The organism is Virgibacillus ainsalahensis, assembly GCF_055380755.1.
On sequence record NZ_AP043943.1, the window covers coordinates 230,686 to 288,356 of the forward strand.

Sequence of the window (57,671 nt, forward strand, 5' to 3'; positions counted from 1 at the left end):
CTTTTGACACAATAACGATATAGTGCGACATAGATTTATCATGGTTTTGCTTTCTACCATTCCTTTTGAACCCGAGTGCTATCACAATCGCTTCGGCAGAATACTTCGCTTTCCGCGGGCACGGCTTCAGTCTCCTCGAGAAACCCACTCTGCGGGGTCTTCAGACTCGTGCTGTTCCCGCTGGAGTCTGCGTATTCTGCCTACGCTGGTAGTGGTGTTCTGATATTGCAAGAAAAAGTTCATGGAATCTATGTTTCATGAAAGTTTTCACTCTTAAATAGAAAGCTATTCTAAGCTGCTAAAAAAATGCGAGACTCCAACGGGAAAAGGAACAGTCTGAAGACCCCGCAGCGAGTGAATTAAAGAACATAGGCTAAGAACGCCCCGTCCTGGGACTGTGGTTACTCGTCCCACCGAAGACATTTGGGGCAACGCCTATGTGACCAACATCGTGTTGGCCCGAGGCTGAAGCGTTCCCCGTGGAAAGCGAGTGTTTTTTAAGCAGCGTTGGACTCTCACCCATTTTGAAAAGGATGAGAGGAAGTCACTCTTTGGTTATGTCGTATTCTATATCATATGTGAAGTTAAAGGGCAGCAAAATTTTAACAAAAGAGCCAGTCAGAAAAAGGTATAGTCTTGCTTCATGTTGGTGGTTCTATTGAATAGTTTTTTCCTGTTCAAATAACAGTTGTTTTCATAGAAAAGTATAAAACTTTTTTACTGCACAAGTACAGGCTTTTGAAATTCGCCTAACCTATAGCGAATGCTAAGTTTTCTAAAGACAGGACCAGTAAGGAAAGTAGGTTCTAGCTATTATTATAAGGAAATAGAACCTGTTTGCCATAGGAAAAAGATATTTTTAAAACTTTGTTCATTCAATAGACAAACTAACATTAAACTGCTATACTGTCAATGTAAGCAGTTACATAGTTAAAACGTTTAAAAAATAGGAGGTACGGTCAGGTGGCTTATTTTAATAATATTAATAAAATCAAATATGAAGGTGCAACATCAACAAATCCATACGCATTCAAATTCTATAATCCCGAAGAAAAAATAGGTGGGAAAACGATGGAAGAATACCTTCGTTTTGGTGTAGCCTATTGGCATACATTTACAGAAGATTTATCCGATCCTTTCGGTGTGGGTACGGCTATTCGCCCTTGGGATAACTATCAGGGAATGGATTTGGCAAAAGCCCGTGTGGAAGCCGCTTTTGAATTCTTTGAAAAACTGGATGTGCCATACTTCTGCTTCCATGATGTGGACATTGCACCAGAAGGAAGTAATTTAAGGGAAACATACCAGAACCTTGATACAATCGTAGCGATGATCAAAGATTATATGAAAGACAGCAAAACAAAATTACTTTGGAATACAGCAAATAACTTTACACATCCCCGCTTTGTGCATGGGGCAGCATCAGCCAATAATGCAGATGTCTTCGCATACGCAGCAGCAAAAGTGAAAAAAGGATTGGAAGTCGGTAAGGAATTGGGTGCTGAAAACTATGTATTCTGGGGTGGACGTGAAGGTTATGAAACACTGCTGAATACCGATATGAAACTGGAAATGGATAACCTGGGCCGTTTCTTCCATATGGCGGTTGATTATGCAAAAGAAATTGGTTTTGATGCACAATTCCTGATTGAACCAAAACCGAAAGAGCCAACAACCCATCAATATGATTTTGATGTAGCGACAGGGTTTGCTTTCCTGCAAAATTACGATCTCGAGGACCATCTCAAATTCAATATTGAAGCAAACCATGCAACACTGGCAGGACATACGTTTGAACATGAACTGCGCTATGCGCGTGTGAATAATATGTTAGGTTCCGTTGACGCTAACCAGGGACATCCACTGTTGGGATGGGATACCGATGAATTCCCGTCCGATCTGTATGCGACGACACTAGCAATGTATGAAATTATTAAAAACGGCGGCCTCGGACGTGGTGGTCTGAACTTCGATGCTAAAGTGAGAAGGGGTTCATTTGAAACAGAAGATTTATTCCATGCACATATCGCCGGGATGGACAGCTTTGCAGTAGGGCTGAAAGTTGCTCAGAAGTTAGTCGATGACAACGTCCTTGATGGTATAGTGGAAGATCGCTATAAGAGCTACACGGAAGGAATTGGATTGGATATCGTCGAAGGGAAAACCGATTTCCATAAGTTGGAGGAACATGCATTAGGACTTTCTGAAATTAAAAATCAATCTGGTAAATTGGAAAGAATTAAAGCAACGATTAACCAATACTTGTTGAAAGCCTATGCAGGAGAATAAGCATTTGTAATTATAGGAGAGGTTAAGTGATGAAATACGTAATAGGTGTTGATTTAGGTACAAGTGCCGTTAAAATTCTATTAGTGAATCAGAACGGAGAAGTTACACAGGAGGTCTCAAAGGCCTATCCATTAATCCAGGAAAAAACGGGATACAGTGAACAAGATCCTAACGATTGGGTGAATCAGACAGTTGCGGGACTTTCTGATTTGCTGAAAAAATTTGATGGAGATACTGCAGATATAGAAGGAATCAGTTTTTCCGGACAAATGCATGGGCTTGTATTACTGGATGACAATAATGATGTGCTCCGTAATGCCATTCTATGGAATGACACACGTACAACAGCAGAGTGCCAGGAAATTTCTGATGTCGTTGGGGAGAAACGCTTGCTTGATATTACGAAAAACCCTGCGCTGGAAGGATTTACACTGCCTAAGATTTTATGGGTGAAAAACCATGAGCCGCAAATCTATAAGAAAGCAAAATCATTTGTTCTTCCAAAAGATTATGTGCGTTATAAGCTGACAGGGGCGTTGCATATGGAATACTCTGATGCAGCTGGTACGCTTCTATTGAATGTAGGGGAGAAGGAATGGAGTAAAGAGATTTGTAATCTGTTTGATATCAATGAAGAATTTTGCCCGCCATTGGTAGCGTCAGATGAAGAAGTTGGAAAATTACTCCCTGAAATTGCTGATGCAACTGGATTGTCCGCGGGAACACGGATATTTGCCGGCGGGGCCGATAATGCCTGTGGGGCGATCGGGTCAGGAATTCTGGAAGAAGGCAAAACATTGGCAAGTACCGGGACTTCCGGGGTTGTTCTTTCTTATGAAGCCAGTGATGATAAAGATTTCGGGGGCAAAGTCCATTACTTTAATCATGGAGCTCCGGATGCCTTTTATACAATGGGTGTTACCTTGGCAGCGGGTTACAGCCTGAGCTGGTTCAAAGATGTTTTTGCAAAAGATGAAGATTTTGAAGAGCTATTAGCGGAAGTCGATGCTGTTCCTGCTGGATCAAATGGACTTCTGTTCACTCCATACATTGTGGGGGAGCGGACGCCACATAATGATGCGGCAATAAGAGGAAGCTTTATCGGCATGGACAGTTCGCATCAACGGAAGGATTTTGTACGGGCCGTTTTAGAGGGGATTACGTTTTCTCTGAATGAATCCATCGAAATTTTCCGTGAGAATGGGAAAACAATTGATACGGTTGTCTCCATCGGTGGAGGGGCCAAAAATGAAACCTGGCTACAGATGCAGGCTGATATTTTCAATGCGAAAATCGTTAAACTATCAAGTGAGCAGGGGCCTGGCATGGGTGCTGCGATGCTTGCCGCATATGGCTGTGGCTGGTTCCCTGCATTAAAAGATTGTGCGGATGAATTTTTACAAGTAGATAAAGAGTTTGTGCCCAATAAGGATAATGTGGATAAATACAAGAAGTTGTTTGGTATTTATCAGGATGTATATAGCCAGACAAAAGCAATGAATGAAACACTGGTGGACTATCGAAATTAAATAACAACATGTGAAAAAGCTATCTCAGAGTATTCAAATGAAATTGAAACACGAATGGAGATAGCTTTTTTATATTATAAAGGGCAAACAAATCTAATATTATTGGAAAATTCGTTAAACAAACGTTTGTCCAAATCACTGATAAAGGAGGTCTGGATTGATTTAGCAGGTTGTTTTTTTAGTTGATATAAACTGCGGCATATCGTGGTGTGAGTGTTGATCCATCGCTGCGGAAATACACTTCGCTTTCCGCGGGCGGCTGATGAGCCTCCTCGAGCATACGCTCTCCGGGGTCTCACCTAGGCCTCTGCTCCCGCAGGAGTCTGCGTGTATTTCCTCCGCTAGGATTGTGTTCTATAAATTCATAACATTTAATTACTGCTTAACTAAATCGTATAAAAGCTATCCACTTTTCTAAGCGTTGATTGGAGTGAAGGGCAGTCGACTCCTCGAAAAGGTGTATACTTTTTCTTCGTGCGATGTAACGCTGCCGAAGCTTTCCTTGTCCTGCTCAGAAAAGCACTTTACGTAAGACCCCACAGCGGTGGGCTAAAGAACATAGGCGTTGCCCCGTCCTGGGGCAACGCCTATGTGACCAACATCGTGTTGGCCCGAGGCTGAAGCCGTGCTCGCGGAAAGCGAATGTCCGCAGTGGAAATCAAGAAAGCAGTTACGTCGCAGTATTTACAAGTAAATTGAATATCTGAGGGAGTTTATATCTTTTGTTCCATGAGCAACATATTTTTACGATGGGGCGAGTAACCGCAGTCCCAGTTCTTTTCGGTGGGGCGAGTAATCGCAGTCCCAATCGTTTTAAAAACAGCCTTTTAGTAAAACCCTTTAACAATTATTAGAGAGGAGAAATGCGGATGTTGAAAGTGTTGCGTGTACCTGTCATTACAGGTTTAGCTTTATCGTTAGTATTACCAGGAGGAGGAAACCTTGCCCATGCCCAGGAGGAGGATGAGTCTGTTCGTGCACTGGAGGTAACACCAATTCAAACGAGATATGAAGATTCATTCGCAATCGGTGCTGCTGTTGAACCCTATCAACTGGAAGGAATTCATGGAGAAATTTTAAAACGTCACTATAACAGCATCGTTGCCGAGAATGTGATGAAGCCTGAAAGTATTCAACCGGAAGAGGGGGAATTCAATTTTGAGGAAGCAGATAAAATTGTTCAGTTTGCGAAAGACAATGATATGGATCTGCGCTTCCACACCCTTATTTGGCATAGCCAGGTACCAGAATGGTTTTTCTTAGATGAGGAAGGTCAGCCAATGGTTGATGAGACAGACCCTGAGCAACAGGAGAAGAACAAAGAAATGTTGCTTCAGCGATTGGAAACCCATATAAAAACCATTGTGACACGCTATAAGGATGACGTAGATGCGTGGGACGTTGTTAACGAAGTAATTGACCCTAATGCTTCCAATGACGAGGGACTGCGTGAATCCGAGTGGTACCAGATTACAGGTACAGACTATATTAAAAAAGCATTCGAGACAACGAGAAAATATGCCGGCGAAGATGCAAAATTATTTATAAATGATTTTAATACAGAAGAAGAACCAAAAAGGACACACCTGTATAATCTGGTAAAGGATTTAGTGGAGCAGGGAGTCCCAATTGATGGGGTAGGGCACCAGTCTCATATTCAGCTTGGATGGCCTTCCATTGAAGATACGAGAGATTCAATCAACCTGTTTGCCAGCCTTGGGTTAGATAATCAAATTACGGAACTGGATGTCAGTCTGTACGGCTGGCCACCAACACCAGCCTATGAATCATATGACGAAATCCGGGCAAGTGGTCTGCTTTTGGATCAGGCAACTCGTTATGACCAGTTGTTTGAGTTATATGAGGAATTAGATGATAAAATCAGTAATGTAACATTCTGGGGGATTGCTGACGATCATACATGGCTTGATGATCGTGCAGAAGAATACAATGATGGCGTTGGAAAAGATGCACCATTCGTCTTTGATCCGGATTTTAATGTGAAACCTGCCTACTGGGAAATGATGGACTACAATGTAGAAGGTATGATAACAATGATTGATGACTTTGAACAAGAAGGAGCGTTTATAAACTTCGGTGCTGCCAAATCATTACAGGCAAAGTTGGGTTCTGTAGCTCATTTTGAAGAACGTGGACAAATGGAAAAAGCTGCTAAACACATGGGGAAATTCATAGAGAAACTGGATAAACAGAGAGATAAAGCATTCATTTCGGAGGATGCTTATCGAGCGCTTAAGGAAAATGCAGAGTATTTGATTACGAAGTGGTGATGGGGATCGCTTGTTGTTGACATCCTAAGCAAACAGGCACCAGCTTTTTGGCTGGTGCTATTTTCGGTTAAGAAGGGGGTTGGTATGAGCATGGCAAAAGAGGCTGTAAAAGCTAAAATGGTAATTGACAAAGACGCTGTAATAGCTGAAATTGATTCCAGAATCTATGGTTCTTTTATTGAACAACTAGGAAGAGCAGTATATGGCGGTATTTATGAACCAGGTCACCCAACTGCTGATGATAATGATTTCAGACAAGATGTTATGGAACTTGTAAAAGAATTACAAGTTCCCATTATACGTTATCCTGGTGGAAATATGGTATCCGCGTACAATTGGGAAGATGGTATAGGACCGAAAGAAAACCGGCCACGTCGTCTGGAATTAGCATGGGGCGTCACGGAAACAAACCAGGTTGGTACAAATGAATTTAACGAATGGGCTAAGTCGGTAAATGCAAATGTGATGATGGCAGTTAACCTGGGAACAAGGGGAATTGATGCAGCCAGGAATTTGTTGGAATACACCAATCACCCTGGAGGTACTTATTGGAGTGACTTAAGAAAACAGCATGGCTATGAACAGCCGCACAACATTAAAACCTGGTGTTTGGGAAATGAAATGGATGGTTCCTGGCAAATCGGTCAAAAGACCGCAGATGAATATGGGCGTTTAGCTGCAGAGACTGGTAAGGCAATGCGTTTAGTCGATCCGAGTATCGAATTAGTAAGTTGTGGAAGTTCAGGCTCGGGGATGCCAACATTTCCGGAATGGGAAGCGACAACACTTGAACATACATACGATATAGCTGACTATATATCCTTACACCAATATTATGGTAATCCTGATAATGACACAGCTAACTATTTGGCTAACACATTGGATATGGACAACTTTATTAAAACAGTAATAGCCACATGTGATTATATGAAATCAAAAAAGCGAAGTAAGAAAACCATGAATCTAAGTTTTGATGAATGGAATGTATGGTTCCACTCGAATGAGCAAGATAAACAGATTGAACCTTGGTCGATTGCGCCGTCTCAATTGGAAGATGTGTATACATTTGAAGACGCTCTACTCGTAGGGAGTATGCTAAACACGCTTCTCAAGCATTCCGATAGGGTGAAAATTGCCTGTATGGCCCAACTGGTAAATGTAATTGCTCCTATAATGACGGAAACTGGTGGTGGGATTTGGAAACAAACAATCTTCTATCCTTATTACTATACTTCTGTTTATGGGAGAGGAAAGGCTTTACAACCTATCATTAGCTCACCGAAATATGATAGCAGGGATTTTACCGATGTACCTTATTTAGATACGTCTGTTGTGTATAATGAAGAAAAAGATGAATTGGTGATTTTCTCTGTAAACCGCCATTTGGAGAAAACTTTGCAAGTGGACATAGACATTCGATCAATGGAAGGATTTGACGTTGTAGAGCATGTAATCTTGGAAAATGAAGATGCAAAAGCAATAAATACACTGCATGATGAACAGGTGACACCACATGGAGAAGGCCAGTCTTATACAGATGATGGGAAATTGATAGGGATTCTGCCAAAGCTTTCGTGGAATATGATTCGGTTAAAAAAGCGAAACAGATAAAAGTTAGGAGCCATTTTCTACAAGGAATCACAATTGGAGTACAATTATTTCACTTGAAAATGGAGGTGGTTGTGAAGAGAAAAAGGGATAAAACAATGAAAGGAGAAAAACAAATGAAAATTTCAACACAGGAAATTCAGGTCACTAACAACACGTCTTGGAAATTATATACACTAACGAATGATAATGGCATGGAAGTATCCTTTCTAAACTATGGAGGAATTATTACAAAAATAAGAGTACCTGATAAAGAGGGAAACAAAGAAAATGTCGTGCTAGGTTTTAAAAATTATGAAGACTATTTAAAAAATCCCGGTTTTTTCGGGGCGATTATTGGTCGAGTCGCAGGCAGGATTAAAGGATCTGCATTTGAGTTGAATGGCAATACGTATCATTTAGACGCAAACGATGGTCTCCATCATTTACATGGTGGGTCGAATGGGTTTCATCAAGTCATATGGGATGCGCATCCTTTTGAAACAAATAACAGGATTGGTGTGAAACTCAACCACAAAAGCTTTGACGGTGAGAGTGGGTATCCGGGAAATGTAGATGTTGAAGTTACGTATTCCATCAATAATGATAATCAACTTATCCTTGATTATGCAGCAGACAGTGATCAAACGACAGCCCTTACCTTAACGAACCATTCCTATTTTAATTTAAGCGGGGATTTGAAAAGTACCGTTCACAATCATCATGTTACCATCGATAGCAGCAATTTTGTTGAACTGGATGAGGAATTGATTCCAACTGGCAGAATCGTCAATGCTTCTGGAACATCCTTTGATTTTCGTGAGGGACGAAAGCTTAAAGAGGGATTTAAAGATGATTCCCAGCAAAACAAAGTCGCCGGAAATGGATATGATCATTACTTTCTGTTTGAGAATCAAAAAGAGGAAAAAGTTCTAGTAAAAGAAGAAGACAGTGGACGAACCATGACGATAAAAACAAACCAGCCAGGTATGGTCATGTATACATCCAATAATCTGGATGAAGGTATGAATTTGGCGGAAGGGGTTTCTGAAAAACACCTTGGCGTATGTTTTGAAACGCAAAGCTCCCCGGCATCCTTACATGACAGCAGTTTCCCTGATGTGATTCTCGAAGGAGGAGAACACTATGAAAAACAGACAGTATTTTCATTTGGTGTGGAGTGAAATGAACGAACCACAGGAACGTAATTCGTTGTTTTAGGTGATGAGCATTTGCCCCAAAAAGCGAGGGGAATTTGCTCCCAAAGCTAAGTTGCGCTTATGCAATAAGATCGTATGATACCTTTTTCTGGTTGGCTTTTTTGGTAAATTTAGTTGCTCCTTAACGTTGCAGTTGATATAAAAGACGACGTAACTTTATCATGGTTTTGCTTTCTTCCATTCCTTTTGAATCCGAGTGCTATCACAATCGCTTCGGCAGAATACTTCGCTTTCCGCGGGCACGGCTTTAGCCTCCTCGCGGAAGATCACCGCTGCGGGGTCTTCAGACTCGTGCTGTTCCCGCAGGAGTCTACGTATTCTGCCTACGCTAAGAGTGGTGTTCTGATTATAGAAAGGATAAAGCTCATGGAATTTATGTTTTATAAATATATTCTCCCTTAAACAGAAAGCTATTCTAAGCTGCTTAAAAAATGCGAGACTCCAACGGGAAAAGGAACAGTCTGAAGACCCCGCAGCGAGCGAATTAAAGAACATAGGCTAAGAACGCCCCGTCCTGGGGCAACGCCTATGTGACCAACATCGTGTTGGCCCGAGGCTGAAGCGTTCCCCGTGGAAAGCGAGTGTTTTTTAAGCAGCGCTGTATTAGCACTCATTTTGTAAAGGATGAGAGGAAGCACTGTTAGGCTACGTCGCTCTTTATCTTTTTTTCGTCAAAAACAACAAGGTTTTCGGTGGAACGAGTAACCGCAGCCCCAATTTTTTAGAGAACAGCCTTCTGGTAAATTAGCTGTTTTCATCATAAGAGGCTGGCGGCATGGCCTTAGCCGTCATGCACGTTTCATAACTGCAAAAAAAACACATGGACTTCCAATTGAAGTCCATGTGTTTTTCTTTTCTGTAAAGGATAAGGATTATTTTTCCTTATAAACAAAGTAATCAAAATCGGCAGGAAGGTTTCGACCGGATGTATCCTGGCTCTGCATTCCTACAAATGCTCCTGTAAAGAATCCGCCGCCGCGAATATAATCATCGGATAGTTTATGAGAATATAATTCTACAGGTACTTCCGTCCAGTTTTCGCCATCAAACGAGTAGGAATACTGGTAACTATTTGTCTTCACGTCAACCCGCAAATGAACATATTCCACGTTTTCAGGAATGACGATTTCTTGTCCTTGAAGCGGTTGATCAAATGTAAAGTTATCACAGGTTGTCAGGTCCAAGATTCTGCCTTTTTCTTCATTCCAGGTAACCTGAAGTGCCGTCCAGTTTTCTGTATTGTAATAATTGACCAAACCGGCAGCCTGCTGGAAGGATTCCGGTTGGAAGGAAACCTTTGTTTCGGCAGTAAAATTAAAATGCTGCCAGCGCCTTGCGACATAGGCTTGCGTGAATTTTGATGTTAATGATTCTTTTCCATATAGACGTAAATGTCCAGGGTTATCGGAAAGTGACATTATATCTTCACCTAACGGGATACGCAGTGATTGAAAATGATGATTTAATGTAGGTTTATTAAAGTCATCTTTTTCATCAAAATCTTTCTCCCATGTCACTTCCTCAATGTCTGGCCCTTCTATTTCAAGTGATGGTTCATTGCCATCGACAATATATGGCCAATCATTTTTCCACTCCATTCGCTGGATGGCGGTTTCTCTTCCAAGCGGGCAGTAACCTCTATGATCCAGAAGAGGTTGACCTTCCTTAGGTAGTGGGCGTCCTGTTAGATGTACGAAAAACCATTCATTTGTCTGTGTCTGGACAAAGGATCCATGTCCTGCTTTTTGCAGTGGGTTCCTTGGATTTGGCCAGGATGTAATTAATGGATTATCAGGATGTACTTCATAAGGACCTCTTAGATTTTTGGACCGTGCAATCGTGGATGCATGTTCGTATTTAGTGCCACCTTCAGCTGTTAAAAGATAATAATATCCGTTAAGACGATAGATATGAGGAGCCTCTGTCAATTTTATATCCGTTCCCTTAAAGATAACTTCGGGTTTTCCAACGAGCTTTTGTTCTTCAGCACTATACTCCTGTAGTACGATACCATAAAAACTATGGTTCCCGACGCGATTATCCCATAACATATTAGCTAAATATTTCCGTCCATCTTCATCATGGAAGAGGGAAGGGTCAAATCCGGAACTGTTTAAGTAAACAGGATCCGACCATTCGCCATCGATCGTGTCACACGTTGCGAGATAATTATGGGAATCCTTCCACTCTCCATCGACCACTTTTACATCGGAATAAATCAGCCAAAACTTTCCATCACTATAAGAGAGCTGAGGTGCCCAAACACCACCTGAATCAGGGTTTCCCTTCATGTTTAATTGGCTTAATCGATTGAGTGGTCGTGAAACCAATCGCCAGTTTTTTAGATCCTTAGAATGATAGATGCCAACTCCAGGAAACCACTCAAACGTAGAAACTGCAATGTAGTAATCTTCACCAGCACGGCAAATACTAGGATCCGGATGAAATCCAGTCAAGATAGGGTTTTGAATTGTTGTCATAATAAATTCCCTCCATTAAATAGTTATCTTCATTATAATAAACTTTCCTAAAGCGTTTTCCTTTTTAGCAGCTATGGTAGTATAAAATATCCTTACTACATAAGTTCTTTCTATCAAATCTAATCCTTCATCACATGTTTGTTACGGAATTCTCCAACGTTCCCTTTTTGAATTTCTTCTCGAATTTTGGGAATGAATTTTTCATAATTTAATGCGGCTACTGTAATAAACATGAGAACAACCATTGCTAATGGGAAGTAGATAAGCATCGTTTTCATTGCTAGCGTTGCACCATCTGGCTGAATGGATGCCCCGGCAATATAACCACCAATTGAAAGAGACCATCCTACAATAGCAGATTGCACGCCTGAACCAATCTTCATACCAGCACTGGTTAAGCTGAATACAGAACCTTGCACCGGGACGCCTGATTTCCAATATACCAAATCCCCAACATCAGCAACAATGGCACTGAGAGCAGCTTGTAATGGCACTAAACCTACAGCATTTACAGCTAGTCCGATGACCAGCATGGTTAAGTTTTCAGGGAAGATGATCATGATGGCATAAGCAATGATGGAAATAATCAAGCCAGCATTTACACTTTTTTTAACCCCGTACTTACCAGCAATCTTAGGAGCGAAGAATAAACCAATAATCATTGGTAACAATGCTGCCATACTCAATAATCCCATAACATCCGGGTTGTCAAAAATGTATGTTGCATAGAAAACCCTTATCCCATTTTCTGTTTGCCTCAGGTACCATAATAGATACAAGACAAGCGCTAAAATAAAGTATTTATCCGTAAATAACACTTTTAAAATGGGTACAAAAGAAGTTTTTTGATTTTCATTTACCTTTTTCGCAACATTTCTTTCCTTCGTGAACCAGCCAGTTGCCATTAATGGGAGAGCACATAATAACCCATAGATCGCAGCAGTAATTGTCCAGCCCTGTTGTCCGCCACCAAAACCATCAACTAAAAACGTTGTAAATGTTGTGATGGATAAGACGGCTATGTTTGCAAAAATAAAGCGAATACTTCCTAAGGCTACACGGTCTTCTTTATCATTTGTCATAAAAGAAGTGAGTGATGAATACGCAACATTATTAGCTGTATAAAATACAGTTGAAATAAGGAAGTAAATCGAAAATACATAAACAACCTTCCCTGTTTGGCCGAACCAATCAGGTACATTAAATAACATAAACGTTAATATCCCTAAGATTGGTGCAGTCCAGAACACCCATGGTTTGGCTTTCCCCATTTTTGCCTTTGTATTGTCAATGATTGTCCCCATGAATAAATCTGAAAATCCATCTGTTACACGTGCAAGTAAAATAATAGTACCAATAACCCCTGCAGCAATACCAACTGTGTCAGTCATATAAATTGTGATAAATGAAGCAATAAAGGTCCAGCTATAATTCGCTCCAAAATCCCCTAAACCAAATGTGAGCTTCTCACGCATCTTTAATTTTGGTGTTTTTGAAGTGTCATTTTCGCTCGGTTGCGGGTTTTCAATTTCCATATATCTCACTCCCGTTCAAAGAAATGAATGGACCGGTAAAGCGCTTTCTTCTCAAATAAATAATGTGAATAATAATGTGTTAGATGAACAGGTAAGCAAGGAGCCTATACCTGTTCATCTACATTAATTCTTTAGAGGCGCAACGTCTTGGTCAGACAATTCTTTGATATATTTGAATAATCGTTGAAAAGATTTACCGTTTTTCCTTGTTACACTGCTTACATATCAGCATAAGCTCTTAAAATATACTGATTAATCGTTGCTTTCAATCGTTCCAATTTGCCGGATTGATTTTTAATTTCGGAAAGCCCTAATGCATGCTTCTCAAGATTTTGGAAATTGGTTTTTCCTTCAACAATATCTAGACCAATTCCATTTGTATAACTTTGATAGCGATCTTCTACAACGTTTTCTAATACTTTATCATCCAATAATTTCTGGGCGACTTTTAATCCTGCTGCAAAGCTGTCCATTCCAGCGATATGTGCATGGAATAGATCTTCCGTTTCAAATGATCCTCTACGCACTTTTGCATCAAAATTAAGTCCGCCACGACCAAGACCGCCGTTTTTTAATATTTCATACATGGCGAGTGTAGCTGTATATAAATCCGTTGGGAATTCATCCGTATCCCATCCCAAAAGCGGATGCCCCTGGTTGGCGTCAACGGAACCAAGCATATTATTTGCACGGGCATAGTGAAGTTCGTGCTCAAATGTATGCCCTGCAAGTGTGGCATGATTTGCTTCAATATTGAATTTGAAGTGATCCTGGAGATCATAATTTTGCAGGAAAGCAAATCCTGTCGCTACATCAAAATCATATTGATGGGTTGTTGGCTCTTTCGGTTTTGGTTCAATTAGGAATTGTGCATCAAAACCAATTTCTTTTGCATAATCAACCGCCATATGAAAGAAACGGCCCAGGTTATCCATTTCCAGTTTCATATCTGTATTCAGCAGTGTTTCGTAACCTTCACGTCCACCCCAGAATACATAGTTTTCAGCGCCTAATTCTTTACCGACTTCCAATCCTTTTTTCACTTTTGCCGCAGCATAAGCGAATACATCCGCATTATTGGAAGATGCTGCACCATGTATGAAACGTGGATGTGTAAAGTTATTCGCCGTATTCCAAAGTAATTTAGTCTTACTATCTTTCATGTATTCTTTGATCATGGAAACAATAGTGTCTAAGTTTTTATTCGTTTCTCTTAAATTACTTCCTTCAGGTGCAATGTCAATATCATGAAAACAGAAATATGGAACACCTAGTTTTTCAAAGAATTCAAATGCGGCTTCAACACGTGCTTTGGCTAAATCCATCCCGGAAAACTTGTCCCATGGGCGAATCGCAGTACCGGTTCCAAATGGATCGGATAAATCCTCTGTAAATGTATGCCAGTAAGCGACGCCATACCGCAAAATTTCCTCCATTGTTTTATCGCCAATTTTTTCTTCAGGATTGTAGAATTTGAAAGCGTATGGATTTGTTGACGTTGGTCCCTCATATTTAATCGTGGGTACGTTTGCAAAATAACTCATGATGTAAATCTCCTTTTATATAGAATTTGATTTATAGATAAACTTTGTTTAACTGTTAAATTAAGTTTAATACTGAATGCAATCGTTGTCAATGTTAATATTTTAAGTGATAAGCAAAATTGGGTATGGATTTATAATGAATTTATTCATATAATTAAATTAGGACTTTATTTAATGAATAAACAATTAAAGGGAAGTAAGTGAATACAAATACTTCTTTATGATAGAATCTTATTTAAAATAATTGTAAGGGGGGAAGAGAATGAGATCATTACGAACTGGTAGTCAAAACCTTGTCAAACAAATGAATAAATCGATTGTATTTAACACGATAAAAAATACAGGACCTGTGTCTCGCGCACAAATCTCCAAAGAAACCGGATTAAACAAAGCAACGGTTTCCACCATGGCCTCTGAACTAATAGCTGATTCATTCGTCCACGATATCGGTGAAGGAAAATCAAGTGGAGGAAGAAAGCCTGTGATGCTTTATTTTAATAATCATGCTGGTTATTCGATTGGAATAGATTTAGGTGTCAACTATATATTGGGGATTCTTACCGATTTGAGTGGGAATATGGTTGAAAAAACATTAAGTAAGCTTGAAACAACAGAATTTGATGTGGTCATTGAGCAGATGAAATCTATCATCGAATGGCTTATACATAAAGCCCCAAAAAGCCCTTATGGTATGGTTGGCATAGGTATTGGTGTCCCAGCACAAGTCGATCAATATGGTAGCATTTTGTTCGCACCGAACCTGAAGTGGTCCAATATAAATTTAAAAAATTACATAGAGGATGCATTTCATATCCCGACAAAAATCGAAAATGAGGCCAATGCTGGTGCACATGGCGAGCAATTATATGGAGCGGGGAGAAATGCCATCAATCAGGTGTATATCAGCATAGGTGTAGGGATTGGAACAGGAATTATTATCAATAATAAACTGTACAAAGGTTCATCGGGCATATCCGGGGAAATGGGGCATTTTACCATTGATTCGAATGGGAGAAAATGTTCCTGTGGCAGCCGTGGATGTTGGGAATTATACGCTTCTGAAAGTGCACTTTTAGAAGAAGCGATGGAATTGAAGATCGCAGAGCATAATCAATCGATGGATTTAGATACGCTTCTGGCAGAAGCACAAAGAGGCAATCCGGAAGTATTAAAACTATTACATACACTTGGTGAGAATATCGGGTTTGGAATTACCAATATCATTAATACATTTAATCCGGATGTTATTATCATCGGGAATCGTATTGCCCAATTTGAAAATTGGATTTACAACCCGATTGAGCGCATCCTTGATAAACGACTTTCTGCTAATCACAAAGCGAATACAGAAATCCGTTTTTCCGTTCTAGAAAACGAGTCTACTGCCTTTGGAGCAAACTCTTTCGCTATATCAGACTTCTTATTAAACAATCAAATAGATGAGGACAGATTTAGGTGAAGTGGGGGTTATATGATGAAGGGTCTGTAGGTAGGCTTGTTGCTAAAGATTAGCAACAAGCCAATTTTTTTGAATAAGTCAGTGTTTCGGGTTCACAAAACGGCCATAATCCGGAATTGCTATGGTGTCAAAGTGATTGACCAGCCTTTCCAAACCATCAGAAAGTTCTTTGCCGGACACTGGTTCCCCATGACCGGTTACCGCAACTGCAGGTTTTAAAGCTTCAAGTTTTTCAACGGACTCTCTTGCCGCGTCCCAGTCAGTAGTCAAATACCTTGGCGGACCATTAATTTCCATAACTTGAGTTATCACCTTATATAATGATTCCTGCTTTACCGTGACAAATGCATCCCCAGCAATGAGTGCGCGGTCTTCATCCCTGAACAACGATATATGGCCGGGTGCATGTCCAGGTGTGTGGATCCAGCGCCAGCCAGGCATATCGGGAATGCTTCCATCAGAAGGAAGTGTTTCAACATTGTTTCCTAAATCAACTGGTTCGTTTGGAAACAGCGGCGACATTTTAGCCACAAGTCCGCCTTCAACGGACCCATCCGGCTCCGGATAACTTTGTTGTCCTGTTAGAAAAGGCAGTTCAGCCTTGTGCGCATATACTGGAACTTGCCATTTATTAATTAAATCAACCACCGCTCCCACATGGTCAAAGTGACCGTGTGTCAGAACAATTGCTTTTGGTTTACTGTTTTCACCAAACCGGTTTTTAGCAGCATCAAGAATGACGTCGGCTGATTCCGGCATGCCTGTATCAACTAACACCCATTCATCCGTATTCTCAGGGTTACCGATAAAGATCACATTGGCAATCTGATTGGTATAACAGTAAATGTCAGGCATTACCTCTTGCCCCTTACCGCTTGAAAAAGATGTCATCGGCATGTATTTATTTTCCATACTATCTTTCATGCCATCATGCATGTCTTTTTCCATAAGCAACACACCTTTCGTTATTGCGTTTTAGTTGATGGAACAGACGTGTAGTTGAACATTTGATTGACAGCTGTTGCAGTTCCATTTTAAACAACATTGTTGGTTCGTCTTTATTATGGGGAGTGATTGCTCAATATATGTACCTTTATATTAATTTTGAAGCAAGCTAATCAGACCAGGCCAAACTTAAAAGGCATGCGCATCTTATGCATCACGCCCTTATGCTTAATGGTTGTGTATTTTCCCATGTATTACCGAGCTGCAGCAGGCTTTTCTCGGAAAGATGTTTGCCGATGAATTGCATACCGACAGGAAGTCCTTTGGAGCATAAACCCATTGGTACGGATAAGCCTGGTGTACCTGTTAAATTAACGGGAGAGGTAAATGGTAAACAGCGTCTTATCACCTCTAAGTTTTGATTGACCCAATCCTCAGCGTACGCCGGTGTTGTCATAGGTATCGTCGGACCAAGGAGTACATCGACATCCTCAAAGGCTTTATCAAATGCTTTCACCATCATTCTCCGGGCTTGCTGGGCTCTGACGTATTGGGGGGTATTCGTCAATGTACCGGATAGAAAGAAAGTCCGGATATCCGTAGAATAATCCTCTGAATGCGTCTTGAGCCATTCATAATGGAAATTAGACGCTTCTCCAGTGACAATAGCATAGCCTGAAAATGTTGATAGCGTTAATTCGGGAATCGCAATTTCTTTTATATCTGCCCCTAAATGCTGGAGTGTTTTGATAGCATGTTGGAAGAGTTTTGCGACATCGCGATCTAATCCATCGAGATAGTAAGCCGGAACACCGATTTTTATCCCATTGATTCCCTGATGGAGATGTTCCGTGTAATTTGGTACGGGTGCTTTAAGGCTTGCAGGATCGTTAGAATCAAAGCCTGCGATGTATTGAAGCATCACAGCCAAATCTGTAACGGAACGTGCCATGGGACCGGCTGTATCTAATGACATCGCTGTAGGGAAAACACCATGCGTACTCGTGAGCCCATAAGTCGTTTTTAACCCGTAAACACCACACATGGCAGCAGGTAAGCGAATCGAACCGAATGTATCTGTTCCAGTAGCAAGTGTTGCCATCCCGGCTGCCAACGAAGCGGTACCGCCGCCACTTGAACCGCCTGGCATGTATTGGGTGTTCCATGGGTTTCGGGTTGTGCCAAAGAACGGATTTGTTCCGGTTGATCCGGCGGCAAGTTCGTGCATGTTTTGTTTTCCTAACATAATTGCCCCTGCTCCCAACAGTTTTTGGACCGTTGTAGCCGTTTCTTCCGGAATAAAATCTGCAAAAAGTTTTGAACCGACTGTCGTTCGTATTCCTTTTGTTTTGTAATTATCTTTGATACCGATTGGAATCCCGTGGAGAGGTCCATAATACGTACCGCGCATGATGGTATCCTCTGCTTCTTTTGCTTGCTGGAGGGCTAATTCAGGAAGGGGAGTAATATACGTATAAAGCATTGGATCAATCGTATTTATGCGGTTTAATGTATGTTTTGTCAATTCTACAGGAGATAGCTGGCGCGATTTTATTAATGGTGCAAGCTCAGAGGCAGTTAAAAAAGATATGTCAGTCATAACATTAACTCCTTATCAACAATTGTAATCGGCACTTGCTGATGTAGATGAGGAAATGCATGGAGAGAGGTCTGTGCCTGATTTATCGTGTGACATATGGTTTGAATATAGGGGATGTCTTTTTCGTAGACAGGAAAACCTTGTAAATACAATCCATGTCTTATAAAGTTTGCATCATTCATCTGCCTTACCTCCTCTGTGGTGTGTTAACTACTATATGAAATGGGCGGGGGTTTGTGCAGGGAGGCATTAGAAATTATTGCTGTTCCATTTCTTGTTCTACGCCTGTTCCCTCTGCTAAAAAGAGCCTGCTGAGACAGATAAGTTATTTCGCCAAACAAATGAAACGTTCTAGCCTCAGAAAAAATGCATACCTATTTTAAGTGTGGAAAAAAATTAAATGTCAGGGTGGGTGATTACATGGATAATAAGTCATCTTCAGAAAACAATCGGCGGCCAAATGACAAGAATGCTAAAAATGAACAACTGGATCAATACCGTGTACAAAATACAGGAAAGCCAATGACAACACAGGAAGGGAAAAAAAGATCACAAGATCAAGACCAATTAAAAGCCGGTGTGCGCGGACCTTCGTTACGTCAAGATTACGAGTTCTTTGAAAAAATGTCGCATTTTGGCCATGAAGAAATACCGGAAAGAGTGGTTCATGCAAGAGGTTACAGTGCGCATGGGGAGTTTGAATGTTATCAGTCCATGAAACATGTGACAAAAGCGGGATTCTTACAGGAAGCGGGAAAAAAGACGCCATTAACTGTGCGTTTTTCTACTGTTCAGGGGGCTAAAGGTTCCTATGATACGGCAAGGGATTTACGTTGTCAGGGTGTAAAGTTGTATACGGAAGAAGGAAATGTTGATCTGACAACGATTGCAATGCCTGTATTAATTAATCAAGACGCGATGAAGTTTCCAGATGCGATGCATGCATACCAATCCAAACAGGATAATGATATACCAACAGCTTCTGGTGCACACGACCTTTTTTGGGATTATGTAGCCAATAACCACGAAGCACTTCATATGGTGCAGTGGATCATGTCCGATCGCGGCATTTTAAGAAGCTATCGAATGATGGAATCATGGTCAATCAATACGTACCTGTTTGTTAACGAACAAGGTGTAGCAACCTTTGTGAGGTATGTTTGGAAGCCTGTTCTTGGTGTCCATTCCCTGCTTCAGGATGAGGCACTGAAAATCGGCGGGCTTGATCCAGACTTCCACCGGCGGGATCTCAGGGAAGCGATTGACCTTGGTGTTTTTCCTGAATATGAGTTAGGTGTCCAGCTGATTGCGATGGAAGATGAATTTAAATACGACTTTGATGTGCTCGATCCTGCAAAATTTTGGCCAGAAGAGCTCATCCCTGTTCAAATGATTGGTAAGATGACATTAAATCGAAACATTGATAATTACTTTACGGAATCGGAACAAGTAGCGTTTAACCCTGCAAATGTCGTTCCGGGAATTGATTTTTCCAATGATCCTGTCTTGCAGGGGAGATTAATGGCATATAGAGATACACAACAACATCGGCTTGGCAGCGCCAATTATGTTGAATTACCAATTAACAAGCCAATCTGCCCGTTTCATAATAATCAGCGACGAGGTTATATGAGGCAGCGAATCGATGTTGATCAGGTAAACTATCATAGAAATTCACTGGCGAATAACACGCCATACACGGTGCCCCCGGAAGAAGGCGGCTATGAAAGTTATCCGGAGAAAGTAGAAGGCTACAAAATTAGAGCCCGAAGTGATTCGTTCAAGGATTACTTTTCACAGCCGAGAATCTTTTGGAATAGCATGGTACCTATTGAAAAGCAACACACGATTGAGGCGTTCAGCTATCAACTCGGAAAAGTAGAAAGCGAATCGGTGCGGCAGCAAAACGTCAATTTGCTGGTTAACGTGGATAAGGAAATGGCATGCATCATTGCTGATAATATTGGTGTCGATCGCCCAAGTGGATCAAATGTTCCTATTTCAACAAGTTACCCTTCACTTAGCCAGTACAATACACCCAAATATGCATCTACACAAAAAGTAGGTGTACTGATTGGCAATGGTTTTAACGGGGAAGAGGTAACCAGTGTGCTTAACATATTGCAGCAATACGGGGTTTTTATTAAAATTGTCAGTGATCAACTTGGCACGGTTACAGGAGCAGATGGTATGAAAATCAAAGTTGATGACACATTTCTTACAACAAGCCCTTATCTTTTTGACTCTCTTTATGTCGTTGGCGGCAGTTCAAGGAATCAGGCAAAATTCAATCAGGACCTGAAGAATTTCGTACATGTAGCATATACACATTATAAACCAATTGGGGTTGCTTCATCAGGAGAAGCTTATGTTCAAGCATCAACAAACAATAACTTAGCTGGTGTCGTTTTTGCAACAAATCACCCCAACTTCGGAAAAGAATTTGTGACCGCCATCGCCCAACAACGTTTTTGGGACAGAAAATAGGATATACATAAATCCCCCTATGATCAAGACAGATGGGGGATTTATATAATTTTGAAATGGTCTTTTTTTTCTTCTTTCATTCTTCGTCAATGTTTCTTTTCTACAATGATGTCTTCTGTACTTTTCGTGAAAAGCTCAACACGAACTCTTCAAACTGTCTTCCACTTGAAGTGTCCTACCAAGTTTGCCTGTCGGATTCTCATTCACAAATCTAAAAATGGAACAAGAAGGTATAGTTGGTAATTATAAACGAAATAATTCAGGTTTTTTTCTTCAAAGCGGGCCATAATATGTTGTGGCGGAATTTAAATAAATGAAGATCAATAAACCGTTAATTTTTCGCCTTATAAAAAAACGAGGAGGGTCTATTAATGGGCAATAACCGCGACAACCGTGATGAGCGCAACAACCGCAACAATGACAATCAGGAAATAAACAATGTAGAGTTTGGTAACGAGAATGAGTTTATCGGTGATTTAGACAATAATAACAATAGAAACAATAACAACGAAAACAACAACAGAAAAAGAAACAATAGGAACAACAATAATCGTTAAAGAATGTAAGAACGTATATCATGAATGATTATTCATGATATACGTTTTTTTGACACTTTTTTATAATAAAACGAAGGATTAAATGATCATGTTTTAATAGGGAACAGATCCTGTGTGGGTCTGTCTATTTTTGGCTGAACATTCAACATCTCTATTTCCTCAGTATACGTTTTCTTATCCAAATTTTGTGTCATATTAATACATGATACTCGACCACGAACTGACAATTAATTTATTGCCCGGGAAATATCGACATATTTTCCAGGAGAAAAGCTTGGCAAGAATCCTATTTTTAAATTAGTAGTTATGAAAATACTCGCGGGAGAGCAAGTGATTAAAGCAACCGGAGATGAATATACCTATTGCTCAGAATAACGGGGATAATGAATCACTGCTGATGGAGATCGCAATCAATAAAGCTGGAAATGGAAGCCCAAACACCAGCAATTATTTACTGGTGGCATTGTTATTAATACTCGTTGATCTGGTTGTGATTTATGTTAGAAAGAAACAAGCATGGGATTTGATATTCGTAGTTTATTGTAAAATGGACGGTTAAAGGAGGGGACAGTATCATTGTTGTCTCCTTTTCATATTCCACGGGTAGGAAAATAAAATCGCTATGTTAATGCGTCCACGCTTCCTGAGTATTTTCCCTGCAAATTTCTCCAGTCTATGCCATCATGAATCTATGAACAAACGTGGAAGGGAGATGGCATCATGAAGCTTAGTGTACTGGACCAGGCACCAATCTCAAGGGGGTCCAATGCCCAGGAGACCTTAAACAACACATTGAAATTGGCTAAAAGAACCGAGGAGTTGGGATATACAAGGTATTGGGTAGCGGAACACCATAATACAAACGGCCTTGCGAGCACCTCACCGGAAATACTTATCACACGTATTGCGTCACATACGAATACAATCCGTGTTGGATCCGGCGGGGTTTTGCTCCCTCAGTACAGCCCTTTTAAAGTCGCAGAGAATTTCAAGATGCTGGAGGCGCTCTTTCCCGGCAGGATAGATTTGGGAATTGGACGCTCCCCCGGGGGATCACAGGATACCCGATTAGCACTTACCGACAGCATTAAAAAAAGCATGACCGCTTTTCCGAGGCAATTGGAGGATCTGCAGGGATTTCTGCACAATACACTGCCAAGAGATCATGCCTATCGAATGGTGAAAGCAACACCGAGAACGAAAACAGCTCCACCGATATGGGTATTGGGTTTATCAGAAAGAGGAGCTGCCAATGCCGCTAAGAATGGAATTGGATTCACATTCGGTCACTTTATCAATCCGGTGAACGGCTTGGCAGCGATGGAGAAATACCGGGAAAAATTCCAGCCTTCCCCAAGCCTGGATGAGCCACAAAGCAATGTATGTATTTTTGTCGTCTGTGCGGACACACAGGAAGAAGCAGAGGAACTTGCGTTGAGCCAGGACAAGTGGCTGTTGAATGTTGGAAAAGGTGCAGATACGAAGGTGCCCTCCGTGGAAGAAGTGAAGAAAAAGGCATTTCGTCAGGAGGAACTGGAAGAGATTAAGAAAAATCGCAGGCGCTGTGTGATTGGTACCCCGGAAAAAGTGAAAGCTGAATTGGAGCGGCTCAGCGAATATTATCAGACGGATGAGTTTATGATTATCACAAATATTTATGATTTTGACGCGAAAGTTCATTCCTACCGGTTGCTGGCGGAGGCATTTGAGCTGGATGGTTTGCAGGAATAGGAGTTAAAGAATGGATTTGAAACCTATCTGACTCTAGTATTAAACGCTTCTATATAGAATGTAAAGAAGTTTGAGCGGGTGTGTTGAATCCTAAGTATCCGTTCAATTGTATTTGGTTGGCAATTAAGCCCCCAACATGGCGGCTAAGAGTATGCCGTCACTATCTATAATAAAAACAGCTATTTCAATTAGAAGACTGTTTTCTAAAAGATTGGGACTGCGGTTACGCTTCCCATCAAAAAGCTCTGGGGCTGCGATTACTGGCCCCATCAAAAGATCTGGGACTGCGATTACTCGTCCCATCGAAAAGACTTGTTGCTTTTGACGCAAAAGATGTAAAAGACGACGTAACTTTATCATGGTTTTGTTTTCTTCCATTCCTTTTGAACCCGAGTGCTATCACAATCGCTTCGGCAGAATACTTCGCTTTCCGCGGGCACGGCTTCAGCCTCCTCGAGAAACCCACTCTGCGGGGTCTTCAGACACGTGCTGTTCCCGCAGGAGTCTACGTATTCTGCCTACGCTAAGAGTGGTGTTCTGATTATAGAAAGGATAAAGCTCATGGAATCAATGTTTCATGGAGGCTTTCTCACTCAAATAGAAAGCTATTCTAAGCTGCTTTAAAAATGCGAGACTCCTACGGGAAAAGGAACAGTCTGAAGACCCCTAAGGCGAGGTCTTTGCGAGTGAGGAGGCTGAAGCGTTCCCCGTGGAAAGCGAGTGTTTTTTAAGCAGCGTTGGGCTAGCACTCATTTTGTAAAGGATGAGAGAAAGTCACTTTTAGGTTACTTCGTCTTTTATATCAGCTGCGAAGTTAAAAAGCACAAAATTTCACCAAAGTAGCCGACCAAAAAGGTATGATCTCGGTTCATGCCTTTGAACAAGATGGGAACCCTTGTTCTTTATTTGATGTTGTGGTATAATATAAATAGAATTACACCTCGGTCATCGCTTCATTTCTTGAAGGATGTGTTAAAATGACAGTAACGACATTCGTGAGAGAAGAACCCGCCACATATACCCAGCACGATCAACTATTCAAAGAGTTAATCCACACATTTTTTGCAGAATTTTTAGAAGTATTTTTCCCAGAAGTTCATGATTACATTGATTTTTCCTCTCTTCAGCCATTATCAGAAGAAGTATTTACAGATTTATTTGAGGGGGAGACCCGCAGAGCAGATATAGTGATTGAAACAAAACTGAAAGGCGAAAATGCTGTCATTATTATCCATGTAGAACCACAGAGCTACGGACAGAAAAACTTTCATGAGCGGATGTATCATTATTTCAGTCTTCTGTACAATAAGTATAGGAAACCAATTTTACCAATTGCTGTTTTCAGCTATGAGGAAAATCGGAATGAGAAAGATCAATTAACGATGGAATTTCCCTTTTTTCATGTACTAACATTTAACTTTCTGATGTTAGAACTGCGGAAAGAGGATTGGCGTAATTACATCAAATCAAATAATCCAGTTGCAGCAGCATTATTAAGCAAAATGGGGTATACAGATAAAGAGAGGATTCAAGTTCGAATAGAATTTTTACGAATGTTGACGAAAATGGAATTAACCCCCGCTAAAACACGATTGATTCTAGGTTTTTTCGAAAGATACCTCAAATTAGATGAACGGGAGGAGGAAGAACTTATGGAACAGATTAAAAATGTTGACGACTCAGAAGAAATATTAAATCTTCCAATTTCGTGGGAAGAAAAAGGAAAGGAAATACTGCCATTGAAATGTTAAAAGAAGGGCTGTCTGTTGATTTGATAGCGAGAATCACACAGCTTGATCCAGAAGAAATCATGAAGTTAAAGAAATCAATATAGATTTGGAGAATTTGTTTTCTTTAATTTGCTCAGAAAAACATCCTTCTTCTGATTAAGTACGGTTACCAACAGAAAGGATGTTTTTGCATTTTGGTTATAGTTGATTTCTACAACCCCCGTAATTTAGTTTCATGCTCAATCGATCTTAAGGCTAGTGTTTCCATTGATTTTTCCTGGCGTTCATTACTGTCAGCTAAATGATTAAGTTTTTCCGTATTTTTTACAATTTGTTTGAAGTTTCGGTTGATTTGTTTGTGGTTTTGATTAATTTGATGGAAGTTGCGGTCAATGTGCCCGGTGTTTTGTTCTATTAATTGAGTATTTTTCTCAATCAGTCCATAATTTTGTTCGATTTGGCTGGAATTTCGTTGAATTTGATCGGAGTTTCTATCTATTTTTTCCTCTAAGCGATTCATATCATGTTTCGTAGCCATATGAGCAATGTCGTCTTTTGAAGCCATGTTGTTTATATCGCTTTTCGTAGCCATATGAGCAATGTCGTCTTTTGAAGCCATGTTGTTTATATCGCTTTTCGTAGCCATATGAGCAATGTCGTCTTTTGAAGCCATGTTGTTTATATCGCTTTTCGTAGCCATATGAGCAATGTCGTCTTTTGAAGCCATGTTGTTTATATCGCTTTTCGTAGCCATATGAGCAATGTCATCTTTTGAAGCCATGTTGTCTATATCGTTTTTCGTAGCCATAAGGGCAATGTCATCTTTTGAAGCCATGTTGTTTATATCGTTTTTCGTAGCCATATGAGCAATGTCGTCTTTTGAAGCCATGTTGTCTATATCGTTTTTCGTAGCCATAAGGGCAATGTCATCTTTTGAAGCCATGTTGTTTATATCGTTTTTCGTAGCCATAAGGGCAATGTCATCTTTTGAAGCCATGTTGTTTATATCGTTTTTCGTAGCCATCGTACTTCTGATATCTTTTATTTCGGCCAAAAGCTGCTGGAATATCTTTTCATTATCCACGTTTCACACACACTCCTTTCCAGAATTTTAGATGGGGACTTTTAAAGGTTAATAAAAATATACCATGCTTTTGTGCAATGCGCAATTTATCAAAAAGCAAATTTAAATGCTGAAAAAGGCATGTTGACATGATATATCTTTATTTTGGTAGACATTTTTTAAAGGAAATTATGTTTTGCTGCTTTCAGGAATGGGTAAAATTTAAAAATCACCTATTTTAAGTTTAAACGATTTCTTCATGAATCTGCTCTTTTGCGATGAAATCGTCGAGGACAAGGGAGGCGGTTGGAATGTCGCCTTCCATTTATCCCTCGATTACTTTCACAATATATTTTCTGCTGCCTCTTGGCCCATCAAATTCACAAAAATAAACACCCTGCCATGTACCGAGGACTAACTCGCCGCCAGAGATGATTAGTGTTTGCGCATGGCCGACGGTGCTTGTTTTCAGATGGGAGGCGGTATTACCTTCACCGTGCCTGTCTTTCGGATGCTCCCATGGATAGACTTCATCCAGCCGCATCAGCATGTCAGTTTTCACATCTGGATCCGCATTTTCATTTACAGTAATGCCTGCAGTGGTGTGCATGGAGGATACAACGGCAATTCCATCTTTCACGCCCTCGTCTCGAATCCATTGTTCGATAGTAGAGGTAATATCGATCATGTCAGAATGGTTTCTTGTGCGTAATTGAAATACTTTTTCCACTTTTTCTCATCCTTTGTAATTGTGTTTCTTTTATTCTACTAGAAACTGCTTTGATATTAAAATGGCTGGTGTTGAATACGGTATAAAGTGTAGAGTTATTCGAAACGAGTTTCCTTTTTAAAAAAATAATGAATAGTATTCTTCTAATATAGCCCCATATAGTTGAAATGTAATACATATACTTTTATAATATTAAAAAAATGAGGTGTTAATATGTCGACAAAACGTATTTTATTCATCGGAGACAGCATCACAGCTGCACGAAAAGAATTTGATCTTGAACAAATTGGTCATGGATATGTCCGGATTTTGCATGATTATCTAATCACGGCAAATCCAGGGAAACACCTGGAATTTATAAATAAAGGAGTCAATGCGAATCGAATCAGTGATCTTGCGGAAAGATGGCAGGAGGATGTCCTTGACTGGAATCCAGATGTGCTCTCCATTTCGATTGGAATAAATGATGTGTGGAGGCAGCTGGATGCGCCGAAAATGGATCAGATTTACCCGGATGAATTTGAACGGGTATATGAAGATTTATTAAATCAAGTACAGGAAAAGACAAATGCAGCCATTGTACTGATGGAGCCGACGGTAATTGAAGACGATATAAGTATCGAGGGAAATGAAAAAATGAAAGAATATGTGACAGTCGTTCATCTGCTTGCTGAAAAATTTGATGCGACGATTGTACGTACACATGAAGCGTTTCTCGATTATATGGAGGCTGGAAATGAACATACGCTTACCACGGACGGGGTCCATATGAATGCGCTTGGAGATATGCTGATAGCTTCAACGTGGGCGGATGCTACGAAAGGGATCATCTAAAAACTCATGTGTGTCCTTCTAACCGATTTACTTAAGGGCGCAAATAATCAAATAGCATCGCAAAACACACACGTTATTTCCCATTTGAAATAGCGTGTGTATTTTAAATGCTGTATCAAGGTTTGAATAAAACATGGATCAATCCATGAGTCCACTTTTTATGGTAACTCTAAGCTCATATCCGATTCGAGCAGCCTGACTCAATCTGACCCCAATCTAATTCTTCTAATATACTTCCTTCACCGAAATGGCTGCGGAAAAGCTGTTTATCCGGCAGCCATCAAGTTCATGCTCCCGCAGTAATCCCAGCTTCAATGCCGAGTTAATTTTCTCGTCATCCGGCTTCCTCTCCACTTTAATCAGGTCATTCATGTTCAGCTCTTCCAGCCGATTTAATGTTGTTTCTTTATTAAATTTCTCGGAACGGCGGATTTGCCGCTGCAGCTTGTATTTTCCGTCTATGAATTCACCTTTATTGTTTTCCCCGACTTCTTCGTCAAAATAATGATGGAATTTCTTTTTCAATTGAATCATTTCCGATTCGATTTCCTTTTTTATTTTATTCAGTTCCCAGTAGCGTGCGAGCATGTCCGCATTGATCATGGATTCATTCATGGTATCCCTCCAAATTGGCTTGTTAGTTCATCCTATTTGCAGGCTGAGGGGATTATGCCTGGTAGATAGTCCTAGTGTAGAACTGGGCGTGTTCGGGTATAAGAAAAATAGAGCGTTCGTACCATGTATGATTTTCACTATCTTACTCATCCTTTATAGTAGTTAAGAAATAAACGAAGCTCGCCTTGAGCGATCCACCATCTATAATGAAAACAACTAATTTAAACCAGAAGACTGTTTTCTAATAAGATTGCTTGTTTTTGACACAAATACAATAAAGTGTGATGTAACTACTGGGCCGATTTCCGCTCCGGACCGTTGCTTTCCGCGGGCACGGCTTCAGCCTCCTCGCGGAAGAACACCGCTGTGGGGTCTTCAGACTCGTGCTGTTCCCGCAGGAGTCAACGGTCCTCCGCTCCAATCAACCATCATAAATTGCAAGCGTTCGTTTGATTGAATCAAGCAATCAATATTTTTTAAAGTTGCAAAGCACCATAGCAGCGAAGGAAATACACGGAGATTCGACTGGGAGAAAAGGCATCGGTGAGACCCCGCAGTGCGTCAGAACGAGGAGAATCACCAGCCGCCCTTAGGTGCGCGTAGTGTATTTCCGTAGCGGTTAGACACCAACCACCATTGATGTTATGTCGTATTCTATATCAACTGCGAAGTTAAGAGCAACAAAATTTTACTAAAGCTTGGGCGTTTAGCCAAGTTTTCTAATAGCGAATAAATTATACTTATTAAATAATGGCAACATTGTCTCCTGCCAAATTGCTGTTTAGATTAGATTGAGAATACGGATGCAAGTGCTTATTATAAAACTAGGGAATTGATTTTACTTAAATTCATGATATATAAAAGGAGTGTTAAAATGGCTGAAAAGAAAGGAATCCGTGCGAAGGTACAGCGGTTTGGAAGCTATTTGAGCGGTATGATTATGCCGAATATCGGCGCATTTATCGCCTGGGGTATTATTACTGCCCTGTTTATTCCGGATGGCTGGCTGCCAAATGAGAATTTGGCAACATTGGTTGATCCGCTTCTTTATTACCTGCTGCCACTGTTAATTGGTTTTACTGGTGGTAAGATGATCCATGATATCCGGGGCGGGGTTGTTGGTGCAACTGCGACGATGGGTGTCATTGTCGGTGCAGATATCCCAATGTTCCTTGGCGCCATGGTGATGGGGCCACTTGCCGGGTGGTTAATAAAGAAAATCGACGAGCGGTTCTCGGATAAAATCAAATCCGGATTTGAAATGCTTTATAACAACTTTTCATCCGGTATATTGGGTGCGATTTTAGCAATTATTGCAGTACTTGGAATTGGTCCGGTTGTCGAAGGACTAAACAATGCATTGGCAGCTGGTGTAGAGGTTATTATTGCTGCAGGACTTCTACCACTTGCTAATATTATCATTGAACCTGCGAAAATTTTATTCTTAAACAATGCAATTAACCATGGGATATTGAGTCCGATTGGAGCGGACCAGGCTGCAGAGGCCGGGAAGTCGATTCTCTTCCTGCTTGAAGCGAACCCTGGTCCTGGTTTGGGAATCTTATTGGCATTTACGATTTTTGGAAAAGGTGCCTCGAAAAGTTCTGCCCCTGGTGCGGCGATCATTCAATTTTTCGGTGGGATCCATGAAATCTATTTCCCATATGTATTAATGAAACCTGCATTAATCCTTGCAGTCATTGCCGGTGGGGTAAGTGGTGTATTCACGTTCTCCATTTTCGGTGCGGGATTAGTTGCGCCAGCGTCACCGGGAAGTATTTTTTCCGTATTGGCATTAACCGCACAGGATAGCTATATTGGCGTTATTCTTGGTGTTCTCGTAGCGGCGGCCGTTACCTTCGTTATTGCTTCAATCATTTTGAAAACCAGTAATCAGGAAGCTGGCGACCTGAGTGAGGCAACGGGTCAAATGGAAGAAATGAAAGGGAAGAAAAGCGGTGTATCCAGTGCATTAGCTCAAGGTACAGAAGAAGCTGAATTGGAAAAGGCAGAAGCAGAGGCGAAAGATGCCGGTGAGGAAATTCCTGCTGAAGACATAAATAAAGTGATCTTTGCCTGTGATGCCGGTATGGGATCCAGTGCAATGGGTTCTTCCTTACTCAAAAATAAATTCAAGAAGGCAGCGATTGATATCGATGTGAACAACACATCCATCAACAACATTCCGGATGATGCGGATATCGTCATCACGCATAAGGATTTAACGGATCGTGCCAAACAGAAATTGCCGAGTGCAGAGCATATTTCCGTGGAAAACTTCTTAAACAGTCCGAAATATGATGAGCTCATTGGCCGCTTGACAAAGGAAGATACGCAAGAAGCAGCACCAGAAGCTGAGGTGGAGGAAGAAAAGCCTGCAGCAGAAGTTGATAAAATCATCTTTGCCTGTGATGCGGGCATGGGCTCCAGTGCGATGGGTGCTTCCTTGCTCAAAAACAAATTTAAGAAAGCGAATATTGATAAAACGGTTACCAACACATCGATCAACAATATCCCGGATGATGCGGATATCGTCATCACGCATAAGGACCTGACGGATCGTGCGAAACAGAAATTGCCGAATGCAGAGCATATTTCGGTGGAAAATTTCCTGAACAGCCCGAAATATGATGAGCTTGCAGGCCGTCTGAAGGAAGAAGAATAGTCGCTTAAGGGGGCGGTGAGGCTTGTATATCTCCGGCCGTGAACGTGAAGTGATCGAGCTTTTATTAAAGCGTCAGGAGGCAATACCGGTAAAGGAAATCGCCAGGAATATTGGCGCTAGTGTCCGAACAATCCACCGCGATTTGAAAAGTATTGAAAAAATAGTTGCTGATTATAAGCTGGAGCTTGTGAAAAAAACAGGAGCCGGTGTGCGTATTCAAGGCTCGGAGGATGACATCCGTGAGCTGGAGCGGGCACTCACATGGAAGCCTGTCTCTGAGTTCACACCACAGGAGCGAAGCGCGGTTATTTTATCAACACTCCTGGAAACAAATGAACCAATTAAACTGTTCACCCTCGCAAGTGAGTTACATGTAACGATTGCGACAATCAGTCATGACCTGGACCTGTTGGAGGAAGATTTAGCAGCATACCACCTGATACTTATTCGGAGAAGGGGATATGGTGTGAAAGTGGAGGGCGAGGAAAAGCAGAAACGGTCTGTAATAAGCAACCTGATTACAAAGCATGTAGATCCGTTTGAATTTGTTTCCCTTGTTAAAGAAAATATTCAGAAGAAATCTGAACAAAACACGATTTCCAATCGGTTATTGGGCTTGGTCAATCCACAAAGACTCGAGCCAATTGAACGGCGGGTAGAAGAAGCAAGAAAAGAACTGACCTATAACTTGGCTGACAGTGCCTACATTGGACTTGTCGTACATCTTGCATTAGCACTCGAGCGCTTGCAAAAGGGTGACATCATCACATTTGACCAGGACTATTTGCAGCAGATGAAAGGAACGAAGGAATACAACATCGCAAAAAATATCATTCTTCATCTGGAAAATGATTTGAATATGGCTATCCCCGAGGATGAAACCGGCTATATTACGATGCATTTAATGGGGGCGAAACTCCGGATTGATCAGAACTATGATATAGAAGATTCCAGTATGGATACGGCTTATCAGGCAAAAGAACTGATTCAGTATATCAGCAAAGAACTGGGAATTGATTTAACCCAAAATAATGCCCTGTTGAAGGATCTGGTGGCACATCTAAAGCCGGCCGTTTACCGCTTGAAGCAGGGAATGAATATAAAAAACCCGATGATTCAAGAGATACGAAAGGATTATGATGAGCTCTTCCATCTCATCGAGGAAGGTGCGGGCGCAACGTTTGTGGGCATTGATTTTCCCGAGGATGAGATCGGTTATCTGGTGCTGCATTTTGCCTCAGCACTGCTGAATCGCGAAAACGAAGCAGACATGCAAGCATTGGTGATTTGTTCAAGTGGGATTGGCACAGCGAAAATACTTGCAACAAAGCTGAAGCAGCGTATTCCGGAAATTAGGCATGTTGACAATAAATCGCTGTTTGATCTGGACCAGATGGATACGAAAAAATATGATCTGATTGTATCAACCATCCCTTTAAAAAACTTTGACAGTGATTATATTGTCGCTTCACCAATGCTGACAAAGGCGGAGGTACATCTGATTCAAAAAGCAGTCAGACAGCGAAAGCTTGCGTATAAACCGACAAAAGAAAAACAAAAACAGACCGAATTTCTTCCCAATCTGGAAGCAATGAAAAATTATTCCACCGTGATACTCGATTTGCTGAATGCTTTTCACATTCAAGCGATCTCGGATGAGCTTCCCATGAAGGATATTTTACAAGCGGTTTGCAGTGAATTGGAAAAAGACAGGATGATCATCCATAAAGAAAATGTTTTTGAAAAGCTGGAAAAAAGGGAACAGCTAAGTGGATTGGGAATTCCAGATACAAAGTTGGCCCTCTATCATACACGTTCGGATGACGTCGTTGGGCCGAGCTTTTCCATCTATGATTTGAGTTATCCCGTGGAATTAGTGGGTATGGATGGTGAAGAGATGCAGGTAGAGCGGATCCTGTTCATGCTTGCACCAGCACATACGTATCAGGAAGTGCTGGAGGTACTGAGTATCCTGAGCAGTTTGATTATCCAGAATCAGGAAAGCATGAGATTGTTTGAAACAGGAGATGAAGCCCAAATCAAACATTTCCTGTCTGAGAAGTTTCATGCATTTATAAAGGAAAAAATCTAGTAGAAGGAGTGGATCAATGATGGGTAAAGAAGTATTAAGCAAGGACAACATTCATTTAAATGTAGCTTTGAACAGTAAGGAAGAGGCGGTTCGTTATGCCGGACAAATCCTTGTGGACAACGGCTATGTGGAGGCAGCCTATATTGACAAAATGCTGGCGCGGGAAGAGATGACTTCCACATTCATGGGCAATAATGTTGCAATCCCACATGGTACGGAAGAAGCAAAGGAATCTGTGATTGAAACAGGTCTTTCGGTTGTCACTGTCCCTGAGAGCGTCGAATTTGGTGATGGCAACATGGTAAAAGTGCTCATCGGCATCGCAGGCAAAGGAGACGAGCATTTGGAGGTGCTTTCCAAAATTGCCATTGTCCTTTCCGAGGAAGAAAATGTGGAAAAAATCGTAAATGCCGAGTCAAAAGAAGAAATCATTTCCCTATTTGATGAGGTGAATTAACATGCTAGCAGTCCACTTTGGCGCAGGAAATATCGGCCGGGGTTTCATCGGCGCCCTGCTATATGAAGCAGATTACCATACCACTTTTGTGGATGTAAACGAAGCAGTGATCAACGAAATAAACGAAAAACAGCAATATAATGTAGTGCTTGCTGCTGAAGCTAATGAAACATTAACGGTAAAAAATATATCCGGCATTAACAGCATCAACGACCCGGAAAAAGTAGTTGACGCATTGACGAAAGCAGATATTGTCACAACAGCGGTCGGCCCGAATGTGCTTGAACTCATCGCCGGGCTCATCGCAAAAGGCCTCAAAGCGCGCGTGAAAACAAATCAACAGACACTTAATTTGATTGCATGTGAAAACATGATCGGAGGCAGTGCATTGCTGAAGGAAAAAGTCTTTGAACATCTTTCAGCAGAGGAAGAGAAGGAGTTCGAAAAATATTTCGGTTTCCCAAACGCAGCGGTTGATCGAATCGTGCCAAACCAGGAGAATGAAGATCTTTTGGAAGTATCGGTAGAACCGTATTTTGAGTGGGTCGTTGACGAAACACAGGTGAAAGGCGAGATCCCGGCGATTGATGGCATCACCTACGTAAAGGACCTCACACCATATATCGAGCGGAAGCTATTCACCGTCAACACCGGACATGCGGCAGTCGCCTATATCGGCCGCTATATGGGCTATGAAACAATCACCGAAGCATTGAAGGATGAAAAAGTGGAAGATATTATCAAGGGCGCCCTGATCGAATCAGGAGAAGCATTGATCCAGACATACCAATTCGACCGGGACAACCATCAGGCATATATCAATAAAATTATCGAACGCTTCAAGAATCCATACATTTCCGATGATGTAACCCGCGTCGGCCGCGGCCCAATCCGCAAGCTCGGCCCACGTGACCGCCTCATCCGTCCGGCAAGCTTGTATATGGACGTTACCGGCGAGAAACCTGTTTATCTCGCCAAAACCATCGCAGCCTTGCTAAAATTTGAAAATGACCAGGACGCAGAAGCAGTAGAACTGCAGCAGATGATTCAGGAAAACGGCTATGAAAAAACATTACAAACAGTATCCGGCCTTGAAGAAGGCAATGCATTGATTGCTGCAGTGCTGGATGCATTGGAAAAAATGAAATAAGTTTGGTTGCACTCCTTCCGTCTGATGGCGGAGGGAGTTTTTTGTGCTTGTATGTGGCGCGGGGCGCTCATCTGGCTGGGGCTCGCTCGAAATTGGTGATGCTCACCTGCTCGGGGGCGATGATTCGCGGGATTCGGGTGAAGCGGGCAATCACGGGGGCGATGATTCAAGAGATTCGGGTGAAGCGGGCAATCACGGGGGTGATGATTAGCGGGATTCGGGTGAAGCGGGCAATCACGGGGGTGATGATTTAGGAGATTCGGGTGAAGCTCACATTCTGGGGGTGATGTTTCATGAGAATCGGTTGATGCTCACATTCACGAAGGCGATGTTCGATGAGATTCAGGTGAAGCTCACATTCACGAAGGCGATGTTCCACGAGATTCGGTCGATGCTCATATCCTCGCTCGATTACAGGTGATTCCTTCACCGAAGCGAATCCTCCGGCGTTCAGAAGAGGTTTTAACAAGTAAGGTTTTAATTAATGAAGACCTTGTTGGAAAAAGAAGTGACACTTCCGCTTGAAATGAGGAGCTGTCGCTCGAAATGTGTGCGGTATGCTCGAATCGGGTGGTGCGTCGGTCGAAATCGCATGCGCTCGCTTGAATCAGGTGGTACCCACTCGATATGGCATGTAGGGCGCCCGTTTTAACATGACGCTCGCTCGGGTTCGATGGTGCTGTTGCTCGTTTTAAAGCTGCATGTCGCTAAATTTACTAAGAGTGATCACTATCAAATCACACGCCCGAATGCTTCATGTATGTGCGTTCAAAGTGGGACAAGGTACCTGTCCCTCCGTCCCGATGTTTATAGTTGTTGTATTTAGGGTAAGAGGTGGTTATAGTATGTAAAATTTGCTGAATTCTAATGGAGGGGAGTTTTGTTTTTGCAGAAGCATAGTGAGGTTACACTAAATGGAAAGCGTTTACTATTGGGAGAGAATCAGACAGTGATGGATGTTATGTCGGAAAATGATGTGGATGTCCCGAGTTTGTGTTATCATCCGAGTCTTGGTGCCATTGAGACATGTGACACATGTATTGTCAATGTGAATGGGGAGCTGGTGCGTTCATGTTCGACGAAGCTTCAGCCTGGTGATCGTGTCAGCACGAATGATGAAGAATCGCATGAAGCGCAGGTTATCGGGCTTGACCGGGTGCTTGGCAATCATGAGTTGTATTGTACGATTTGTGATTTTAATAATGGTAATTGCGAGATACATAATACGGTCAAAGAGATGAAGATCAGTCATCAGGAGACACCATTTACAGGGAAGGATTATGAGGTTGACCGTAATTCGTTTTACCGTTATGACCCGGATCAGTGTATCCTTTGCGGACGCTGTGTAGAGGCATGTCAGGATCTTCAGGTGAATGAGACCTTAACGATTGACTGGGAGCTTGACCGACCGCGTGTCATTTGGGATAAGGATAGCCCGATTGAAGATTCGTCCTGTGTTAATTGCGGGCATTGTGCAACAGTTTGCCCATGTAATGCGATGATGGAGGTCGGCATGGAGGGTGAGGCTGGATTTTTGACCGGTATGCTGGAATCTTCCAAGCGCCCGATGATCAATATTACGAAAGAAGTAGAGACAGGCTATGAGCAGCTGATGACGATTTCTGATGTCGAAGCTTCCATGAGGGAAAATCGCATTGAAAAGACAAAAACCGTATGTACCTATTGTGGTGTTGGCTGTTCCTTTGATGTATGGACAAAGGATCGCCAAATACTGAAGGTAGAACCACAACAGGAAGCGCCGGCGAATGGAATTTCCACATGTGTGAAAGGGAAATTTGGCTGGGATTTTGTCAACAGTGAGGAACGCCTGACAAAGCCGCTGATTCGTGAAGGTGACGCATTTCGTGAGGCGGAGTGGGAAGAGGCATATGGGTTGATTGAGCGGAAATTTAACGAGCAAATCAAGAAAGATGGTCCGGATTCATTGGCCTTTGTTTCCTCATCCAAATGTACGAACGAAGAATCTTATCTGATGCAAAAACTGAGCCGCTCTGTAATCGGGACAAATAATATTGATAACTGCTCCCGCTATTGCCAGTCTCCTGCGACAATGGGGCTGTGGCGTACGGTTGGTTACGGGGGAGACTCCGGATCGATTGAGGATATTGGGAATGCGGAACTTGTCATTATCACCGGTTCCAACACGGCGGAATCCCATCCGGTGCTTGCGACAAGGGTCAAACGCGCCCAGAAACTTTTTGGTCAGAAAGTAATTGTCTCCGATATACGTAAACATGAGATGGCGGAACGTTCGGATTTGTTTATCCAGCCAAAGCCTGGAAGTGATCTGATCTGGCTTTCCGCTGTTACGAAATATATTTTGGACAAGGGCTGGGAGGATAAGCAATTTTTGAAAAATCATGTGAATGGCATGAAGGATTATATCAAAAGTCTTGAGCCATATACGCTTGACTATGCTGAAGAAGTAACCGGTATCTCCAAGGAAGATTTGGTTGAGGTTGCTACATCCATTCATGAAGCAAAAACTACAAGCTTCCTATGGGCGATGGGTATTACCCAGCATGGTGGTGGAAGTGATACAAGTACGGCAATTTCCAACCTGCTTTTAATTACAGGAAATTATATGAAACCTGGTGCAGGATCTTATCCACTTCGCGGGCATAATAATGTGCAGGGAGCCAGTGATTTTGGCAGCATGCCGGACCGCTTCCCGGGCTATGAATTTGTTTCCGATAATGAAGTCCGTGCGCGTTATGAAGAAGGATGGGGAACACCACTTTCTGTCAAGCCTGGATTGAATAACCATGAGATGGTGGAAGCAATTCATGACGGAAAATTGAAATCCCTGTATATCAAAGGGGAAGAAATGGCAGTCGTTGATTCAAATGCAAATTATGTGCAGGAAGCTTTTGAAAAACTGGATTTCTTCGTGGTCCAGGATATCTTTTTCTCAAAAACAGCTGAATTCGCGGATGTCATCCTGCCGGCAAGTCCGAGCTTTGAAAAAGATGGAACATTTACAAATACCGAGCGCCGTTTTCAACGTCTGAATAAAGTATTTGAACCACTCGGTGAATCCAAGCCGGATTGGCAGATTATTACAGAGATCGCTAATCGTCTTGGTGCAGACTGGCAGTACGGGCATCCAAGTGAAATTATGGCGGAAGCAGCGTCTCTTGCCCCGATGTTTGCAGGTGTCAGTTACGATCGTCTGGAAGGTTATGACAGCTTGCAATGGCCGGTGGCAGCTGATGGAACAGACACGCCGCTGTTATTTGAAGATGAATTTCCTTTTCCAGATGGTAGAGCAAGATTGTATCCGGTTGAATGGACAAAACCAATTGAATTTGGCGAGGAATACGACCTCCATATCAATAATGGCCGTTTGCTGGAGCATTTCCATGAAGGAAACCTGACCTATAAATCAAAAGGGATCTCGAAACATACACCGAGCGTATTTCTGGAGGTGTCACCGGAACTGGCCAAGGAGCGCGGTGTGGAAGATGGTACGGTTGTGCGACTGACCTCACCATATGGAAATGTGAAGGTGCCATGTATCGTGACAGACCGTGTGAAGGGAAATGAATTATACTTGCCGATGAACGACCAGGATGAAGGTGGCATCAACTACCTGACAAGTTTCCATGCCGACAAAGACACGGACACCCCGGCATATAAAGAGGCTTCGGTAAAAATGGAAATACTCGAGCCAAAAGGAGAAAGCCCACTGCCGAAGATCAATCACCGTTACGGGAATCCGCAGCCACAGATCGGTGTCAATGTCGAGAAGAAATGGCAGCGTAAGGATTACATCTTCCCTGGTGACATTGTGAAAGCAAGGAGGTCCACAACTAATGGCTAAAGCAACCAAAGTCATCCACCGCATCGAACCGAGTGAGGAAGAAATACGACAACGCGAACTGGAGCAGGTAGAGGCGACACTTATTGAAAACAAAGAGGGAGTTATGGAGGCACTCGAGCTGTTGAGACGTCTCCAGGAGAATGGTGTTTTTGAAATACTCAATGCCACTCTTGCGCAGCGTGAAGAGGTAATTGGCCATATCGTAACAGCGATGGATAATGCAGATACAACCAAATCATTGAAAAACGTCCTCCTCATGTTTGATACACTTGGAAAACTTAATATAGAGGAACTCGAGCCACTCGTTCAGAAGATGAATAAAGGCATTTCAAAAGTCGCTGAATACGAACTTGAAGAAAAGAAAGGGCGCGGCGGTTATTCCGCCCTTCTAAGCTCCATCACAGACAAGGAAGTGATGGAAGGAGCCAACACCTTAATGGCCTTTGTCAAAGGATTCGGTGTGGATCAGGAAGAGAAGGAACAAACGGAACAAAAGCCGCGCACGACTTCACCTTCACCAACGAAAAAATGGATTGCAACAGCAGCAGGCATCTCACTACTCGCACTGCCGATCTTGTTTAAGAAATAGGGGGGGACGCGGGGACAGGTACCTTGTCCCAGATGGCCATGCGAGGTCGAGCGAGGCGTAGGGTCGATTGAGCGACTCTTTAGCAAAACGAGCGGGACCTGGCTGAATCGAGCGAGGTAGTTGTCGAACCGAGCAACAGTACTACTGAATCAAGTGGGGCACACTCGCGTTACTGCTTTTTCCAGCAGCAAGGGCTTTATTAATTAAAAGCCTTTTATAAAAAAACATCCCAGTTTACGTGTGTGGACATGAAGCAGGTTCATTTGCCGGATTGCATAATCATACGGATCTGGCTCTGTATAAAATGATTGCTAATGTTATAATCATTGTTTTTGGAAAATAAGTAGTAAAAGAAGCTAATGGACTATCAATGATAGGGATTAGCTTCTTTTTAATGAAAGCTATTTTCTGTATGAAGGAAGACTTAGGAGAAAAATTGCTGGGGATTGAGCGGCATTTAGTTCATCCCCATCGTATTTTTGATGCGGTGGATATCCACTTTATTTGTCCATGTATCATCTCGCAAAAGCTCAAGTTTCGTAGATTGTTTGCTCATTTCTTCTTTGATGGATGCAAATTCCTTAGCATCTGAAATTTTCTTAGCGTCCATTTCTGCTTTCAATGTATCTTGACCGGCAAGAAGTGCTTGAAGCATTTGGTGCTGATCCTGGAATTTAACATCATGATTATCCAATTTATTATTTTGCTGTTCATGTTTTTCGGTATGCTCACCAAGAATGCGAGAGTGCTGGTCCAGTTTCTTGCTATGCTGTTCATGTTTTTCGGTATGCTCACTAAGAATGCGAGAGTGCTGGTCCAGTTTCTTGCTATGCTGATCATGCTTTTCGGTGTGCTCACTAAGAATACGAGAGTGCTGGTCCAGTTTCTTGCTATGCTGTTCATGCTTTTTAGTGTGTTCACCAAGAATGTGAGAATGCAGGTTCAGTTTCTTGCTATGCTGCTCATGTTTTTCGGTGTGCTCACTAAGAATGCGAGAGTGCTGGTCCAGTTTCTTGCTATGCTGATCATGTTTTTTAGTGTGTTCACCAAGAATGTGAGAATGCAGGTTCAGTTTCTTACTGTGCTGATCATGCTTTTTACTGTGCTCATTAAGAATGCGAGTGTGTTCATCATGCTTTTTACTATGCTCATTAAGAATGCGAGTGTGTTCATCGTGTTTTTTACTATGCTCATCCAGTGTGCCCATAATTTTTTCCAGCATGCCGATAATCTGATCTGCTTTTTCCATGAAAAATCACCTCCTGTTTGTGCTCTTATTATAGCACATAATCGAATCGGGAAAAGTTTGTAATTTTCATTTTTGACGCTGAAATTGGGACGGATTTTTAGAGTTATGGTGCATTTTTGGTGGATAAGATGTACGATTTCACATCCAAAATTGAAAATCTGGCTTTTTCTTTATTTTTGGAAGCAGTAAGAATAGGGAAAAGTAAGCTGGAAGGAGCAGGTAATGAAAATCAAAAAACGAACAAAGCCGCTTGACCTCCATAAATACGAAACGTTTCTTCGCCAGTTGCGCACTAATTTTCCCAAGCTTTCGGAGGAAAGCAATGGGCGGGACAAGGGACCTGTCCCCGCGTCCCCCCAATTATTTTGAAAAAACTTCTTTTACAAATTCCTGATGTTTTTCCGGAATCCATTTTTCAATGTCCTCATCAGATGGGGCAGCAATCACTTTATAGGTTACATCATGCATTACAGCTATTTCATCAATTTTTTTATACTATCAAAATTCCCGTCTAATGAATTTTCCCAGATTTCAACATGTTTACCATCCGAGAAATGAAACGTATACCTACCGCTGAAATTGTCAGATGTGTTGCCCATGTCAGCATAATTATAATCTAATGTAATGTTTTTCACACCTTTATCCCAACTATATTTACCATCGCCTATCGTCCAATATCTGGAGTATCCAACCTCTTCTTTTGTAACGTAAATATAATTGTCCATTGCAAAAAACATAAATGGGGATGAGACAATTACAAGAGCTATAAAACCAAATAACAATTCACCTGAGTATTTTTTTATTTCAGCAAATGTATACTTTTTTTGAAGTGAATTCTTAACTAAAATGAAAAAAATCAATGTAAGAATCCCTAACCCCATTGAAAAAAATATAACTGTAAATGCTCCACCCGCTGGAAGACTAAAATAGATAACACTCTTATCGGTATGGATACTTTTCATCATATACCTTATAATTCCGACCCATCCAAAAATAAAAATCAAAACGCAAGCTACGAAGAAAGCAGTTTTAAGTTTTGACTTCCAACCCCCAGTTTTGTTACTATCTTCCATTTCATTTTCCTCCATCATACCAAATTATTCATATAATATACCTCGAGTATAACATTTAATGGGACAAGGGACCTGTCCCCGCGTCCCATGTCCAGTTCTTCTACGACTTTCTTTCATAGAATATTACCGAGACTCAAATAGATCTCAGAAAGGAAGAGGAATAAATGAAACTTTATTTAGACCCCGGACATGGGGGATCAGACGCTGGGGCACGTGGCAATGGCATGTTGGAAAAAGACATCGTGTTGGATATTGCCAAGCGCATCCAGACAATTCTTACGACCGATTATGAAGATGCCGAAGTCAGGATGAGCCGTACTACGGATACTTCCAAAAGTCTGAACGAACGGACAACGGAGGCGAATGCTTGGGGTGCAGATTATTATCTCAGTATCCATTGCAATGCCTTTAATGGTTCAGCACGAGGATATGAGGACTATATATACAGCGGTTTATCAGATTCCTCTGCGACTGCACAGTACAGGGATATCATGCATGAAGAAATAATGGAGGAAAATCAGCTGCCAAACCGTGGAAAGAAAAAAGCTAATTTTCATGTACTCCGCGAAACGACGATGTCCGCGCTTCTGACGGAGAATGGCTTCATCGACAATGAACAGGATGCCCGGTTGATCAGTGATCCATCCTGGCGGCAGAGCGTTGCACAGGCTCATGTGAATGGCCTTGAAAGAGCATTTGATCTGCAAAGAAAGCAGAGTAATGGCACGCTCTATAAAGTAATTGCCGGTTCCTTCCAGTCCAGGGAAAATGCAGAAAAGCGGTCGGCTGATCTTCAATCACAGGGATTCGAGTCTTTCATTGTTCCATTCTCCGCCTCTGGTGTGCAATGGTACCGCGTGCAGGCTGGTGCTTTTTCCTCGAGAGCGAATGCAGAAAGGCAGCTGGAGCAAGTGAGAAATGCCGGTGTGGAAGATGCCTTTATTATCACAGAAGGCACCGATACAGAAAACGGAGAAACAGAAGGATATTCGATTTTCGGAAAAACCTACCTTTCGCCGGAGCTGATGGACCAATATGTCAATGAGATAAATCCCGATGCTTCAGCTCTCGGAAGCTACTATCTTGAAATTGGAGAACATTATGGAATCAGGGGGGATATCGCTTTTGCACAGGCCATGCATGAGACCGACTTTCTTCGGTTTACAGGTGTCGTCCAACCCGAACAGAACAACTTTGCAGGCATCGGTGCGACTGGACCGGATAACCCGGGGGCAAGTTTTGATACCGAACAACAAGGAGTTCTTGCCCAGATTCAGCACCTCTATGCCTATGCTTCCAGTGAGTCCCTTCCGGATGGATATCCATTGGTCGATCCGCGGTTTGATTTGGTAGATAGAGGTTCAGCAACGACATGGGTGGCGCTTAATGGGAAGTGGGCAGTACCGGGAGATCAATACGGGCAGTCCATTTTGGATATCTATGAAAGAATGGTGAACAATGCGATAAGCAACCTGGAGGAAATGTTGGAGGACATAGGAGGTTAATCTAATTTTTAGCCCTTTTCCACCTTTTCTGATACACCTTCATTAATCCTCCCTCTTAGAAGACGCGTACGATGTAGTAACTTCGAAAGAGAGGAGGTAAGATTCATGTTAGGTTTCTCCATGATTCAAATGGCCCGGAAAGATGGAAAAAGGCTGGATAAAGCAATGCGTCAGGAGATGGTAAACTTTTACCGACCCTTTCGTTCTGTTCCTTGTTTTCTGCATCGGTCATTTGAATATTTACGGAAAAAGACAAAGAAACTCCCTATCCTGATAGAGTTTGACCAAGATTCATTTGCCAATGGAATAAATGAAGTAAAAAATAAATGCAGCCACCTTCGTGAGCATCCCTCAATTTCCTGCTGCTCCACGAAAATCTCTGTAGAAAATATCGAATACCTGCTCAAAAATTGCAGTCATATCAAAAAAGTTCATTACGACCGAAAAGTGGCAGCACTGCTTGATACCGCTGTTCCATCCATTAATGCCGATCAGTTGCAGCAGTCCGGACTCACAGGGAAAGATATAACCATCGCAGTAGTAGATACAGGAATTCACCCACATGAAGATCTGCAAGGACGCATCATCGGTTTTTCCGATTTTGTTAACGACAAAGTAGATCCGTACGATGATAATGGACATGGCACCCATTGTGCAGGAGATGCAGCCGGGGATGGAAGTCAATCCAATGGAAAATACCAGGGACCCGCAACACAAGCAAACCTGGTCGGTGTAAAAGTACTGGACAAAATGGGCGCTGGCTCACTTTCCACAGTCATCGAAGGAATTGATTGGTGTATCCAAAATCAATCAGAGTACAATATCCGTATTCTCTCCCTTTCCTTGGGATCAGATGCAGTAGAATCAGCGGAAGATGATCCAGTCGTAAAGGCTGTTGATGCGGCCTGGGACAATGGCATTAGTGTTTTTGCTGCTGCCGGTAACTCAGGACCAGATCCACAAACCATTGGCAGCCCGGGCACAAGTCCAAAAATTATTACCGTCGGTGCGGCGGATGACAATGACACAGCGGAACGTTCGGATGTTACGGTCGCTGATTTCTCAAGTCGCGGTCCAACCATCGATGGCTATACGAAGCCAGATCTATTGACCCCAGGTGTAAACATTGTTTCCTTAAGGGCGCCAGGATCGTTCATTGCGAAAACAAACAAAAGTGCTCGTGTGGATTCCGACTATATCACCTTATCGGGAACATCAATGGCCACCCCGATCTGTGCAGGAGTAGCGGCTCAGCTACTGGAACAAAATCCGGAATTATCACCGGACCAAGTAAAGGATATGCTCATAGCAGCCAGCGAAGATATAGGACAACCCCCCAATGCACAAGGCCACGGCTACCTCGATGCTTCCAGTCTGGTGGGGGACGCGGGGACAGGTACCTCGTCCCAGTAGACTAAAGTGTTTAGTAAATACCAGAAATAAGCCTATTCTATAAAGCTGGGACGCAGGGACAGGTACCTTGTCCCAGCTGACTAAAGTGAATAACAAATACCAGGAATAAGCTATTCTATAAATAGGAAGCCGTATAATAAGAAAGTCTAAAGTGGTGCGAATATCATTCAGCCCTAGTGCAATAGCCCTTCAAAAGGGGGCAGCTGACAACAGAAAAAAGCAACCACCCTTTGTAGTAGCGATACTGCCAAACGCATAAAAGCAACCACCCATGCGCCTTGTAGGCAATTAGGTTCCGAATGTAATCATATGTTCAGTGATTCAAATACTGACATTGGCATTATTTCCTTCCTTCAAAAAGGATAAAAGGGAGTGAGCCACCATCCAGGGGGAGTATAAGCTTTAACAGGTGATGGAATATCGCCCTCGCGCATGTGAGCATCAGCCGAATCACCCGGAACATCGCCCTCGCGAATGTGAGCATCAGCCGAATCACCCGGAACATCGCCCCCGCGAATGTGAACATCAGCCGAATCTTCTGGAACATCGCCCCCGCGTAAGTGAGCATCGCCCGAATCCTCCGGAATATCGCCCTCGCGCATGTGAGCATCAGCCGAATCACCCGGAACATCGCCCTCGCGAATGTGAGCATCAGCCGAATCACCCGGAACATCGCCCCCGCGAATGTGAACATCAGCCGAATCTCCCGGAACATCACCCCCGCGAATGTGAACATCAGCCGAATCCTCCGGAACATCGCCCTCGCGAATGTGAACATCGCCTGAATCAAGTGGAACATCGCCCTCGCAAATGTGAGCATCGCCTGAATCAAGTGAAACATCGCCCTCGAGCCAGTGCGCATCCCCCGAATCACGTAAAACATCACCCTCGCGTAAGTGAGCATCGCCCGAATCACCCGGAACATCGCCCTCGCGTAAGTGAGCATCGCCCGAATCCTCCGGAACATCGCCTCCGCAAATGTGAGCATCAGCCGAATCTTCTGGAACATCGCCCCCGCGAATGTGAACATCAGCCGAATCTTCTGGAACATCGCCCTCGCGAATGTGAACATCAGCCGAATCTCCCGGAACATCGCCCTCGCGAATGTGAACATCAGCCGAATCACCCGGAACATCGCCCTCGCGAATGTGAGCATCGCCCGAATCACCCGGAACATCGGCCTCACGAATGTGAACATCGCCCCAAATCAAGCAACAACTCCAGCCAAATCGCCTGCTCTACGTCTAATTGCTAACTGTAATCAAGCTTAATTGACTTTTATTCATGAAACGAATCGGTGCGATGCTTGTGCCGAGTCCGCTGTCGATATAAAGTTGCTTATTCTGATCGAGTTCGTAAATTCCTTTTTCCAAGCGTGGGAAGAGCCCCTGACCCGGAGCGATTACTGCGCCAATAATGGGAATGCGCACTTGCCCGCCATGGGTGTGGCCGCTTAGGATCAGGTCTGCTGGGATGTCTCCATATTTATCGATGATGCCCGGGGAATGTGATAACAGAATGGTGTAGTGTTCACCGCCCATGCCATGAAAAGCCTTATCAACATTTTCGTGACCGGTGGAGGAATCATCTACACCAACCAGGTTGAGGGTTACGCCGTCAACTGCAACCTGCTTATTTTTATTATCCAGAATTTCAACATTTCGCTCGATGAGACCATGTAACAGTTCAGCGTAATTGCCATTGTCCCACTCATGGTTGCCGGAGACAAAATAGACATGTTCATGGCTTGCGGTAATTTTTTCGATCAGGGCAAAAACAGCCCCGAAGTCACTGGTACTTCTGTCAATGAGATCACCTGTTATCACGATGATATCAGCATTCGAATCGCTTATTGTATTCATCAGTTTTTCATTTTTATCAGTAAAAATTTTGTTATGTAAGTCACTGATCTGCAGCATCGTGAATTTGGAGTTCTCCGGTATTTTACTGCTGGAAAACGCCACGCGATTCACTTTGAAATGATTGGTATCATAATAGATTTTAATGGAAAATGTAATCACGACTACGAGAAAAATGAGTATCGTCAGCCATTTTTTCATTTTGCTGCACCACCTGTCGTTAAAATGTCAGCGAATAAACAAAAATAACCACCCTATGAGCCTGGCAAGCAATTAGGGAGGTTATTTTCCTATCGTGAGCCGCCCCCTTGAAGGGCTGTTATACGATGACCGTTCGTGTATCTACCACTAGCGGTCTCTTTTAATTTATGTAACGTACCTATTTTTATTATACCCGATTTTCTACAAAATGAAAACAGGCTTTTCGTTGAAGCATGGGCTTTGATGAAGTCGTTCTTTTCACGTGAGAGGGCGGTGAACGGGCAGGGCCTTATATCGAGCGAGTACCCGTCAAATCGAGCCGCTCACACATGAAAAAGAGGGACAGCCCACATGATTTCTCAGATGGTACTGCTCGGCATAAACGCAGACCCTCGTCCAGCGAGCGATTCAATAAGACAGTGAACGCATGCTACGGGAATTTTTGTTTTAATTTGGACAGAAAAGAAAACGGCTCAATGATAACTACGCTGCATTTCTTCTGTGCTTAGCTATCGTAAAGGGTATGGATTCTAATTGCTGCAATCCACCCTGTTATGCTTAATCCATTCCTTTTTTTTGATTCCCGCTTATAAAGTTTTGAATAGACTCCAGCTGTTCTTCGCTTGGCATTGTCTTTCGTACCTCGCTAAATCTCGTAACTGCTTTATCAAGCGAAACTTCTTCCCCCACAATTTCCCCGATGCTTGTTAAATCATTCAAAAAGTTCCACATTTCTTCATGTGTTTTCGGATCCTGATGACCTGTCACATAGTAATTTGCGTCATATTTTTTTATTTTATCTAACAGGATGGTGAGTTCGTCCTTGTCATAACTCCATTCGCCACTATAAAAATCCTGATAGATGCAATCTCCCAGAAATAATACCTTTTCTTCAGGAATATAAATGATGGCTGAATCCTGTGCATGGACCCCTCCAACATGTTCAACCACACAAGTTACGCCACCCAAATCAATTTCGATCTGATCATGAAATGTTAAATCGGGTGCCTTCAATTCCAAATCATCTCTTGTTGGCATTTCACGTTTTATCATATCTCTGCAAAATTCAATCTCTTCTCCAGTCTCAACACGCTCATCTAACGAAGCATCATCCCATTTCAGGGTTTTCATATCATCTATTTTCTTCTTCGTTTCTTCATGACTTATCGTTAAGTAACCCATCGTTTTCATACCAAAAACATGGTCCCAATGCCAATGTGTGATGACAACTAACTTTATCGGCGATATATCCATCTTCTCGACCAGATTAAGAAAATCGTTCGCATGTGCAGGTGAATTCCCGGAATCAATCACCAGACTGAAGTTATCTCCACAAATTAAACCTAATGCCGGACGATCCGTTTCTGAATAATGAGGCATATAATACACACTTTTTGCCAGTTTTTTCAGCATTTAACTACCTTCTTTCCTCATTTTTGAAAGCCTGTACCATCATTCATGATGATTACAGGATTCGTATACGCAACCCACCAAAGATAAACATACTGGAAATCTACGTTCGTTTCATTCCTTTAAATGTAGAGTATAAAACTTCCACACCTAAAAAACAATAATGCGTTGTAATACGTGCAGCGGTTGTACGATGATTTTGAAAAGAATTCCCTAGGAGCGGTTGCGGGGAGGATCAACGGAGAGAAGGGGGGACGGTTGATTTGACCGAAAAGGCAGGAGGGACTATATCAAGTGACACCCCCCGTCAAATCGACCGATCCTCTTGCCGGGAGGAGCGAGAAAACTGCCAAATCGAGCCAGTTGCATACAAACACAAATGACAGTCTATATAATTTCTCAGATGCAATGAAGGTATTTGATAGGAACGGTAAGATTTATTGCATAAATATCGTATAACTATATATTAGCGTATAGTTGGAAAGGGGAATTGAAAATTAAGCCCCCATTTTAAATAACCGCAGAACAGCAGGGTGTGAGCGCAGGACCCCGTGCCACGACCGCAGCACCATGCCGCGCGAGCGCAGGACCTCAGGCCATAACCGCAGCACCACGACGCGTGAGCGCAGGACCCTTGGCCCCGACCGCAGCACCATACCGTGCGAGCGCAGGACCCCGGGCCCCGACCGCAGCACCATGCCGCGCGAGCGCAGGACCTCAGGCCATAACCGCAGCACCACGCCGCGTGAGCGCAGGACCTCAGGCCACGGCCGCAGCACCACGCCGCGTGAGCGCAGTACCCGGGGCCACGACTGCAGTACCGCGCCGCGTGAGCGCAGTACTGCTGAACATGAACACAGAAATAATATCCGTACATAAATCGATTCATGTAGAATGGATCACAAAGTGGAAGGTGAGGGGGTACATCATGAATAAAGATAAAAAAGAAATTTCGTTGCTGCAGGCAATTATCCCGCTTGCTGTGATGATTACGGTGATGGCGATTACGATTATTGTTTTGGAAGGGGATCCACATGTTCCGCTGATTCTAGGGACGGTTGTGGCGGCACTTGTCGCCTGGCGTGCCGGGTTTAAATGGCAAGATATCGAGGAGAGTATGTATAAGGGAATCCGGCTGGCGCTTCCAGCTATTGTAATCATCATGCTTGTCGGGCTAATCATCGGCGCATGGATTGGTGGTGGTATTGTGGCTACAATGATCTATTATGGGCTGCAGCTGATTACGCCTTCCCTTTTTCTACTTACAATCTGTATTATTTGTGCCATTGTCGCACTGGCCATCGGGAGCTCGTGGTCAACGATGGGGACAATCGGTGTTGCTGGAATGGGGATTGGGGCGGCTATGGGCATACCTGCTGCGATGGTTGCAGGTGCTGTTATTTCGGGTGCGTATTTTGGTGATAAAATGTCACCACTCTCCGAAACTACCAATCTCGCATCGGGGCTGACGGAGACGGATTTATTTGAGCATATTAAACATATGATGTATTCAACGGTGCCTGGCCTTGGGATTGCCTTAATTGTTTACTGGTTTATGGGCAGAAATTACGGAAATGCTCCATCGACGGGGCTGAGATTAGCCAGACAGCAGCGGTCATGCAGGAGAACTTCCTGATTTCGCCATGGCTTTTGCTTGTGCCATTGGCTGTTATCGTACTTGTTGCCAGAAAAGTTCCAGCAATCCCGGCATTGCTCGTTGGAATTGTGCTTGGCTTTGTTTGCCAGGTATTTGTTCAAGGTGACACCTTTGCAGATGCAGTCAGTGCCTTGCAGGGCGGATATGTCATGGAAACCGGCAATGCAATGGTTGATAACCTGTTTACCCGCGGCGGTCTTGATTCAATGATGTATACCGTCTCCCTGACTATTGTCGCTTTAACATTTGGTGGCGTGCTGGAGCATACAGGCATGTTAAATGCGATTGTCAGCCAGATTCTGAAACTGGCAAAATCAGCAAAAAGCCTCATTCCGACAACGATTCTATCAAGCTTTGTCACAAACATTACATGCTCTGAGCAATATATCTCGATCGTAATCCCATCACGGATGTTCAGTCATGCATACAAACAGAAAAACCTGCATTCAAAAAATCTATCACGCGCACTTGAGGATGGTGGAACATTGACATCAGTCTTCGTGCCCTGGAATACATGTGGCGTATTTATTTATGGAACCCTCGGCGTCCATGCTTTTCAATACGCACCATACGCCATCCTGAATTTTGCCGTACCAATTATTTCAATTATTCTCGCTTTCGCAGGGTACAGCATTACTTATTTGAAAAAAGAAGAAGTTTAGGTGGGGTCTGTCCCCCGCTGCATTAAAGCGTTAAAGCATTAACGCGGTGGGGGACAGGCCCCCAATCATGGATAAAAACACATGGCGGGAGAATCACCATGTGTTTTGCTTATAACGGAACTAAAGTGACTTCCTTAATGCTTCCACCTTATCCACGCTCAATTTTGTGAGTTTCGCAATATAATCATCAGAAAAGTTTTCCTGGATTAACTTCAGCGCAAATTGTTTCGTCGCTTCTGCTTTACCTAATTCCTTACCCAGTTCTTTTCCCTCTTCTTTCCCAAGTAATTTCCCTTTTTCCATGCCTTCCTTTTCCAGGTCGGCGAAGATTTCAGCAAGTGTTGGTGATGGATTTGATCGTTCAGCCTGCATGTGCCTGAGCCGCCTCCTTTCTTAGAAGTGCCGGTAATGGAAAAGATATTCTGGAACTTTCAAAACTAAAGTGACTTCCTTAATGCTTCCACCTTATCCACGCTCAATTTCGTCAGTTTTGCAATATAATCATCAGAAAAGTTTTCCTGGATTAATTCCAGGGCAAGTTGTTTCATCGCTGCTTCTTTCCCTTTTTCCATGCCTTCCTTTTCCAAATCGGCGAAGATTTCAGCGAGTGTTGGTGATGGATTTGATCGTTCAGCCTGCATGTGTTGGGCCGCCTCCTTTCTTAAAAGTGGGGTAACATCGTCTCTTAATTTCGTTAAAAATGCTGGGATTTGTAATAAATAATCAATGAAATAAATTAATGGAGATATTTGTGTGTGGTTGTAGCCTTGGTGTGTGTCCATGTTTCGTAGCAGCTGGGTCATAAGTTCCCGCTTAAAAAAGTAGCGCTTATCTGCATCTTTCCTGGTCTTACTGGCATAAATTCCTGCGATCACAGCTGCAGCAAAAGGATTGGATGAGCGCTTGAGTTTTTCCAGGTCGTTTTCACGAAATTGATAGGCATTGTACGTGTAATCGACTTCGGTTCCATGGAAAGAATAGTGAAATTGATTGGTATGCTTCGTATTTCCGATATCTGTTAACAGGGCAATTGCATAAATTTCCTTGTCAAATTTATCGTAAAGCCGATAAAAATAGCGAAACATCCGCTTGGAAAATGCCTCGTTAACTTTTCCCTGTACTTCGATGTGGATTAGGATCCATCTTTCTTCGCCATTCTTCAAAAATACTTTCACAATTTGGTCGGCATTATTCCTGCCTTTCTTTTCCTGGATAACCTCCTTATAGAGCTCTTGTTGAAGGAAATCCGGTGATCTGGAATGATCGATTTCCTCATATAATTCAGGAGCAAAAAACAACATAAACTCCTCAAAAAAATCCGCAATCAACTTCTTCCAGAGGCCATCTTCGTCTGGTGAAGTCGTTCCATAATCCGTTGGTTTTTCATGTACCGTGGTTGTTATCATTTTACCACATCCTTCAGAAAATATTAAGTTTATATCTTATTATACACAAACAAACGTTCCTTGTCATTCATTTTAGGGGGCCTGTTTAGGGGGCCTGTCCCCCGCCACATTAAAGCGTTAAAGCATTAAAGCATTAACGCGGTGGGGGACAGGCCCCGCCAATATAAAATTCCTCTTAAGATTTTACATATTTACAGTAATTTTGCGAATTATAAAGTCTAAGTAAACAATCGTAACTTGTATTAGCTTACATTCTGTAAAACAGCATTTCATCCAAATTGATTGGGAAATATATCTATTGTACTATATTTATTATGCTTTCAAAAAGTTATTAATTAATGAGGACATACCATAATGTACATAATGTATCGTCCTTTTGAAGTTAGAAGGAGGAAGGAAAATTGGGAAAATCAAAGTTAATTGGCATCACGCTTGCCTTATTTTTTGTTTTACTGTTGGCTGCATGCGGTAATGGAGAAGAGGAACAGGATAGTGATAATGCAGGTGAAGAGACTACTAGCGTAAGTGAAGCGGTAGAGCATACAATTATAGGTATTGAGCCTGGAGCAGGAGCAATGGGTCTTACACAAACCGCTTTAGAGGAATATGACAGCTTAGCGGGCTGGGAAGTTGTAGAAGGTTCCACTGCAGGTATGTTAACCGAGCTAGATGAGGCAATTAGAAACGAAGAACCAATTGTTGTAGTAGGTTGGAATCCACACTTTATGTTTGCTTCTCATGACTTGAAATATTTAGAGGATCCAAATGGTTCTTTTGGTGAAGAGGAGAACATAAATACCATAACAAGAACGGGTTTAGAAGAGGACATGCCAAATGCTTATGAAATTCTTGACCGTTTCTACTGGGAAGTAGAAGATATGGAAGGAGTTATGCTGGAGGCACAAGATATTCCCATTGAGGAAGCGGCAAGTAATTGGGTAGAAGCGAATCAGGATAAAGTAGATGAATGGACAGAAGGCGTAGAGCGGGTAGATGGAAAAGAAATCGAACTGGTATTAACCCCATGGGATTCTGAACGTGCTTCTGGTCAAGTAATGAAGCTAGTATTAGAAGAACAAGGATTTCAGGTAACATTAACACCTGTCGACCCGGCAATTGTGTTCCAAGCAATAGCAAACGGTGAAGCTGACGCATCGCTTGCTCCATGGCTGCCTGTAACACACGGTGCTTTCTATGAAGAATATAAGGAAGATATAGTTGATTTAGGTCCAAACTTAGAAGGTACAATAATTGGTTTGACTGTACCTGAATATATGGACATTGATTCAATTGAAGATTTACAACCGAAAGAATAATAATATTTCTAATAAGGGGCCTGTCCCCCGTCGCATTAAAGTGTTAAAGCGTTAATGCGGTGGGGGGATCTGGCCCTTTTCTTATGCGCACTTTTGCGGGCAACCCGATTTCTGGCAGGAGGAGACCCTCCGAAACAAGCGAGCTGCCCATCAAATGGAGAGAGCATTACCCGAATCTAATAAAACATCACGCACGGGCCAGTGAACCGCCCGAATCTAATCGTTCATCCCCCTGAAGAGTGCCCGAATAACGGCTCCCCCTCTGCATTTGGTCGTTCATCCCCCTGAAGAGTGCCCGAATGCCGGCTTCCCCTCTGCAATCAGTCGTTCATCCCCCCGAAGAGTGCCCGAATGCCGGCTCCACCTCTGCATTCAGTCGTTCATCCCCCCGATGAGTGACCGAATAACGGCTCCACCTCTGCATTTGGTCGTTCATCCCCCTGAAGAGTGCCCGAATGCCGGCTCCATCTCTGCATTCAGTCGTTCATCCCCATGATGAGTGCCCGAATGCTGGCTCCATCTCTGCATTCAGTCGTTCATCCCCCCGAAGAGTGACGCCTCCAGGCAAGTGATCATCGCCCGAATCTTGCAAAACATCACCACCAGCCGAGCCTGATCGGAACTCTAAGCTCGCTCCAACATCCGACTCAGCGCCATCACTGCCCACTTCGTTACATCAGCCTCAACTTTAATCTGGTTCGCAATTTCCCCCTTATCGATCGTTTCCAGTGACCATAGGAGGTGGGCGAGGTCGATGCGGTTCATGGTCAGGCATGGGCACATCATCGGATTCAATGAAAATACTTCTTTATCCGGATGCTGCTGGGTGAGGCGGTTGACGAGGTTCATCTCGGTGCCGACTGCCCATGCGCTCCCAGGTGCCGCGGCTGTGATCGTTTCGATGATTTTTTTGGTCGAGCCTGCGTAATCGGATGCGGCAACGACTTCCCTGGAGCATTCCGGGTGGACGATGATATTCGTTTCCGACTTTGTTTTGCGAATATGTTCGATATTATTCACGGTGAAATTTTCATGCACGGAGCAGTGGCCCTTCCATAGAATGACCTGTACGTCCTGCAGGTTGTCACCATCGTATTCAAATGTCTCGTTAATTGGGTCCCACACGGCCATATTTTCTAGTGGAATGCCGAGATCATAGGCAGTATTTCTTCCCAAATGCTGGTCTGGTAAAAATAGAATGCGCTCCTTCTGTGTGAACGCCCATTCCAGCATTTTCCCCGCATTCGAGGATGTCACAGTCGCACCGCCATTTTTTCCGACAAATGCTTTAATCGCCGCTGTCGAATTGACATAGGTGAGGGGAAGGATCGTGTCACCGAATGCATCCTGCATCTTCTCCCAGCCTCGCTCGGTTTGCGTGATATTGGCCATATCCGCCATGGAACAGCCTGCGCGCATGTCCGGTAAAATCACTTGTTGATGCTTTTGAGATAACATATCCGCGGTTTCCGCCATGAAATGGACCCCGCAAAAGACAATGTATTCCGCTTCGGTATTAGCTGCAGATACTTGCGCGAGCTGCAGCGAGTCCCCGGTCGTGTCTGCAAATTGAATCACTTCATCTTTTTGATAATGATGTCCCGGGATAAAAAGCTTGCTGCCGAATTTCGCTTTCAACTTGCGGATGCGACTCTCCATTTCTTCCGTGGAAAGTGATTTGTAGTGCTCTGGCATCATCTGATTCTCGCCGTTTTGAAGCATTTCTAATAAACTCATGTTATTTTCCTCCTCCTAGTGAACATGTAAACTAATATCAAGTGCTCTTACAGAATGGGTGAGAAATCCGAGCGAAATATAATCCACCCCAGTGCCCTGGTAGGTTGCGAGATTATCCAGCGTAATTCCACCGGACACCTCTGTGATGATGTGGCCCGGGACATGTTTTGCAAAATCCCGTACTTCCTCCGGGCTGCGGTTGTCAAACATGATAATATCCGCCTTCGCTTCAACCGCCTCCAGCACCTGCTCCTTCGTCTCCGTTTCCACTTCGACTTTCACCATATGCCCCGCATGCTTAGAAGCAGCGCTTAACGCCGCTGTAATCGAACCGGAAAAAGCAATATGATTATCCTTAATCATAACGCCATCGTATAAGCCGTTGCGGTGGTTCTTCCCGCCACCGGTTACGACAGCATATTTATCGAACATCCGCAGTCCCGGCGCCGTTTTCCGTGTATCACAAATCTGAATGGAATCATCATGTAACGTCTCCACCGCTTTTTTCGTTGTCGTCGCAATCCCGCTCATGCGCTGAATGAGGTTCAGAATCACCCGTTCTCCTGTTAAAATATGTACAATCGGCCCGCGTACTTCAGCAATCACATCCCCCTTATTCACCCAATCGCCATCCTTCTGCCGTAGTTCGACGTTAATCGCCGGATTGAGCAGATGATAACCAGTTTGAATGACCTGCAAACCGGAAATCACCCCGCTTTCCTTTGCTGTAAAAATTCCTTCCCCCTGTCTTGTGGGAGGGAAAATTGCTGTACTTGTTATGTCACAATCGCCAATATCCTCGATAAAAAAGGAAAAAAGCTGTTCACGTAATTTAATCATATTCATTCCATAACCTCCTTTTGTTTTGTTTATGGAGGGGTCTTATGGAGGGGGTCTGTCCCCCGCTGCTTTAAAGCGTTAAAGCATTAGAGAGGTGGGGGACAGGCCCCCTTAGTATCCGCTTCTTCAGCCAGTGTGCCTGCCGCTTTGGATAATCTGCCCGGAAATGGCTGCCACGGCTTTCGGTACGCTCGAGCGCGGAGGTGGTCATCAGCCAGGCAACGGTGAGCATATTTATGATTTCTGCATCTTCAACAAGCATCATGTTCAAATCTTCACCTAGAAAATCATAGCCTTCCACCCATTCCTTCATCGCCAGTAAATCCGCTTCGACCCGGACCACCCCAACGAGGCGGGTCATTTTTTCCTGGATCTCCTGATTGGATGGCAGGGGAGACGCGCCCACACCAGCCCGCACACGATCATCCACACGAGCCGGCACAGGCTGCACCCGCCCCAGCTCAGCCGGCGAACAACCATCCACATCCTCCGCCAAATCCAATATCCGCTCCGCTGTCATTTTTCCAAATACAATGCCTTCGAGCAGGGAGTTGCTCGCAATCCGATTCGCACCATGCACGCCGGTACAAGCAACTTCGCCAACCGCAAATAACCCTGCCAATGAAGTCCGGCCATCCGCCGCTGCCTTGATGCCACCCATCATGAAATGTGCACCAGGCCTTACGGGGAGAAGGCCAGCGTCAACATCAATCCCCGCATGCACGCAAGCACGATAAATGGTGGGGAAGCGGTCAGCGAAATTCGCCACATCCTCTATATTCAAAAATACCTGTCGCCCACACTGGATCTCCTTGAAAATCTCGCGTGCGACCACATCGCGTGGCGCAAGATCGCCAAGCGGATGAACGCCTTCCATGATGCGAAAACCATAATTATTCACCAAATACGCGCCCTCACCGCGAACCGCTTCTGATACAAGGCTGAGCGCCACGCCATTTTTATATAAAAGTGTTGGATGAAATTGCATGAACTCCATATCTTCAAGCACTGCACCTGCGCGATAAACCATCGCTATCCCGTCTCCGGTCACCACCTGAGCGTTGGAAGTAGATTGATACAGCTGCCCACATCCGCCGGTCGCCAAAATCGTCGCTTCCGCCATATGTTCCCGGACCACGCCAACAACATCTTTTGTAATCACACCAACACACTGACCATCCGTAACAAGCAGATCCAGCGCCATTTCATTTTCGATAATCCTGACATTTTGCTCATCCTTTAGCCGGTCGAGCATGAACGTGGTCAAACATTCCCCCGTAGCGTCACCGCCAGCATGCAAAATCCGCCGCCGTAAATGCGCACCTTCCTTGCCTAAACGTAGTGACCCATCCGTATCGCAATCAAATGCCATTCCCTTATGTATCAAGTCGAGCACAGCATCCGCACCGCTTGCAACCAACGTTTTCACATTTGCTTCGTCCGCATGAGCGACCCCTGCCGTGATGGTGTCTTCGTAATGCTCCTGCCAGTGATCATCACGATGCACTGCCGCGGCAATACCGCCCTGCGCCAGGTAGGAGTTACTATTCTGTTTATGTGATTTTGTGAAAACAATCACATTTTTATCTACACGTAAACGTTCAGCCGCGCTCAATGCGGCGATACCACTTCCAATAATTATGACATCATTCACAAACATGTTCTCAGAGCTCCTTTACACATATGGACAGGAAAAAATTCTTCCTGCATACGTTCAGACAAAGGCTTTATCGCCATAAACGGACTGACAATAAGCCAAGTTGGTCAACAATATATTTACATGTGTCTTGACACCTATATTTACATAATATTAAACTAAAAACAAGACTTTTTTAAAAAAATCTTAAAAATATAGATGCAGGAGTGCTGTTATGATTTATTTAGATTATGCTGCCACAACACCGATGTCAGAGGAGGCTTTGGAAATATATACAAAAGTCTCCACAACATATTACGGAAACCCGAGCAGTCTGCATGACACAGGATCAAATGCCTTTTTGTTATTGGAAAATTGCCGACAGGAGCTGGCAAACCTTCTTCAAGCTGAAAAAGAGGGGATGTATTTCACAAGCGGGGGATCAGAAGCGAATCTATTAGCATTGCAATCGCTCATTGATGCCCATAAAGATAAAGGGAATCACCTGATTACAACAGCCACCGAGCATGCCTCGGTCCATAACTTTTTCAGAAAAATGGAAGCAGAAGGATTTGACGTCACTTATTTACCAGTCGATGAGCAAGGTGCAGTAGACAGCGAAGACGTGAAAAATGCCATTAGGGAAAACACTATCCTCGCATCGATTCACCATGCGAATGGGGA

At 43.0% G+C, this 57,671-nt stretch carries 44 protein-coding genes and 1 pseudogene (1 of these 45 running past the window's edge); 25 read left to right on the plus strand and 20 right to left on the minus strand.

Annotated features, from left to right (window positions below):
* Nucleotides 1-963 precede the first annotated feature (963 nt).
* From xylA (ACZ427_RS01055) to ACZ427_RS01075, 5 genes are all read left to right on the plus strand, one after another.
* Nucleotides 964-2,289: a xylose isomerase gene (gene xylA / locus ACZ427_RS01055; RefSeq protein ID WP_461178627.1), complete on the plus strand. Its 1,326-nt coding sequence runs from the start codon at nucleotides 964-966 to the stop codon at nucleotides 2,287-2,289.
* A 29-nt stretch (nucleotides 2,290-2,318) separates the two neighbouring features.
* Nucleotides 2,319-3,818 (plus strand): xylulokinase, encoded by a 1,500-nt coding sequence (gene xylB / locus ACZ427_RS01060; protein ID WP_461178628.1) that lies wholly within the window; start codon nucleotides 2,319-2,321, stop codon nucleotides 3,816-3,818.
* Nucleotides 3,819-4,687: 869 nt separating this feature from the next.
* On the plus strand, nucleotides 4,688-6,109 hold the full coding sequence (locus ACZ427_RS01065) for an endo-1,4-beta-xylanase (protein ID WP_461178629.1): 1,422 nt from the start codon (nucleotides 4,688-4,690) through the stop codon (nucleotides 6,107-6,109).
* Nucleotides 6,110-6,199: 90 nt separating this feature from the next.
* A complete protein-coding gene (gene arfA / locus ACZ427_RS01070) occupies nucleotides 6,200-7,720 on the plus strand; it encodes an arabinosylfuranosidase ArfA (protein ID WP_461178683.1) in 1,521 nt (506 codons plus the stop codon).
* Between the two features lie 113 nt (nucleotides 7,721-7,833).
* Nucleotides 7,834-8,880 (plus strand): aldose epimerase family protein, encoded by a 1,047-nt coding sequence (locus ACZ427_RS01075; RefSeq protein WP_461178630.1) that lies wholly within the window; start codon nucleotides 7,834-7,836, stop codon nucleotides 8,878-8,880.
* A 908-nt stretch (nucleotides 8,881-9,788) separates the two neighbouring features.
* Here ACZ427_RS01075 and ACZ427_RS01080 read toward each other — a convergent pair.
* From ACZ427_RS01080 to xylA (ACZ427_RS01090), 3 genes are all read right to left on the minus strand, one after another.
* Nucleotides 9,789-11,396 (minus strand): glycoside hydrolase family 43 protein, encoded by a 1,608-nt coding sequence (locus ACZ427_RS01080; protein WP_461178631.1) that lies wholly within the window; start codon nucleotides 11,394-11,396, stop codon nucleotides 9,789-9,791.
* A gap of 119 nt (nucleotides 11,397-11,515) precedes the next feature.
* A complete protein-coding gene (locus tag ACZ427_RS01085; protein ID WP_461178632.1) occupies nucleotides 11,516-12,931 on the minus strand; it encodes an MFS transporter in 1,416 nt (471 codons plus the stop codon).
* A 218-nt stretch (nucleotides 12,932-13,149) separates the two neighbouring features.
* Nucleotides 13,150-14,475 (minus strand): xylose isomerase, encoded by a 1,326-nt coding sequence (gene xylA / locus ACZ427_RS01090; protein WP_461178633.1) that lies wholly within the window; start codon nucleotides 14,473-14,475, stop codon nucleotides 13,150-13,152.
* Between the two features lie 262 nt (nucleotides 14,476-14,737).
* Between xylA (ACZ427_RS01090) and ACZ427_RS01095 the strand changes: the two genes are divergently transcribed.
* A complete protein-coding gene (locus ACZ427_RS01095) occupies nucleotides 14,738-15,934 on the plus strand; it encodes an ROK family transcriptional regulator (protein WP_461178634.1) in 1,197 nt (398 codons plus the stop codon).
* A 78-nt stretch (nucleotides 15,935-16,012) separates the two neighbouring features.
* Here the strand turns inward: ACZ427_RS01095 and ACZ427_RS01100 are convergent, their stop codons facing one another.
* From ACZ427_RS01100 to ACZ427_RS01110, 3 genes are all read right to left on the minus strand, one after another.
* A complete protein-coding gene (locus ACZ427_RS01100) occupies nucleotides 16,013-16,882 on the minus strand; it encodes an MBL fold metallo-hydrolase (protein ID WP_461178635.1) in 870 nt (289 codons plus the stop codon).
* A 211-nt stretch (nucleotides 16,883-17,093) separates the two neighbouring features.
* The gene (locus tag ACZ427_RS01105; RefSeq protein WP_461178636.1) at nucleotides 17,094-18,479 is read right to left on the minus strand and encodes an amidase; all 1,386 of its coding nucleotides are present in this window, start codon (nucleotides 18,477-18,479) and stop codon (nucleotides 17,094-17,096) included.
* Nucleotides 18,476-18,661, minus strand: coding sequence for a hypothetical protein (locus tag ACZ427_RS01110; protein WP_461178637.1), 186 nt, complete (start codon nucleotides 18,659-18,661; stop codon nucleotides 18,476-18,478). Before ACZ427_RS01110 ends, ACZ427_RS01105 begins: the two co-directional genes overlap by 4 nt.
* A 238-nt stretch (nucleotides 18,662-18,899) precedes the next feature.
* On the opposite strand from ACZ427_RS01110, the gene ACZ427_RS01115 reads away from it, so the two are divergent.
* From ACZ427_RS01115 to ACZ427_RS01130, 4 genes are all read left to right on the plus strand, one after another.
* Nucleotides 18,900-20,966: a catalase gene (locus ACZ427_RS01115; RefSeq protein ID WP_461178638.1), complete on the plus strand. Its 2,067-nt coding sequence runs from the start codon at nucleotides 18,900-18,902 to the stop codon at nucleotides 20,964-20,966.
* Nucleotides 20,967-21,337: 371 nt separating this feature from the next.
* A complete protein-coding gene (locus ACZ427_RS01120; RefSeq protein ID WP_461178639.1) occupies nucleotides 21,338-21,523 on the plus strand; it encodes a hypothetical protein in 186 nt (61 codons plus the stop codon).
* Nucleotides 21,524-21,872: 349 nt separating this feature from the next.
* The gene (locus ACZ427_RS01125; protein WP_461178640.1) at nucleotides 21,873-22,082 is read left to right on the plus strand and encodes a hypothetical protein; all 210 of its coding nucleotides are present in this window, start codon (nucleotides 21,873-21,875) and stop codon (nucleotides 22,080-22,082) included.
* 161 nt (nucleotides 22,083-22,243) lie between these two features.
* Complete coding sequence (locus ACZ427_RS01130; protein ID WP_461178641.1) at nucleotides 22,244-23,254, plus strand: LLM class flavin-dependent oxidoreductase; 1,011 nt, start codon at nucleotides 22,244-22,246, stop codon at nucleotides 23,252-23,254.
* A 123-nt stretch (nucleotides 23,255-23,377) separates the two neighbouring features.
* Here the strand turns inward: ACZ427_RS01130 and ACZ427_RS01135 are convergent, their stop codons facing one another.
* Entirely contained in the window at nucleotides 23,378-23,632 is a 255-nt protein-coding gene (locus ACZ427_RS01135; protein ID WP_461178642.1) for a hypothetical protein, read from the minus strand.
* A 599-nt stretch (nucleotides 23,633-24,231) separates the two neighbouring features.
* Here ACZ427_RS01135 and ACZ427_RS01140 point away from each other — a divergent pair.
* Nucleotides 24,232-25,005, plus strand: coding sequence for an Rpn family recombination-promoting nuclease/putative transposase (locus ACZ427_RS01140; protein WP_461178643.1), 774 nt, complete (start codon nucleotides 24,232-24,234; stop codon nucleotides 25,003-25,005).
* Between the two features lie 190 nt (nucleotides 25,006-25,195).
* Here the strand turns inward: ACZ427_RS01140 and ACZ427_RS01145 are convergent, their stop codons facing one another.
* Together ACZ427_RS01145 and ACZ427_RS01150 are read right to left on the minus strand one after the other, a co-directional pair.
* Nucleotides 25,196-26,068 (minus strand): hypothetical protein, encoded by an 873-nt coding sequence (locus tag ACZ427_RS01145; protein ID WP_464883497.1) that lies wholly within the window; start codon nucleotides 26,066-26,068, stop codon nucleotides 25,196-25,198.
* Between the two features lie 304 nt (nucleotides 26,069-26,372).
* On the minus strand, nucleotides 26,373-26,777 hold the full coding sequence (locus ACZ427_RS01150; RefSeq protein ID WP_461178645.1) for a secondary thiamine-phosphate synthase enzyme YjbQ: 405 nt from the start codon (nucleotides 26,775-26,777) through the stop codon (nucleotides 26,373-26,375).
* Nucleotides 26,778-26,990: 213 nt separating this feature from the next.
* Between ACZ427_RS01150 and ACZ427_RS01155 the strand changes: the two genes are divergently transcribed.
* Nucleotides 26,991-27,611 (plus strand): SGNH/GDSL hydrolase family protein, encoded by a 621-nt coding sequence (locus ACZ427_RS01155; RefSeq protein ID WP_461178646.1) that lies wholly within the window; start codon nucleotides 26,991-26,993, stop codon nucleotides 27,609-27,611.
* A gap of 225 nt (nucleotides 27,612-27,836) precedes the next feature.
* On the opposite strand, the gene ACZ427_RS01160 is transcribed toward ACZ427_RS01155, so the two are convergent.
* Nucleotides 27,837-28,226, minus strand: a complete 390-nt coding sequence (locus ACZ427_RS01160; protein ID WP_461178647.1) for a hypothetical protein — start codon at nucleotides 28,224-28,226, stop codon at nucleotides 27,837-27,839.
* Nucleotides 28,227-29,100: 874 nt separating this feature from the next.
* Here ACZ427_RS01160 and ACZ427_RS01165 point away from each other — a divergent pair.
* The 7 genes from ACZ427_RS01165 to ACZ427_RS01195 all read left to right on the plus strand — a co-directional run bounded on the left by ACZ427_RS01165 (nucleotide 29,101) and on the right by ACZ427_RS01195 (nucleotide 39,023).
* Nucleotides 29,101-30,891 carry a PTS mannitol transporter subunit IIBC gene (locus tag ACZ427_RS01165; RefSeq protein ID WP_461178648.1) on the plus strand — a complete coding sequence of 597 codons (1,791 nt, stop codon included), beginning with the start codon at nucleotides 29,101-29,103 and terminating at the stop codon, nucleotides 30,889-30,891.
* A 22-nt stretch (nucleotides 30,892-30,913) separates the two neighbouring features.
* Nucleotides 30,914-32,983 (plus strand): BglG family transcription antiterminator, encoded by a 2,070-nt coding sequence (locus ACZ427_RS01170; RefSeq protein ID WP_461178649.1) that lies wholly within the window; start codon nucleotides 30,914-30,916, stop codon nucleotides 32,981-32,983.
* Nucleotides 32,984-33,002: 19 nt separating this feature from the next.
* Entirely contained in the window at nucleotides 33,003-33,440 is a 438-nt protein-coding gene (locus ACZ427_RS01175; RefSeq protein ID WP_461178650.1) for a PTS sugar transporter subunit IIA, read from the plus strand.
* A 1-nt stretch (nucleotide 33,441) separates the two neighbouring features.
* Entirely contained in the window at nucleotides 33,442-34,590 is a 1,149-nt protein-coding gene (locus ACZ427_RS01180) for a mannitol-1-phosphate 5-dehydrogenase (protein WP_461178651.1), read from the plus strand.
* A 53-nt stretch (nucleotides 34,591-34,643) separates the two neighbouring features.
* Nucleotides 34,644-34,844 (plus strand): hypothetical protein, encoded by a 201-nt coding sequence (locus tag ACZ427_RS01185; RefSeq protein ID WP_461178652.1) that lies wholly within the window; start codon nucleotides 34,644-34,646, stop codon nucleotides 34,842-34,844.
* A gap of 632 nt (nucleotides 34,845-35,476) precedes the next feature.
* Nucleotides 35,477-38,434 carry a formate dehydrogenase subunit alpha gene (gene fdhF, locus ACZ427_RS01190; RefSeq protein ID WP_461178653.1) on the plus strand — a complete coding sequence of 986 codons (2,958 nt, stop codon included), beginning with the start codon at nucleotides 35,477-35,479 and terminating at the stop codon, nucleotides 38,432-38,434.
* Complete coding sequence (locus ACZ427_RS01195) at nucleotides 38,427-39,023, plus strand: helical membrane plugin domain-containing protein (RefSeq protein ID WP_461178654.1); 597 nt, start codon at nucleotides 38,427-38,429, stop codon at nucleotides 39,021-39,023. The genes fdhF and ACZ427_RS01195 overlap by 8 nt, the downstream gene beginning before the upstream one ends.
* 457 nt (nucleotides 39,024-39,480) lie before the next feature.
* On the opposite strand, the gene ACZ427_RS01200 is transcribed toward ACZ427_RS01195, so the two are convergent.
* Nucleotides 39,481-40,272 carry a hypothetical protein gene (locus ACZ427_RS01200; RefSeq protein ID WP_461178655.1) on the minus strand — a complete coding sequence of 264 codons (792 nt, stop codon included), beginning with the start codon at nucleotides 40,270-40,272 and terminating at the stop codon, nucleotides 39,481-39,483.
* 128 nt (nucleotides 40,273-40,400) lie between these two features.
* On the opposite strand from ACZ427_RS01200, the gene ACZ427_RS01205 reads away from it, so the two are divergent.
* Nucleotides 40,401-40,526: a hypothetical protein gene (locus ACZ427_RS01205; protein WP_464883498.1), complete on the plus strand. Its 126-nt coding sequence runs from the start codon at nucleotides 40,401-40,403 to the stop codon at nucleotides 40,524-40,526.
* 219 nt (nucleotides 40,527-40,745) lie between these two features.
* On the opposite strand, the gene ACZ427_RS01210 is transcribed toward ACZ427_RS01205, so the two are convergent.
* Nucleotides 40,746-41,363 carry a hypothetical protein gene (locus ACZ427_RS01210; protein WP_464883499.1) on the minus strand — a complete coding sequence of 206 codons (618 nt, stop codon included), beginning with the start codon at nucleotides 41,361-41,363 and terminating at the stop codon, nucleotides 40,746-40,748.
* A gap of 146 nt (nucleotides 41,364-41,509) precedes the next feature.
* Here ACZ427_RS01210 and ACZ427_RS01215 point away from each other — a divergent pair, with 146 nt between their 5' ends.
* Together ACZ427_RS01215 and ACZ427_RS01220 are read left to right on the plus strand one after the other, a co-directional pair.
* Nucleotides 41,510-42,850: an N-acetylmuramoyl-L-alanine amidase gene (locus ACZ427_RS01215; RefSeq protein WP_461178658.1), complete on the plus strand. Its 1,341-nt coding sequence runs from the start codon at nucleotides 41,510-41,512 to the stop codon at nucleotides 42,848-42,850.
* A 105-nt stretch (nucleotides 42,851-42,955) separates the two neighbouring features.
* The gene (locus ACZ427_RS01220; RefSeq protein ID WP_461178659.1) at nucleotides 42,956-44,263 is read left to right on the plus strand and encodes a S8 family peptidase; all 1,308 of its coding nucleotides are present in this window, start codon (nucleotides 42,956-42,958) and stop codon (nucleotides 44,261-44,263) included.
* A 340-nt stretch (nucleotides 44,264-44,603) separates the two neighbouring features.
* On the opposite strand, the gene ACZ427_RS01225 is transcribed toward ACZ427_RS01220, so the two are convergent.
* The 3 genes from ACZ427_RS01225 to ACZ427_RS01235 form a co-directional block, all read right to left on the minus strand.
* Nucleotides 44,604-45,461, minus strand: coding sequence for a hypothetical protein (locus ACZ427_RS01225; protein WP_461178660.1), 858 nt, complete (start codon nucleotides 45,459-45,461; stop codon nucleotides 44,604-44,606).
* Nucleotides 45,462-45,507: 46 nt separating this feature from the next.
* Nucleotides 45,508-46,323 carry a metallophosphoesterase gene (locus tag ACZ427_RS01230; protein WP_461178661.1) on the minus strand — a complete coding sequence of 272 codons (816 nt, stop codon included), beginning with the start codon at nucleotides 46,321-46,323 and terminating at the stop codon, nucleotides 45,508-45,510.
* A 558-nt stretch (nucleotides 46,324-46,881) separates the two neighbouring features.
* The gene (locus ACZ427_RS01235) at nucleotides 46,882-47,736 is read right to left on the minus strand and encodes an MBL fold metallo-hydrolase (protein WP_461178662.1); all 855 of its coding nucleotides are present in this window, start codon (nucleotides 47,734-47,736) and stop codon (nucleotides 46,882-46,884) included.
* Nucleotides 47,737-48,661: 925 nt separating this feature from the next.
* Here ACZ427_RS01235 and nhaC point away from each other — a divergent pair.
* A pseudogene (gene nhaC, locus ACZ427_RS01240) lies at nucleotides 48,662-50,052 on the plus strand (Na+/H+ antiporter NhaC).
* A gap of 120 nt (nucleotides 50,053-50,172) precedes the next feature.
* On the opposite strand, the gene ACZ427_RS01245 reads toward nhaC, so the two are convergent.
* Together ACZ427_RS01245 and ACZ427_RS01250 are read right to left on the minus strand one after the other, a co-directional pair.
* Nucleotides 50,173-50,424, minus strand: coding sequence for an RpnC/YadD family protein (locus ACZ427_RS01245; protein WP_461178663.1), 252 nt, complete (start codon nucleotides 50,422-50,424; stop codon nucleotides 50,173-50,175).
* 65 nt (nucleotides 50,425-50,489) lie between these two features.
* Nucleotides 50,490-51,458: an RpnC/YadD family protein gene (locus ACZ427_RS01250; protein WP_461178664.1), complete on the minus strand. Its 969-nt coding sequence runs from the start codon at nucleotides 51,456-51,458 to the stop codon at nucleotides 50,490-50,492.
* A gap of 401 nt (nucleotides 51,459-51,859) precedes the next feature.
* On the opposite strand from ACZ427_RS01250, the gene ACZ427_RS01255 reads away from it, so the two are divergent.
* Complete coding sequence (locus ACZ427_RS01255) at nucleotides 51,860-52,774, plus strand: glycine betaine ABC transporter substrate-binding protein (protein ID WP_461178665.1); 915 nt, start codon at nucleotides 51,860-51,862, stop codon at nucleotides 52,772-52,774.
* Nucleotides 52,775-53,398: 624 nt separating this feature from the next.
* Here ACZ427_RS01255 and nadA read toward each other — a convergent pair.
* The 3 genes from nadA to nadB all read right to left on the minus strand — a co-directional run bounded on the left by nadA (nucleotide 53,399) and on the right by nadB (nucleotide 57,011).
* Nucleotides 53,399-54,511 carry a quinolinate synthase NadA gene (gene nadA, locus ACZ427_RS01260; protein WP_461178666.1) on the minus strand — a complete coding sequence of 371 codons (1,113 nt, stop codon included), beginning with the start codon at nucleotides 54,509-54,511 and terminating at the stop codon, nucleotides 53,399-53,401.
* A 15-nt stretch (nucleotides 54,512-54,526) separates the two neighbouring features.
* Nucleotides 54,527-55,357, minus strand: a complete 831-nt coding sequence (gene nadC / locus ACZ427_RS01265; RefSeq protein ID WP_461178667.1) for a carboxylating nicotinate-nucleotide diphosphorylase — start codon at nucleotides 55,355-55,357, stop codon at nucleotides 54,527-54,529.
* Nucleotides 55,358-55,421: 64 nt separating this feature from the next.
* The gene (gene nadB, locus ACZ427_RS01270) at nucleotides 55,422-57,011 is read right to left on the minus strand and encodes an L-aspartate oxidase (protein ID WP_461178668.1); all 1,590 of its coding nucleotides are present in this window, start codon (nucleotides 57,009-57,011) and stop codon (nucleotides 55,422-55,424) included.
* 211 nt (nucleotides 57,012-57,222) lie between these two features.
* Between nadB and ACZ427_RS01275 the strand changes: the two genes are divergently transcribed.
* On the plus strand, nucleotides 57,223-57,671 hold the 5' end (the start) of the coding sequence (locus tag ACZ427_RS01275; protein WP_461178669.1) for an IscS subfamily cysteine desulfurase. The gene runs 697 nt beyond the window's last position; only the first 449 of its 1,146 coding nucleotides appear in the window; it begins with the start codon at nucleotides 57,223-57,225; its stop codon lies off the right edge, out of view.

Coding starts and splice junctions, on each gene's coding strand:
- xylB (WP_461178628.1), top strand. CDS start 2,319: ATGAAATACGTAATAGGTGTTGATTTAGGTACAAGTGCCGTTAAAATT.
- ACZ427_RS01065 (WP_461178629.1), top strand. CDS start 4,688: ATGTTGAAAGTGTTGCGTGTACCTGTCATTACAGGTTTAGCTTTATCG.
- arfA (WP_461178683.1), top strand. CDS start 6,200: ATGGCAAAAGAGGCTGTAAAAGCTAAAATGGTAATTGACAAAGACGCT.
- ACZ427_RS01075 (WP_461178630.1), top strand. CDS start 7,834: ATGAAAATTTCAACACAGGAAATTCAGGTCACTAACAACACGTCTTGG.
- ACZ427_RS01080 (WP_461178631.1), bottom strand. CDS start 11,396: ATGACAACAATTCAAAACCCTATCTTGACTGGATTTCATCCGGATCCT.
- ACZ427_RS01085 (WP_461178632.1), bottom strand. CDS start 12,931: ATGGAAATTGAAAACCCGCAACCGAGCGAAAATGACACTTCAAAAACA.
- xylA (WP_461178633.1), bottom strand. CDS start 14,475: ATGAGTTATTTTGCAAACGTACCCACGATTAAATATGAGGGACCAACG.
- ACZ427_RS01095 (WP_461178634.1), top strand. CDS start 14,738: ATGAGATCATTACGAACTGGTAGTCAAAACCTTGTCAAACAAATGAAT.
- ACZ427_RS01100 (WP_461178635.1), bottom strand. CDS start 16,882: ATGGAAAAAGACATGCATGATGGCATGAAAGATAGTATGGAAAATAAA.
- ACZ427_RS01105 (WP_461178636.1), bottom strand. CDS start 18,479: ATGACTGACATATCTTTTTTAACTGCCTCTGAGCTTGCACCATTAATA.
- ACZ427_RS01110 (WP_461178637.1), bottom strand. CDS start 18,661: ATGAATGATGCAAACTTTATAAGACATGGATTGTATTTACAAGGTTTT.
- ACZ427_RS01115 (WP_461178638.1), top strand. CDS start 18,900: ATGGATAATAAGTCATCTTCAGAAAACAATCGGCGGCCAAATGACAAG.
- ACZ427_RS01120 (WP_461178639.1), top strand. CDS start 21,338: ATGGGCAATAACCGCGACAACCGTGATGAGCGCAACAACCGCAACAAT.
- ACZ427_RS01125 (WP_461178640.1), top strand. CDS start 21,873: ATGAATATACCTATTGCTCAGAATAACGGGGATAATGAATCACTGCTG.
- ACZ427_RS01130 (WP_461178641.1), top strand. CDS start 22,244: ATGAAGCTTAGTGTACTGGACCAGGCACCAATCTCAAGGGGGTCCAAT.
- ACZ427_RS01135 (WP_461178642.1), bottom strand. CDS start 23,632: ATGGAAGAAAACAAAACCATGATAAAGTTACGTCGTCTTTTACATCTT.
- ACZ427_RS01140 (WP_461178643.1), top strand. CDS start 24,232: ATGACAGTAACGACATTCGTGAGAGAAGAACCCGCCACATATACCCAG.
- ACZ427_RS01155 (WP_461178646.1), top strand. CDS start 26,991: ATGTCGACAAAACGTATTTTATTCATCGGAGACAGCATCACAGCTGCA.
- ACZ427_RS01160 (WP_461178647.1), bottom strand. CDS start 28,226: ATGAATGAATCCATGATCAATGCGGACATGCTCGCACGCTACTGGGAA.
- ACZ427_RS01165 (WP_461178648.1), top strand. CDS start 29,101: ATGGCTGAAAAGAAAGGAATCCGTGCGAAGGTACAGCGGTTTGGAAGC.
- ACZ427_RS01175 (WP_461178650.1), top strand. CDS start 33,003: ATGGGTAAAGAAGTATTAAGCAAGGACAACATTCATTTAAATGTAGCT.
- ACZ427_RS01180 (WP_461178651.1), top strand. CDS start 33,442: ATGCTAGCAGTCCACTTTGGCGCAGGAAATATCGGCCGGGGTTTCATC.
- ACZ427_RS01195 (WP_461178654.1), top strand. CDS start 38,427: ATGGCTAAAGCAACCAAAGTCATCCACCGCATCGAACCGAGTGAGGAA.
- ACZ427_RS01200 (WP_461178655.1), bottom strand. CDS start 40,272: ATGGAAAAAGCAGATCAGATTATCGGCATGCTGGAAAAAATTATGGGC.
- ACZ427_RS01205 (WP_464883498.1), top strand. CDS start 40,401: ATGTACGATTTCACATCCAAAATTGAAAATCTGGCTTTTTCTTTATTT.
- ACZ427_RS01210 (WP_464883499.1), bottom strand. CDS start 41,363: ATGATGGAGGAAAATGAAATGGAAGATAGTAACAAAACTGGGGGTTGG.
- ACZ427_RS01215 (WP_461178658.1), top strand. CDS start 41,510: ATGAAACTTTATTTAGACCCCGGACATGGGGGATCAGACGCTGGGGCA.
- ACZ427_RS01220 (WP_461178659.1), top strand. CDS start 42,956: ATGTTAGGTTTCTCCATGATTCAAATGGCCCGGAAAGATGGAAAAAGG.
- ACZ427_RS01225 (WP_461178660.1), bottom strand. CDS start 45,461: ATGTTCACATTCGTGAGGCCGATGTTCCGGGTGATTCGGGCGATGCTC.
- ACZ427_RS01230 (WP_461178661.1), bottom strand. CDS start 46,323: ATGAAAAAATGGCTGACGATACTCATTTTTCTCGTAGTCGTGATTACA.
- ACZ427_RS01235 (WP_461178662.1), bottom strand. CDS start 47,736: ATGCTGAAAAAACTGGCAAAAAGTGTGTATTATATGCCTCATTATTCA.
- ACZ427_RS01245 (WP_461178663.1), bottom strand. CDS start 50,424: ATGCAGGCTGAACGATCAAATCCATCACCAACACTTGCTGAAATCTTC.
- ACZ427_RS01250 (WP_461178664.1), bottom strand. CDS start 51,458: ATGATAACAACCACGGTACATGAAAAACCAACGGATTATGGAACGACT.
- nadA (WP_461178666.1), bottom strand. CDS start 54,511: ATGAGTTTATTAGAAATGCTTCAAAACGGCGAGAATCAGATGATGCCA.
- nadC (WP_461178667.1), bottom strand. CDS start 55,357: ATGAATATGATTAAATTACGTGAACAGCTTTTTTCCTTTTTTATCGAG.
- nadB (WP_461178668.1), bottom strand. CDS start 57,011: ATGTTTGTGAATGATGTCATAATTATTGGAAGTGGTATCGCCGCATTG.